We start from the raw sequence: 55373 nt of genomic DNA on the forward strand, positions 1-55373 counted from the left end.
CGGCGCTCGGATACCAGTCGCCTCTTGAGTTCGAAACCGCGTTCGCGCAAAACAACGCGCGGTAACGCATCGTGACAACCCCACTGTCACTGTAATTATCGTGTCTCACTTCAGGGGTGCAGTCCAGCACTGTCACCGTAATTCCAAAAGTCTATGGCTTGTTTGCCGCACCCCAGCCAAGGCGCTCGCAGTACAGGATCGCGAGGTCCGCTTGTGACAGAGTCTTGAGGTACTCGATGTCGTCGGCCATTGCCATCCACTCAAGCAACTTCTCACGAGGCGTCGATTTGTAGGTATCGTAAAAGGACATAGCTAGCTCTATCCAGTTTGTCGCTCGCTTCGGAATCTGGCGCAGCTCTCCAAAGAACGTGTCGGGATGACGTTTCCACGCAGCGATTTCCAGATCAGTCATTGGCGTGCGCACCATTATGTTCTCGCCTCCGTCCAGTGACTGATAACAGCCCATGATTGCTTTTTCGCGCTCCAACACAATCGCCTCGTAGAGCCGAGCCGGGATTTCTTTTCCTCTTGCGTCTGGGACTGAATAAATTTCCCCGAAACGCAGCCGTGGCGGCGAATCCTTTGGCGCGAATGCGAAGTCGGGGTTTTCGCCATCGAATGTGGACGGTATCTCGTAGTGCTCTCTCATCGAATCAAGAAGAGCTAGCATTTCCTTGTGCCGGTCATGAGATTCAAGAACTTCTTTTAAGCGATTAAAGCCGACGTCAGGTCCAAAGTCTGGAATGCGGCAACCTGCTGCGATCACCTGAGTGCTGCTGCCGATTGCGTCCAGATTGTTGTGAAACGAGTGATTAGTCACCAGCACGTATGCGCTTGGCTTTTCGCCGCCGTCGGGAGCCGGGGCCTTTTCGACGCTGCGGATCTGATCGAGGGCTGCTCGTGGCCATCCATCTTCGAATGATGGTTCTGTCACGATGTCCGGAACATTAACTTCGATCACTACGATGCGCGTGTGCTGGGCATGCTTCGACAATGCCTTGTTGAGCTTGTTACCAACCCGTAAACGCTTGATTTCATCTATTGGTCCGTCCTCGGCTGTAGATCGGTTTCTCGCTTTCACTTCGACCGAGAATTTTGCTCCGGTTTTTGGATACGTGGCGACGAATTCAACGTGCGATGAGCGCCCGTCTGTCTCGTTCTCATAGGCAAGGTTGAAGCCAGCCTTCAGGAATGCTGCGGCCGCGTATGTCTCAAACAGCTTTCCAATAAAATCGTCAGCGCGCTCGCTCTTCAACCTCTCTACGAAACTCGAAGTGAGTTGATCTACTTGCTTCGGATCTGCGTGGTGGGCGATTAGATAGAGGTTGTAGGCAAGATTGATAAACGCGCGCTGCGCGCCGGTCATTGGTCCGACGTGAATGTCGCCAGATACTACACTGAGCCGCTTTGCATCTGTGATGGCCTGATGAAACCAGCGAACGATGGGGTGGCGCTCAGGATCCGGCTTATTCGATTCTGCCTGAAACCAATCCTTCCCCAGCAGATCGATCAAGAAGCCTCTGAGGAAATCATGGAATGTCCTCCAATTCTTGGAGTAATAAACCCTGTTGCCGACAGCGACAATTCGATGATCGTTCAGAGGCGCCGAGATAATTCCTTTTCCTAGTCCTTGCTGTTTCTGACGCTGCACGCGCTCGGCTTCCATCTTGCGGATCGCTTGTTGAAACGCCCGTTCGTGCTCTGCATCGTGGAAGGATGCAGAGATGGGATATTTGCCGTGACATTTTTTGTACTTCAGACCACTGCCACAGTCGCACGGCTGATTTCGTCCAATTTTGGCCAACGCTGCTCCAAAATGACTTGCGCTTCGAATCGGAAGCCGATCTCGTCTAGCTCTGCCATGGGCCTATCGACGGTCGCTGGCTTGCCGACTTACGCCCTTCGCAAACGCCTCTCTGAGCGGCGCAAGTGCCTCTGCTCGTCGGCGCGCATGGTCGCGGCGACGGATGATGCCGCGAATGGTCTCGCGATTGAGGCCGAACTCCTTTCCGAGGACCGTCAACGACAGACCAGAGGCGCCGCCTTCGTCGTAGCGGGCGCAGATGCGCTTGTTGCGCTCCGGGACGTGAGGGTAGCGGGCCTTGCTTGGACCGGTTGCCATGCTGGAATCTCCGTGGGCAGCCTCAAGTTTATCTGAGTCGCAGCCGCTCGAACGCCGGGGTTCTACGGTAACTCCGTCGCGCCGCCGTGCAGCGCGGGCCCTGCTTTTGGCTCGCTCTACCGGCGGTCGCAGCACCAAACACCGGCTATCGCGCCGACGCATTAGCAGCCTCGCTAAGCCCGCCCAGATGCCGTAACGAAAGGTGACCGCAAGGGGAGAAGGGACGGCTTCGCCGCGCCCCCGGAATGACGGGGAGTGAGGCCCCGCCCCCCTTCACACCCGCCCCGATTCGTGCGACCTCCGCCCCCAGCAAACCCCTCATTCCTGAGCCCTCGATGCACATTCTCCTGCTTGGTTCCGGCGGCCGCGAACATGCCCTGGCGTGGAAGATCGCAGCCTCTCCCCTGGTGACCAAATTCTGGTGCGCGCCCGGCAATGCCGGCATCGCGCGCGAGGCGGAATGCGTGGCGCTCGATGTGGCCGACCATGCGGCCGTGATCGACTTCTGCAGGACCAACGCGGTTGAGCTCGTGGTGGTCGGGCCGGAGACGCCGCTGGCGGCCGGCATCGTCGACGATCTCACCGCTGTCGGCATCAAGGCGTTCGGGCCGAACAAAATCCCCGCCCAGCTCGAAAGCTCCAAGGGTTTTACCAAGGCGCTGTGTACCGAATTCGGCATTCCCACAGGCGCCTATCAGCGCTTCACCAACGCCGATGACGCGCGCGCCTATGTGCAGAGCACGGGCGCGCCGATCGTGGTGAAGGCCGACGGCCTTGCCGCCGGCAAGGGCGTCGTCGTCGCAAAGACCGTGCGCGAGGCGGAGGACGCCATCGCCATGATGTTCGAGGGCGCCTTCGGCGAGGCCGGCGCCGAGGTCGTGATCGAGGAGTTTCTGGCGGGCCGCGAGATCAGCTTCTTTGCGCTGTGCGACGGCGAGACCGCCATTCCGCTGGCCTCCGCGCAGGACCACAAGCGCGTGTTCGACCATGATCTCGGCCCGAACACCGGCGGCATGGGGGCCTATTCGCCGACGCCGCTGGTGACGCCGGCGGTCCACGACGCGATCATGGCGAAGATCATCCTGCCGACGGTTGCCGGCATGAAGCAGCGCGGCACGCCGTTCCGCGGCATCCTCTACGCCGGCATCATGCTGACGACGCAGGGCCCAAAGCTGTTCGAGTTCAACGTCCGCTTCGGCGATCCCGAGTGCCAGGTCCTGATGCTGCGCATGATGTCGGACATCGTGCCGGCGTTCCTGGCGTCATGCGACGGCCAGCTGAAGAATTTCGACCTGCGCTGGCATCCGGACTCCGCGCTGACCGTGGTGATGGCGGCCAAGGGCTATCCCGGCGACTACCAGAAGGGCACGCGCATCGAGGGGTTGGAGGAGGCCGCTGAGGTCGAGACCGCCGAGATCTTCCACGCCGGCACCGTCGAGAAGGACGGCGCGATCCTCGCCAATGGCGGCCGCGTGCTCAATGTCTGCGCGCTGGGGGCGACCGTGACCGAGGCGCAGAGCCGCGCCTATCAGGCCGTCGACCGCATTCGCTGGCCGGAAGGCTTCTGTCGCCGCGATATCGGCTGGCAGGCGGTGGAGGCCGAGAAGGCCAGGAAATAACTAAGAATTAGCCCGTCATTCCGGCCGGCGCGCGCCACGCGCCGCTCCGGAATCCCCCGCTTTTCGGCCACCACGGCCGCATTCTGAATTATTCAAGCAGGCATTGAACTTAGCTACTGTGCATGGGGTTGTTTTCGACTTTCATGTCGAGGCACCCTCGCGACTGACCCAACAAGGATGCAACAAGATGTCCGATCTCGCCGACCTCTATCCGGGCTTTGCCTCGGAATGGATCAACACCTCCTTCGGCCGCATCTTCGCCCGCGTCGGCGGCAACGGCCCGCCGCTGCTGCTGCTGCACGGCTTCTCCGAGACCAACGTGATGTGGCACCGCGTGGCGCCGCAACTGGCCGACAGATTCACGCTGATCATCGCCGACCTGCCGGGCTATGGCTGGTCCGACATGCCCGAGAGCGACGCGCTGCACATCCCCTACAGCAAGCGCGCGATGGCCAAGGTCATGGTCGAGGTGATGGAGCGCCTCGGCCACGTCCACTTCGCGCTCGCCGGCCACGACCGCGGCGGCCGCGTCTCGTATCGCCTCGCGCTCGACCATCCCGGCCGGCTGTCAAAACTCGCCGTGCTCGATATCCTGCCGACCTATAATTACTGGGAGCGGATGAACCGCGCCTACGCGCTGAAGATCTATCACTGGACTTTCCTGGCCCAGCCCGCGCCCTTGCCGGAGACGCTGATCTCGGGCCAAGGCGAGTTCTTCCTGCGCTTCAAGATGGCGAGCCAGACCAAGTCGAAGACGCTCGATGCGATCGACCCGCGCGCGCTCGAGCACTACATCGCCCCGTTCCGAGATCCCGCCCGCGTCCACGCGATGTGCGAGGACTACCGCGCCGGCGCCTATTTCGACTACGACCTCGACAAGGCCGATTTCGAAGCCGGCAAGAAGATCACCATCCCGATGCTGGCGCTGTGGGGCAATGCCGGCGTGGCGCAAGCCGCCGCGACGCCGCTCGACACCTGGAAGCAATGGGCGACGAACGTGGACGGCATGCCGGTCGACTCGGGCCACTTCCTCACCGAGGAGAACCCCGACGTCACCGCGAAGGCGCTGCGCGAGTTCTTCCTCGCGCCTTAGCGCCGCTCCCGGAAGAACTCCTTGAGCAGCCGCGCCGCCTCGCTCTCGCCGACCCCGGAATAGACATCCGGTGCGTGGTGGCAGGTCGGCGAGGCAAAGAACCGCACGCCCGATTCCACCGCGCCGCCCTTGGGGTCGGCCGCGCCGTAATAGAGCCGCCGGACCCTTGCAAAGGAGATCGCGCCCGCACACATGGTGCATGGCTCCAGCGTCACGTAGAGGTCGCAGTCGACCAGGCGCTCGCTGCCGATCTTCCTGGCCGCCTCGCGCAGCGCAACGATCTCGGCATGGGCGGTCGGGTCGTAATCGGTCAGCGTCCGGTTCGCCGCGGTGGCGATGACCTCGTAATTTCGGACCACCACGCATCCGATCGGAACTTCGCCCGCCTTTCCGGCATTTTCGGCCGTTTTGAGCGCCAAATCCATGAAAGAGGGGGCTTTCAAGCCTCGTATCATCCGAAGAAACCTGCTAGTAGCTGCGCCTTCAGCAGAAGTGCTTATCGATATTGCCTGAGCATGCGGCTCCGAATGAGCGCGCACAATGCTCATCGGCCACCCCCTGAGTGAGATTATTCATGCCTCGCGACAGCGACAAAGACAACGATTCCCGCGGCCGGCGAGGCCCCCCCAAGGGGGGCCGGTCCGGCAAGGCACGCGGCCCCGAGAAGAAGTTCGCCAAGCGCGGCTTCGAGGGCAAGAGCGACAGCCGCCCGCCCCGCGCCGACCGTGGGGACCGTCCGTTCCGCCGCCGCGAGGAGGGCGATGCCCCGCGCCGCGATTTCAGTGACCGTCCGAAATTCAATCGCGAAGACCGGCCGCGCGGCGAGGATCGTGGCGAACGCAGCTTCAAGCCGCGTGGCGACCGCCCGTTCTCCGATCGCTCCTCGCGCGATGGTGAGAAGCGGCCGTTCAAGCCGCGCGGTGATCGCCCGTCCTATGGCCGCGACGACCGTCCGCCGCGCCGGGATCGCGACGATTCCCGACCCGCCGGCCGGACCGGTGAGCGGAAGTTCGGCGACAAGAAGCCCTACGCGCCGCGCGGTGACCGTCCGGAACGCAAGTTCGATGGCGAACGGAAGTTTTCGCGGGGCGGCCCGGATCGCGGGCCGCGCGAGGATCGTGGCGAGCGCAGCTTCAAGCCGCGTGGAGACCGCCCGAATTTCGATCGCGGTGATCGCGCGCCGCGCGGCGACCGCCCGGAACGCAAGTTCGACGGCGAGCGGAAGTTTTCGCGGGGTGCACCGGATCGCGGGCCGCGCAAGGATTTCGGCAAGGATTTCGGCGGCCGCGACCGCGGCGCGGACAAGCCTTGGCAGAAGCGCGACGGCGGCGGCGAGGATCGTCCGCGCTTTTCGCGCTCGCGCGACGATCGTCCGTCGGGTGATCGTCCGTTCCGCGAACGGCCCAAGTTCGATCGGCCGCGCGAGGATCGGCCGAAGTTCGATCGGCCGCGCCGCGATGGCGATGGCGACCGCGGCGGTGACCGGCCGAAATTCAATCGGCCGCGCGAGCGTTCCGAGGGGCGCTCGGACTGGCACGAACATCCGCGCAGCGAAGGTCGTTTCGGTGATCGTCCGCGCCGTGAAAACGAGGACGAGAGCAGGATCTTCGAGAAACGTCCCGCCTTCGGCGGCCGCGGCGCCTATCGCCAGCGCGATCGTGATTTCGAAGGGCGTCCGCGTCGCGAAGAGGCGCCGAAGCCGAAGAAGGCCGGCGAGCGCATCGCCAAGGTGCTGGCACGCGTGGGGCTTGCCTCGCGTCGCGATGCCGAGGAGATAGTCACGCAGGGCCGCGTCACCGTCAACGGCCGCATCATCAACTCGCCCGCGCTCGACATCACTCCGAACGACGTCGTCCTGGTCGACGGCAAGCCGTTGCCGGAGCGCGAGCGCACGCGGCTGTTTCTGTATCACAAGCCGCGCGGGCTGATGACGACGCATGACGACCCCGAGGGTCGTCCGACCGTGTTCGACAATCTGCCTGAAGGCCTGCCGCGCCTGATCTCGATCGGCCGGCTCGACTTCAACACCGAAGGCCTGCTGCTGCTCACCAATGACGGCGGGCTCGCGCGCACGCTCGAGCTGCCCGACACCGGCTGGCTGCGGCGCTATCGCGTCCGCGCCCATGGCGACGTCACGCAGGCGCAGCTCGACGAGCTCAAGAACGGCATTGAGGTCGAAGGCGTCAAATACGGCCCGATCGAAGCGACGCTGGAGCGCGACCAGGGCGCCAATGTCTGGCTGGTGTTCGCGATCCGCGAAGGCAAGAACCGCGAGGTGCGCAACGTCTGCGCCCATCTCGGCCTCGAGGTGAACCGCCTCATCCGCGTCTCCTACGGCCCGTTCCAGCTCGGCGAGGTCCCCGAGGGGCAGGTCGAGGAGATCAAGTCGCGTGTGCTGCGCGACCAGCTCGGCGACAAGGTGATCGAGAAGTCGGGCGCGCAGTTCGATGTGCCGAAGAAGGCATCGACGGGCGACGACGATGCGCCGCGCGAGAAGAAGCCCGCCAGCAAGCGCGGCGTGATCAACGACCGCAAGGGCCGCCGCGTGCTGGTGCAGCGCACCGGCAGCGAGGAAGCGCGCGAGCGCAACGAGGAAGAGGCCAACGGCTACGGCCCGCCGCGCCGTCCCAAGCGCGGCTATCACGGCAAGCGCGACCTGACGCCGCGGGAGGACTAGTTGCGCGTCGTCGGCGGTCGTTTGAAGGGGCGCAATCTCGCCTCACCGTCCTCGCGCGACATCCGCCCCACGGCGGACCGCCTGCGCGAGTCCGTGTTCAACATTCTCGTGCACGCCTATGACGATCCGCTTCAAGATGCGCGCGTGCTCGATCTCTTCGCCGGCACCGGTGCGCTCGGCATCGAAGCATCGTCACGCGGTGCGAAATTCGTGCTGTTCGTCGACAATGGTGCGGAGGCGCGGGCGCTGCTGCGCAACAATGTCGAGTCGCTTGGCCTCGGCGGCGTGACAAAAGTCTATCGCCGCGATGCCACCGATCTCGGGCCCGCGCATCCGGTCGAGCCGTTCTCGCTGGTGTTCCTCGATCCGCCCTATCATCAAGGCCTCGCCGAGAAGGCGCTCGCGAGCTTGCGCGATGGCGGCTGGCTCACGCCGGGCGCGTTGCTGGTGGTGGAAGAGGCCAAGGCCGCGCAGTTCGTGACGCCGGAGGGGTTCGAGGAGTTGGAGCGGCGCGCGTATGACGACACGGAGTTCGTGTTTTTGAAGAAGCCGTAGGATGGATAGAGCGTTCGCTCTACCCATCCTACATGTCCGGAGCTATCTCCGCCCGAACAGCTTCTCCACATCGCTCAGCTTCAGCTCCACGTATGTCGGGCGGCCGTGGTTGCACTGGCCGGAGTTCGGGGTGTCCTCCATCTCGCGGAGCAGGGCGTTCATCTCCTCCGGACGCAAGCGGCGGCCGGCGCGCACCGAGCCGTGGCAGGCCATGGTCGCCGCGACGTGCATCAGGCGACGCTCCAGCGGAAGCGCCTCGTCCCATTCGGCCATGTGCTCGGAGAGATCGCGCAACAAGCCGCCGGCATTGGTCTTGCCGAGCAGCGACGGCGTCTCGCGCACCGCGACCGCGCCGGGGCCGAACGATTCGATCGCTAGCCCAAACGAGGCAAGCTCTTCACTGCGCTCCAGCAGGCGCTCCACCGTGGCCTCGTCCATCTCGACGATCTCGGGGATCAGCAGGATCTGCCGCTGCACGCCGTTCGCGGCAAGCGAAGCCTTCAGCCGCTCATAGACAATGCGCTCATGCGCGGCGTGCTGGTCGACGATGATCAGGCCGTCGCGAGTCTGGGAGACAATGTAGGTCTCGTGGATCTGGGTGCGTGCCGCGCCGAGCGGACGGTCGACGAGGTCAGCCACCGGCTGCGTCTCGAACCTGATGTCCGCGCTCGGCGCGCCGACATCGAACGCGGTCTGCGCGCGCTCGGCGAAGACAGGCGCGGCCGAGCCTTCGAATGACGGCATCGGGGCAGATGGGGAGGCCCGCCAGTCCCAGCTTGCCGGACGCGGCGGCGTGAAGGCGGGGCGGAACGAGGATAATGCGCTCTCGCCGCTATTGGCGGCGGTGCGGCGGCCTTCGCGCGCGAGTCCTTCCTTCAGCCCGTGCACGATCAGCGCGCGGACGAGGCCGGCATTGCGGAAGCGGACCTCGGTCTTGGCGGGATGCACATTGGCGTCGACCTCGCGCGGATCGAGCGTGACGAACAGCGCCAGCACCGGATGGCGGTCGCGCGGCAGATAATCGGCATAGGCCCCGCGCACCGCGCCCAGAATCAGCTTGTCGCGCACCGGGCGACCGTTGACGAAGAGATATTGCCCGAGCGCGTTGGCCTTGGTCAGCGCGGGCGCCGCGGCATAACCGGAGACGACGACGCCCTCGCGTTCGGCATGGACCTCGAAGGCATGGCTGCGGAATTCTGCACCGAGAATATCGCTGAGCCGCGTCAGCCGTCCGGCGGTGCCCGGCAGGGCGGCAGCCCAGGTCACCGGCGCGCGCTCCTCGCCGGCCAACGTGAAGGCGACGTCCGGCCGCGCCATGGCGAGGCGCCGCACCACCTCGCGGATCGCCTCCGCCTCGGTGCGATCGGTCTTCAAGAACTTGAGCCGTGCCGGAGTCGCGTAGAAGAGGTCGTTGACCTCGACCCGCGTGCCGTGCGCGAGGGCCGCCGGCATGATCTCGGACTTCTCGCCGCCCTCAACCGTCAGCGCCCAGGCATGCGGCTCGCTGGCATGCCGCGTGGTGATCGAGAGACGCGCGACCGAGCCGATCGAGGGCAGCGCCTCGCCGCGGAACCCGAGGGTGCGGATCTGGAGCAGATCCTCGTCGTCGAGTTTTGACGTCGCATGGCGCTCGACCGCGAGCGCGAGATCCTTCGCGGTCATGCCGCTGCCGTCGTCGGTGATGCCGATCCGCCGCCGCCCACCGCCATCGGTGAAGACGTCGATCCGGCTCGCGCCGGCATCGATCGCGTTCTCGACCAGTTCCTTGACCACGCTCGCCGGACGCTCGACCACCTCGCCCGCGGCGATGCGGTTGACGACTTGCTCTGGCAGTTGGCGGACGGGCATGGGGCCTTGGATCTGGATTCGCTGACGGCGCTATTCTAGGCGGTGTTGCGTCAAAAGCATGTGTTGGGCAACAGGAACGTGGCGCCCTGGGGAAGAAGGCTATCTATCACATTGAAGATATTGGACGTTCGACAAAATTGCGCGCTGGCCAAAGGCCGATCTTCCCGCTCGGTCCTGATTGTGGGGTGCCGGGCCGCGGTGTAGCATCGTGAAAAAACGGCAACAGGACGGGAGGACGCCATGTGCCATCTCTTCGCGCACCAGCCCCAACGCGACTATGAATCCCAGACCCGCTCGTTGCGGATCGGCGGGCATTGTACCTCGATCCGGCTGGAGATGGCGTTCTGGGACACGCTGGAGGAGATCGCGGCCAAGGAGAGCATGAGCGTCGGAAAATTCCTGACCACGCTCTACAACGAGGTGCTCGACCACCTCGGCGAGGTCAACAATTTCGCCTCGCTGCTGCGGTGTTCATGCCTGATCTATCGGTCCAGGAACGTCGCGACGGTGCAGGAATTCAAGGCGGCAGTGGCGCCAATCCTCGACGCGGCGGAATAGCCCCACTGTCATTGCGAGGAGCCCGCGACAAAATTGCGAAGCAATTTTGCGCTGGTGCGACGAAGCAATCCAGACTGCCGCTGCGGAAAGACTCTGGATTGCTTCGCTTCGCTCGCAATGACGGGGAGGGAGCGGTGTGCTCCGGTCCCAGCCGATGACGCCCGACCTCAAATCTCCTTCTTCTGCATCGCACCCGAAATGTAGTCCGCCTGCCGGATCGCGAGTGCGACGATGGTCAGCGTCGGGTTGCAGGCCGCACCACTGGTGAACTGGCTGCCGTCGGAGACGAACAGGTTCTTGACGTCGTGGCTCTGGCCGAACTTGTTGACCACGCCGTCCCGCGGCTTCTCGCTCATCCGGTTGGTGCCGAGATTATGCGTGCTCGGATAGGGCGGCGTCGGATAGGTCACGGTGGCGCCGACGGCGTCATAGAGCGCTGCGCCCTGCTTGTAGGCGTGTGTGCGCATCGCGAGATCGTTGGGATGATCGTCGAAATGCACGCTGGCGACCGCCTGCCCGTGCTTGTCCTTCACGACCGGATCGAGCGTGATGCGGTTGGTCTCCTGCGGCATGTCCTCGCCGACCAGCCACATGCCGGCCATCCTGGGATAGCCGTCGAGCGCCGCGGTGAACGGACGGCCCCAGGCGCCCGGATTGAGGAACGCCGCCATGAAGGGCAGGCCGATCGACAGCGTTTCCATCTCGTAGCCGCCGACGAAGCCGCGCTTCGGATTGTTGGCGGCTTCATCACGGACGATCCCGGCCATGGTGGTGCCGCGATACATGTGCACTGACTTCTCGAACACCGCATAGACGCTGCCGGTCATGTGACGCATGTAGTTGCGGCCGACCTGGCCCGATGAATTGCCGAGGCCGTCGGGGAACATGCTCGAGGCGCTGTTGAGCAGCAACCGCGGGCTTTCGATCGAATTGCCGGCCACCGCGACAATACGTGCCTTCTGGCGCTGCATCGCGCCACTCTCGTCGGCGTAGACGACGCCGGTGACCTTGCCGCCGGCGTCGTGCTCGATCTTGACCGCCATGCTGCTCGGCCGCACTTCGAGATTTCCGGTCGCCTCGCCCTTGGGAATCTCGGTGTAGAGCGTCGACCATTTCGCGCCGGATTTGCAGCCCTGGAAGCAGAACCCGATCTGCTGGCAGGCACCGCGACCGTCGCGCGGCTGGCTGTTGATCGCCATGTTGCCGGTGTGCACGGTCTTGTAGCCGAGCTTCTTTGCGCCGGCCTCCAGCACCTTGAAATTGTTGTTGCCGGGAAGTCCGGGAATGCCGTTGGTACGGGTCACGCCCATCTTGTTCTCGGCCTTGGCGTACCACGGCTCGATCTCCGCGAGCGTGACCGGCCAGTCCAGCAAATTGGCGCCGGGAATGTTGCCGTAGGTGCTCTTTACCCTGAACTCATGCTCGTCGAAGCGGAGCGACGCGCCGGCCCAGTGTGTGGTCGAGCCGCCGACCGCCTTGACGATCCAGGCAGGAAGCCCCGAAAAATCTTTGGCGACGCGCCATGTTCCGGATGTGGTGCGCGCGTCGGTCCAGGCGAGCTGCGAAAAACTCTCCCACTCGTCGTTGACGAAGTCCTGGTTCTCGATGCGGGGACCCGCTTCGAGGATGACCACCTTGACGCCCTTCTGCGCGAGCTCGTTGCCAAGCGTGCCGCCGCCGGCACCGGAGCCGACGATCACCACAACGCTGGAATCGTTCAGATCGAATTTTGCCATATGCGTTCTCCTGAACCGTTGTCTGGTCTTTAAGCCTTCGGCAGCCAGTCGATGTCGGCGAAGCCGCGGTTGATGTAGCCGCCGTGCTCGGCGGAGGATCCCTCGTAGCCGAACCGCGGCCAGACCTCTTTCTGGTTGTAGAGCGACACAATGAGGTCGCCGCGCACCTTCTGGAAGAAGTCGCTTCCCTCGATCTCCTTCAGCAACACCACGCGATCGGCTTCCCAGGGCACTTCGGCATAGGGCGTCTTGTGACGATCGCGCGCGTTCTGATCGAGCCGCGCGATGCCATCGCTGATCAGCGACTTGACGGCGGGATCTTTCGCCGCCTTACCGTCCCACGGCTTGATCGCGGTGATGTAGTAGCTGTCGCCGAGCACATCGTGCGGATAGATGTCGCGCGCGACCTTCAGCAGTGTCTTCATCGTCGCGGGCGAGAGTGCGCTCGCGTCATCGGCCCAGGCGTCCTCGATACTCACAGTGACGCTTGTCGCGACAGCGACGACCGGCACGGCGGTGGCCGCACCCTTGAGAAAGACACGGCGACTGTGCTTGCTTCGGCGATCGACTTCTCTCATGGCATTCCTCCGTAGATTTGATTTTATGATTTTCGTTCAGTTGAAACGTCCGCCCCGCTGGATCACCTCGATCTTGTAGCCGTCGGGATCGCTGACGAAGAAGAAGCGCGCCAGCGTTTTGCCGTCGTGCTTGAAGTCGCGCAGCGGCCCCGGTGCGAGCTTTTCGCGCTCGAAGCGGACGTGTTCGGCATCGAGGTCCTCGACCACCACGGCGAGATGTCCGTAGCCGTCACCGAGCGCGTACGGTTCCTTGCGATCGAAGTTGACCGTCAGCTCCAACTCGAAAGGTGAGGACGGGTGACGCAGATAGATCAGGGCAAAGTCGGAAAACTTCAGGTAGTCGGCGACTTCGAGGCCGAAGGCGCGCCGGTAGAAGTCGAGCGAACGCGCCTCGTCGCACACGCGGATCATGGAATGAACGGGCTTTGCCATTCAGTTCTGCTCCTTCAAATAGGCGATGATGGCCGCGCGCGTCTCCGGCTTGGCCTGCCGGTAGACCATGGTCGCGCCGGGAATGACGGCTTGCGGATTGCTCAGCCAGGCATCGAGTCTGGTCTCGTCCCAGGCGAAGTCGGCTTTCGCGAGGGGGTCCGAATAATGAAAGCCTTCGACCTTGCCGGCGGGGCGGCCCACGATCTTGACCAGCGGCGGGCCTTGCCGCACCGGTTCCGACAGGCTCAGTGTGTGGCACACTGCGCATTGCTGCTTAAACAGAGTCGCGCCATCCGGCGGCTTTGCAGCCGGCAAGGGCATTTGCGCATCAGCAACGCGCACCATCAGCACCATCGCGGTGCACAACCCCAGCACGATCGCGCGCATCGCCAAGAATCCGCCCATCCACATCAACGTGTGCAAATTCTAGGCGGCGGCAAAGATGCGGTGGTAGTAGCGGGCTGTTTCCCTGCGCGCCGAGATGCTTGAAATCGCGTGTTGTTGTTCCGCGCTGCCTTATATGCGGAGCACAATTCCGCGAAACCGCCGCCAAATCCCTAAACGATCACCACACCATGCGCATTGCATGACGGTTGCGCCGCTTGAACTCTCGACGCGATGCAATGGCCAGGTAGCGGACGAGCGGCGTCGCGACTCGCCGCGCCATTCATCGCGAAAAAATCCAGGAGAATTGGATGAAGTTGGTGAAGACCTCTGCAATCGCATGCGCTCTCTCGGCCCTCATTGTGACACCCGTTCTCGCGCAAGGTACGTCGTCCGGTGTCAAGCCAAGCGGCACCGTGCAAAGCAAACCCATGCAAGGCAACACGATGGGCAGCGGCGACGAGGAGATGAGCGCCCAGCCGGGCACGGCGGGCGAGACGCCGGGCATGAAGTCGACCAAGGGCACCAGGGGCACGGTCGGCACCACGGGCAGCGCGGCACACAAGGGCACCGCCGACGATGCCGCGACGGGCGGTGCCGCCACGGGCAAGCGCTACTAGTCCCGCCGGAGAAACGGCAGAACTCCGGTCGCCCCCGCGGCCGGAGTTTTTTCAGCTGCGTCTGCTAATCGTCGAAGCGGACGCCGCGCTTCGACTTGACGTCGCCGCGGCGCTTCTTGCCGTCGAGCCGGCGCTGCTTGGAGGCGAAGGTCGGCCGCGTCGCGCGCCGCGGCGTCGGCCGGATCATCGCCTCGGTCAGGATATCGACGAGCCGGTCGATGGCGTCCTGCCGGTTGCGTTCCTGGGTGCGGAAGCGCTGGGCGTGGATCACGATCACGCCGTCCTTGGTCATGCGCTGGCCCGCGATGCGGGCGAGCCGGATCGTCGCATCCTCCGGGATGGTCAGCTTGCTTGTGTCGAAGCGCAACTGGGCCGAGGTCGAGACCTTGTTGACGTTCTGCCCGCCCGGGCCGGAGGCGCGGACAAAAACAATCTCGATGTCGTCCTCGTCGATGACGAGATCGCGGGATATCCGCAGCATGATGGCACCACAATCAGTGTTCAGGGAGGAATCAGGCGGGCGCCAATCTAGCCGATCCCTTCGTCGTTTGCCCCCGGGGGCTGGCGGCGGCCAGCCCCTTAAACAGTCAGGTGCGAGCTGGCGGCGCCGGCCTTGACGGCCGACCCCACGAAGAGCCCCCGACCGCTCCGTCACCGCTCGACGCGTCAAATATACAAATGCCAGTTCGCCGCGTCGTAGGTGACGAACTGCGCGTTCGCCGCCACCTGGGTGCCGTCCATCACCCATGATGCGACGCCGTGGGTGTTACTGTTCTCGAACACGAGGTCGGATTTCCCGTCGCCGCTGACGTCGCGCACGGCGTCGAAGTGCCAGCCGGCAGCGGCGTTGACGGTCCCGATCTGCCCACCGTCGGTGACCTGGGTGCCGTTCATCTGCCAGGTCGCGACGCCGTGGGTGGTATCGTTGAGGAAGAGCAGGTCGGTCTTGCCGTCGCCGTTGAAGTCGCCGGTATCCTGGAAGTGCCAGCCGGCGGCCGCGTTGATGACGCCGATCTGGGGGGAGTCCGTGATCCGGTTGCCGTCCATCTGCCAGATCGCGACACCGTGGGTGGTGTCGTTGAGGAACAGGAGATCGGTCTTTCCGTCGCCGTTGAAATCGCCCGTCGAGGTGAAGTGCCAGCCGGCGGCGGCGTTGACGGTGCCGATCTGCCCACCGTCGGTGACCTGGGTGCCGTTCATCTGCCAGATTGCGACGCCGTGGGTTGCGGCGTTCGAGAACAGCAGATCGGTCTTGCCGTCGCCATTGAAATCGCCGGTGCCGGTATAGGCCCATCCGGCAGCCACGATGCCGATCTGCGGCGCCGCCGTCACCTGCGTGCCGTCGATCTGCCAGATCGCGACGCCGTGGGTCGTGGCGTTCTGAAACAGCAGGTCGGATTTGCCGTCGCCGTTGAAATCACCGGTGCCGGTGTAGCTCCATCCGCTCGCGGCGTTATAGGTCCCGATCTGCGGGCTGGCCAAGATCGTGTTGCCGTCCATCTGCCACTCGGCGATGCCATGGGTCGACGAATTGATGAACAGCATGTCGGCCTTGCCGTCGCCGTTGAAGTCGGCGTTGCCGATATAGTTCCAGCCGGCCGCGCCGTTGATGGTGCCGACTAGCAGATTGGCCGATAGCTGGGTGCCGTTCATCTGCCACTGATAGACGGTGTGGGCGGCGTTGTTGATCAGCAGCATGTCGCTTCGGGCGTCGCCGTTGAAATCGTTCACCGCCTTGTTCACCACGCCGACGAAATCGTCGCGGTCCAGAGTGGCCTTGGTGACGTTCTGGAGCGTTAGGGTCTCTCCGCTCGCAAAGCTGAGCACCGTGTCGGCGCCGACCTGGGCCGCCTGTCCCAAGGCATGTGCGAGGGTGGTATGAAATGCGGTCAGGTCGATCCGGTCGTCGGTGTGTGCGCCGGCGACGAAATCGGTGATGGTGTCGGAGCCGTCGCCAGGGTTGAACACGAAGAGGTCGTTGCCTGCGCCGCCGGTCAGTATGTCGTTGCCGACGCCTCCCGCCAGAACGTCGTTGCCGACCTCCCCCCGCAGATGATCGTCGCCACCGCCGCCGTAGATCACGTCGTTCAGTTCGGTGCCGAGAATCCACTCTCCCACACCGCTGCCCATAAAGGTGACGGTCTGGGTCGCAGCATTGTAGCTGTGGCTGATGTCGCTCGTGCCGTAATAGTATTGCGACGCGGCGACATCGACCGTCCCCAGCGAAACCGTCGTATCCGGACGATTATACGACATGACCGTGTAGCTGCTATTGTCGTGGGCGGGGTCAATCGTCGGCGAGCCTTCGAATGGATGCTTGAATCCGAGCGCGTGTCCGATTTCGTGAAGCGTGACTGAATATCCTCGATGACCGGGCGCCATGATTGCATCATTGCCCGCGTAGTAATTGGCGTTGAGGAAAACGTCGCCGCCGATATTGTTGTAGGCAGGAAAGTAGGTCGGAGTACCTCCGACGTTGATGAATTGGTACCCGGGATAGTAGCCGTATCCGCTGGCCTGTTGGCCGACCGAATTGAGCACTCCGGACATGTCGTACATGTTGAAGCGGATCTGACCGCCCACCGCCTCAGGGACTTCGATGAATGAGATTCCGCTGGCCGCCGCCCAAACGCCCAGCGCCTGGCGGATACCGTCTTTCTGGGCGTCGGAAAAAGCCGAAAAGCCCGGTCGCGCCGTCGTGTCGTAGGCTGCGGGAGCAGAGTTGAAGCTGAAGGTGACGACGACTGCGGTGCCGAGCGGTGCGTCGGTATTCCAGCGCGAGAATTGTTGCGTCCCCGTGATGGAGAGAACGTCGTTGTCGACGGCCATGGCGGCTCCTGCTTCTGGAGCCGGACACAATTTTCCCCGCGACAGGTATCAGCCTGTCGCAAGCGCTCCCCAACTCCCCGCGGGGACGATATTAAGCCTCATTTCCGGAGTCAATCGCGCCGCGCGCGGGATGTCATCGTACACCCTGCGTTGTGATGCGAGCTCGCGGGCGCAGGAGCAGCCCGCTTTGCCTCAGCTCAGTTCGACTTCGTCGCCGGTGCCGCGGCCGGCTGAGCAGCGGCCTGCGGGGCGCGGCCGACGACGACGGTCAAGAGGCCCTGACCCCAGAGCCGCTTGGCGGCCGCCTTGGCGTCATCCATGGTGACCGCATCGACGATGGCGTTGCGCTTCTCGATATAGTCGATCGGCAGCTTGTCCTGCTGATATTGCAGCAGCGCCTGCGCGAGCTTCGAGGAGGTGTCGAGCGCCAGCATCTGCGAGCCCTTCAGGTACGACTTGGCCTCGTCGAGCTCCTTCTGCGTCGGGCCCTCCTCGGCGATGCGGCGCACCTCCTTGTCGATGGCGTCGATGGTGTCGCCGGCACGGTCGGCGCGGGTGCCGGTGTTGCCGATGAAGATCGCCGAATGCTCCATCCACAGGAGCGATTCGTACACCGAATAGGCAAGGCCCCGCTTCTCGCGAACTTCGCGATAGAGCCGCGAGGACAATCCCCCGCCGCCGAGGATGTGGTTGACGACATAGGCCGCCATGAAGCTCGGATCGCTGCGCTTCACGCCGGGGCCACCGAAGGTGATCACGGTCTGCGGCACGTCGAGCGGCACGAAAGCGCGCTGCGGCGGTTTTGCGGCCTCGATGTCGGCGACCGGCGTCAGATCGGCCTTGGCGGGCAGGCTGCCAAAGGTATGATCGAGCAGCTTGCCGAGGGTGGCCGGATCGACGTCGCCGACGACTGCGACCTTCAAAGTGTCCTTGGCGAGCACGCGGCCGACATAATCCTTCATGTCGGCGACCGTGACGGTCGGCACGCTGTCGAGTGTGCCGTTGGTTTGGCGGCCGTAGGGATGATCGCCGAACGTGACTTCGAGGAATTTGCGGCTTGCCAGCGAGGTCGGGTTGGTGGTTTCGCGGCGCAGGCCGGAGAGAACCTGCGAGCGGATGCGTTCGACGTCCGCAGTGTCGAAATGCGGCGAGGTCAGCGCGCTTCGCAGCAGGTCGAAGGCCTCGTCCTTGTTGTCGCGCAGCATGCGCAGGCTACCGCGGAAGGTGTCGCGGGTGGCGCTGAAGGAGAGCTCGATGGCGCGGCGGTCGAGCCGCTCGTGGAAGGTCTTGGAGTCGAGATCGCCGGAGCCCTCGTCGAGGAGGTCGCCGACGAGGTTGGCGACGCCGGACTTGTCCTTGGGATCCTGCGCCGAGCCGCCGGCAAAGGAATATTCCATGGCGATCAACGGCACGGTCGCGTCCTGCACGAACCAGGCCTCAATACCGCCGGGCGAGATCAAGCGCTGGATTTTTGCGGCGGCTTGCGACGGCGAGACGGTCGCGAGCGCAAGCGCCGCGCCGGTGGCAAGCGAGAAGGCGACGCGTCGAAGGAAGGGATAGGTCACGAACGCTTCTCCTCGCGCTTGGCGGCACTGGTGTCCTTGATCAGATAGCCCGTCACCGAACGCTTCTTCTCGAGCCATTTCTGCGCAACGGCGCGAACCTGCTCGGCGGTGACGGCACGAATGCGGTCCGGCCAGCTCCTGATGTCCTCGACCGACAGGCCCGTCGTCAGTGCGCCGCCATACCAGCGCGCCAGCACGGCCTGATTGTCCTGGGCGTAGATCGCCTCCGCAATGAGCTGGGTCTTGACCCGCTCGAGGTCCTCGGCGCGGATCGGGTTCTGCGCGATGTCGGCGATGACGCCGTCAATCACCTGCTCGACCTCGGCAAAGCTGACGCCGGGCTTCGGCGAGGCCGCCACCGCGAACTGGGTCGGATCGAGCGAGGTGCTGGAATAGCTGGCGCTGGCGGAGACCGCCAGCGGCTTGTCGACGACGAGGGCGCGGTAGAGATAGGAATTGCTGCCGCTGCCCATCAGTTGCGCCAGCACGTCGAGGGCCGCGCTCTCGCCGGCCGCGGCCGTCGTTGCGGAGGGCACGAGATAATAGCGGCGCAGGCTCGGCTGCTCGACCCGCGGGTCGGCCAGCGTGACGGTGCGCGGTGCCGCCGGCTCAGGCTCCTGCGGACGAACGCGCTGTGCCGGGATTGCGGACTGGGCCGGGATCGAGCCGAAATTGCGCTCCACCAGCGGGCGCACGTCGGCAGCTTCGACGTCGCCCGCGATGACCAGGATCGCATTGTTCGGCGCGTAGAAGCGGCGGTAGAAGGCGAGCGCATCCTCGCGATCGAGCTTCTCGATCTCCTGATGCCAACCGATCACCGGTCGGCCATAGGGATGGTTGAGATAGAGCGCGGCCATGATCTGCTCGTTGAGCCGCGCATCGGGATTGTTGGCGACGCGCATGTTGTACTCTTCGAGCACGACATCGCGCTCGGGCAGCACATTCTCGTCCTTGAGGATGAGGCCGGTCATGCGGTCGGCCTCGAACTCCATCATGGTCGGCAACTGCTCTTTCGGCACCCGCTGGTAGTAGTTGGTGTAGTCGACCGAGGTCGAGGCGTTCTCGTTGCCGCCGACACGGAGCACGGTCTGGGAGAATTCGCCGACCGGATGCTTCGACGTGCCCTTGAACATCAGGTGCTCGAGGAAATGCGCGAGCCCGGATTTGCCCGGCGTCTCGTCGGCCGAGCCGACCTTGTACCAGATCATCTCGGTGACAACAGGCGTGCGGTGATCCGGGATCACCACGACCTGGAGGCCGTTGGGAAGCGTGAAGCTGGCAGGCGGGGCCGATGTCACCGTGGTCTGGGCGAGGGCGGCGCCGGCCGTCAGGACACTGGTCGAAAGCAGCGCGGCAAGGAGGCAGGCAACCGGTCGGTTTGCAGACATCATGATCCCTGGTGAAAGGCCGAGGTCCGGATGTCCGGCTCGGAGGCACGGCATGCTACACCGTGCGGCTGAGGCTTCGCGTCACGAAGCAGAGAACTCAACGCTTAGGCAAGTTACTGATAAGCAATTTACGGACCGCGTCCGGCGTGCATCAGCCGCCGGCGCCGAGTTCGCTTCTGTCCGGATGTCGCTGCGCGCGAGGGGCGCTATTGTTCCTTGTCCTTGCCGGACATGATGTCGAAATAGGTCTTTTTCGTATTGTCCTTACCGGCGCCATAGGCGTAGTTCGAGGACGGCGTCTGGTATCCCGGCGGAGGCTCGACCAGCGACTGGCGCGGGGGCTCCGACGTGAACTTCGTCTCCTCGGAGCCGCTGCCACCCTTTAGCATGCCCCACAGACCGCCGGTGAAACCGAGCTGGGCGGGGCTAAGCGACGGGTTGGAGTTGGTGCCCGGCTGAATCGGATCATTGCTCGTGCGCTCGGGTGCGGCCGTCTGGCCGGCCTTCATCTCGGCGGGCGTCAGCGGTTGGGCTGCCTGCCAATTCTCAGTCGCCTTGGTGGCCTTCTTCCGTGCGGCGATGGCTTCCTTGCGGCGCTTCTCCTCGGGGTCCTTGGGCCAGTTCGGCGCGGCCTTGGCCTGGGACGCGGGAGGCGGCAGGTCGAGTTTGGGCGGCACCACCAGCGGCGAGCGCTCGCGGTATTCGATGCCGGGCTTTTCCATGCTCTTGGCGCCGATGCCGGACATCAGATTGTCGATGATCTTCTCTTCGAAGGTCATCCCGTCGTCATCATCGTCGTCGTCACCGGCGCGCGCCGCGCCTGCTGACATCACGAGACCGATGCCGAGCGCGACAGCGGACAATTTCAACGCCCGCCAGAACCCGGATTGGGGATCTCGAACCATCGAACCGCTGGTCTCGGAGCTGCGCATCACTGTACCTGTTCCATATTGTGACAGATCGCCGCTCGCACGCGGCCAGTCCTCGCAAAAAAGCAAGGTTCCGCCTCCCCGCCCGTATCGGCCGGGATCAGGGCGCTTTTGCGGCGGGTACCCCCAGGAAGGAATCATACAATAGCGCCGCCACCCCAGCAACGATGGCCACATCCGCGAGGTTGAAAACATACCAATTATAGGTATTTCCGCCTATCTCGATGTGGAACAGGGCGAAATCGACCACCGCGCCGTAGGCGAAGCGGTCAATGCCGTTGCCGATCGCGCCGCCGATGATCAGCCCGAGCGCGATGGTCGCCAGCAGCGTGTGCGACCTGGCCATCCAGATCGCCAGTGCGACCACGGCGATGACCTTCACGGCCATCAGCGCGATCTGCGCCGCCTGGCTGTCGTTCTGGAGCCAGCCGAAGCTGATGCCGATGTTCCAGGCCAGCACCAGGTCGAAGAACGGCATCACCTGCACCGCGCCGCGGCGGGCGAGGTCGAACACGTTCAGCAGCCAGAGCTTTGAAGCCTGGTCGGCCACGAGCGTGGCCATGGCCGCGAGGATGCCGGCGCGGAGCGGGGTCATGGCCGGGATCAGACGCTCACGCCCAACGCCTTCCATTCGCGCAGCGCCTTGGCATCGCGCGGGGTGACGTCGGGATATTCAGCGTCTTCGCCCACCATCGGCGAGATCTTCCAGGAGCGGGCGCATTTGGTGCCGATCGCCTTCTCGACGATCACCGCGACACCAGGCACCGCATCGAGACGGAATGCATTGGCCGGCGCCTCGCCTTCGCGCACCTCGTAGTTCGAGGTGATGCAGACCTCGGCAAGATCAGTGTCGAACAGCGTCGCCAGCATGTCGCGGTCGGCGAGATAGATCACCGGAGAGGCCTCGAGCGACGAGCCGATGTTCTTGGCGGCGCGTTCGAGCTCCAGCGCACCGGTGACGACGCGGCGGACGTTGCGGATCGTCTCCCACTTCGCGGCGAGTTTGTCGTCGCGAAGCTTTTCGAGGTTTTCGGGGAATAGCGTCAGGTGCACCGACGGTTCGGCGTCCGGCCTGTACATCCGCCAGGATTCCTCCGCGGTGAAGCTCAGGATCGGCGCCAGCCATTTCAGGACCGAGGCGCACAAGAGGTCGATCGTCGTCAACGCCGCCTTGCGTGTCAGCGAGGACGGCGGATCGCAATAGAGCGTATCCTTGCGGATGTCGAAATAGAACGCGGAGAGCTCGCTGTTCAGGAAGGCGGACAGGGTCGCGACCACGGTCTTGTAGTCGAACTCCTGATAGGCCTTGCGGACCACGTCCGCACGCACCGCAAGCTCGTGCAGCATCAGCCGCTCGAGCTCGGGCATCTCGGCAGGCGCGACCGCATCGGCCGGCTTGAAGTGATGCAGCGTTCCAAGCATCCAGCGCACGGTGTTGCGCAGCTTGCGATAGGTCTCGATGGTGTTCTTCAGGATCTCCGGGCCGATGCGCTGGTCGTCGGCATAGTCGGTAGCGCAGACCCACAGGCGCAGGATGTCCGCGCCAGAATCCTTGATCACCTTCTGCGGCTCGACGGTGTTGCCGATCGACTTCGACATCTTGCGGCCGTTCTCGTCGAGCGTGAAGCCGTGGGTGAGCACGATGTCGTAGGGCGCGCGGCCCCGCGTGCCTGCGCTTTCCAGCAGCGAGGAATGAAACCAGCCGCGATGCTGGTCGCTGCCTTCGAGGTACATCACGGTGTCGCTGCCGCCGTCGATCTTGCGGACGATGTTGCCGAGCTGCGGGAAGTTCTGGCGATCCTCGAGCACGAAGGCGTGCGTGGAGCCGGAATCGAACCAGACGTCGCAGATGTCGTCGACCTTTTTCCAGTCTTCGCTCGCGCGGGAGCCGAGGAAGCGCTCGCGGGCGCCGTCCATGTACCAGGCGTCGGCGCCTTCCTCCATGAAGGCTTCGCTGATGCGCTGGTTGACGATCTCGTCCTGCAGGATCTCGGCCGAGCCGTCGCTCTTCTCGCGCACGAACACAGCGATCGGCACGCCCCATGCGCGCTGGCGCGAGATCACCCAGTCAGGGCGATTGGCGATCATGCCGTTGATGCGGTTCTCGCCTGACGGCGGCACCCATTGCGTCACCGAGATCGCATGCAGCGCGCGGGCGCGCAGCGTGTCGCCCTTCTTCGCATGGCCATCCTCGCTGATGTCCTTGTCCATCGCGATGAACCATTGCGGCGTGTTGCGGAAGATTACCGGCTTCTTCGAGCGCCAGGAATGCGGATATTGGTGCTTGAGGCGGCCGCGCGCCAGCAGCTTGCCGCCCTCGATCAGCGCCTTGATCACGGCCTCGTTGGCATCGCCCTTCTCGCCCTTGTCGTTGAGCACGCGCTTGCCGGTGAAGCCGGGGGCCTGTGCGGTGTAGGCACCGTTCTCGTCGACAGTGTAGGGGATCGCGGTCGAGATGCCGCGTTCATCGAGCTCGCGGGTATTGGCCATCCAGACGTCAAAATCCTCGCGGCCGTGGCTCGGCGCGGTGTGCACGAAGCCGGTGCCGGTATCGTCGGTGACGTGATCGCCGGCGAGCAGCGGCACGATGAACTCGTAGCCGCCGTCGAAGCCGCGCAAGGGATGAGCGCACTCGACGGCGTCCAGCGTGTCGCCTGGAATGTCGCGCACCTTCTTATAGGACGTGACGCGCGCCTGCTTGAACACCTCTGCGGCGAGCGCATCGGCCAGGATCAGGAGATCGCCGTTTTTGGCCCAATTGTCCGCGGGCGCGTCCGTCACCTCAAAGAGGCCATAGGCGATCTTCGGCGAGAACGAGATGGCGCGGTTGCCGGGCAGCGTCCACGGCGTGGTGGTCCAGATCACCACGCTCGCGGAAGCCAGCGCGCCATGCGCGGGCGAGGTGACCGGGAATTTCACCCAGACCATGTCGGAGGTGAAGTCCTCGTACTCGACCTCGGCTTCCGCAAGCGCGGTCTTCTCGACCACGCTCCACATCACCGGCTTGGAGCCGCGATAGAGCGTGCCGTTGGCCGCGAACTTCATCAGCTCGCGCGCGATCTGCGCTTCGGCCGGATAGCTCATCGTCTGATAGGGATGATCCCAGTCACCGACGATGCCGAGCCGCTTGAACTCTTCGCGCTGCACATTGATCCAGTGCGTCGCATAGGCGCGGCACTCCTTTCGGAACGCCACCATCGCGGTGGAGTCGCGGAAGTCGGGCTTCTGCTTGCCCTTCTTGCGGTAGTTCTCCTCCTCGATCTTCCATTCGATCGGCAGGCCGTGGCAGTCCCAGCCAGGTACGTAATTGGAGTCGAAGCCCAGCATCTGCTGGCTCTTGGTCACGACGTCCTTGAGGATCTTGTTCAGCGCGTGCCCGATATGGATGTTGCCGTTGGCGTAGGGCGGGCCGTCATGCAGCACGAATTTGGGGCGGCCCTCGGCTTCCTGGCGCAGTCTGTCGTAGAGGCCGATGTCGTTCCAGTATTTCAGGATTTCCGGCTCGCGCTGCGGCAGGCCGGCGCGCATCGGGAAATCCGTCTGCGGCAAATAAAGGGTCTTCGAATAGTCGTTGGAATCGGACTTTTGCGGCTTTTCGGACATGGGGCTGACTGGCTCGGAATGGCGCGGAAACGGATGGCGATGCGGAATCGCGGGGTGAAACGACCAAATCCCGGTCTTGCGCCGAGCCTTCGGGCTCAGGCGGAAGCCGGGCCGCTAATCCCTATGATGCGCCGCGCAAACATGGGCTCTCCATAGCAGGGGGCTAAGGGAAGCGCAAAGGTCGGGCGGGTCGGTTTCGGGCCTCAATCGATCACGCCGAGCCGCGGAAACGCGTCCGGAGCGGCGGCCAGCATGGCGCGGGCGCGGGCGGAATCGTCGTCCATCTGGCGGATCAGGGCCTCCAGACTGTCGAATTTCAGCTCCTCGCGGATGAAGCCGATGAAGGCGCAGTCGAGCGCCTCGCCGTAGAGGTCGCCCTTGAAGTCGAACAGGAAGATTTCCAGCAGCGGTGCGCCATTATCAAAGGTCGGGCGCCGGCCGAAGCTTGCCACCCCGTCGAGGCGCTCAGGCCCGCGGCCGACCCGCACGGCGTAGATGCCGTGCTTCAGTCCGCAATTGGCGTCGAGGCGGATGTTGGCGGTGGGATAGCCGAGGTCGCGGCCGCGCTTCTCGCCGTGAATGACCTCACCGGTGATGAACCATGGCGCGCCCAGCATGGCGGTGGCCTCGTCGAGCTGCCCCTCGGCGAGCGCGATCCGGATGGCGCTCGAGGAGACCGGGCGCTCGTCGATGTCGATATGCGGCTGCACGTCGACCTCGATGCCCAGCCGGGGGGCCTCGTTGACCAGCAGGCTCGGCGAGCCGACGCGACCTTTGCCGAAATGGAAGTCGTAGCCGACGGCGATGCCGCTGACGCCGAGGCGCCCGATCAGGTCATGGTGAATGAAATCCTGCGCGGTGGTCCCGGCTCGCGCTTTGTCAAAAGTCATGACCACGGCACCGGCGAGCCCGGTGCCGGCCAGGAGCCGCAGCTTGGCCGGCTCGTCCGTCAGGCGGAATTGGGGGGTGTTGGGGCTGAAAAACCGCCGCGGATGCGGCTCGAAGGTCAACGCCAGCGCAGGGCGGCCATGCGTCCGGCCCATTTCCAGGGCGGCTGCGATCACCGCGCGATGGCCGAGATGAACACCGTCGAAATTGCCCATGGCGACCACGGCGCCCCTCAAAATCGCGGAATCCGGCGTGGAGTCGCGGATAACGGTAAAATGCGGGGCCATCAGGGGAATTCTCGAAGCGGCAGGACCTCTCGGACCGTGGCTTGACCGGCCGGACGAAGTCAAGCGGCAGGGCGGCGGCCGCATTGAACATGATTTCAATCCTTGAGGGGCCCCCGCAGTTAACGCGCTGTTTAACGCCTTGGTGCTAGTTCTTGAAACGTGGAACTGCGGGGCGAGAGCCGGGCGGGTCCGATCGTAATATTTCCTGGTATGCGTTGGGGGAGTCGAGATGGCGGTTGATTTGTCGATGTCGGTCCTGGTGGTTGATGACTACAGCACCATGATCCGTATCATCAGGAACCTCCTGAAGCAGCTTGGCTTCGAGAATATCGATGATGCCAGCGACGGTTCGGCGGCGCTGAACAAGATGCGCGGCAAGAAGTACGGGCTCGTGATTTCCGACTGGAACATGGAGCCGATGACGGGTTACGACCTGCTGCGCGAAGTGCGCGCGGATCCGAACTTGGCCACCACGCCCTTCATCATGATCACTGCGGAATCGAAGACCGAGAACGTGATCGCGGCCAAGAAGGCCGGCGTGAACAACTACATCGTCAAGCCGTTCAACGCGGCGACGCTGAAGACCAAGATCGAGGCGGTCTTCCCGGACATGGCGAGCGCGTAAGCGCGGCCTGACCGCGAACAATTGTCCATAGAGACGTCATGCCCGGGCTTGTCCCGGGCATCCGCGTTTGTGGATCTGCGAGGCAAGTCGTGGATGGCCGGAGCGTAGGCGAGCGGAAGCGATGCCGTCCTTCGGTCGGCTATGTCCGGCCATGACGGCGTCTAGCTCTCAGCAATTGGTCTAAGCCCGCAGCACCTGCACGAGCTCGGCCATCACCACTTCAATTCGCGCATCAGCGCCTTCGGCGGATGGCCGAACAATTCCAGCACGGAGGCCGGGTCGAGCTGGTCGAGGCCCTCGAACTCCTCGGCGTGGATGCCGCGGGTGACGAACAGGCAGTCGATGCCGAATTCGCGCGCGCCGGTCAGGTCGGTGCGGACGGAATCGCCGATCGCCAGCACCTTCTTCCGGTCGATCATGTGACCCTGGCGTTCGCCGGCAAGTGCCATCGCGCGCTCGTAGATCGGCCGGTGCGGCTTGCCGTAGAAAATCACCTCGCCGCCGAGCTCCCGATAGAGCTCCGCAATCGCGCCGGCGCAATAGATCAGCCGGTCGCCGCGCTCGACCACGATGTCGGGGTTGGCGCAGACCAGCGTCAGCTTGCGCTCGCGCGCCTTCAGCATCATGCCGCGATAGTCTTCCGCGGTCTCGGTCTCGTCGTCATAGAGGCCGGTGCAGACGATGTAGTCGGCTTCTTCCAGTGGAGCGGTGGTCGCATCGAGGCCACGATAGATCGAGTTGTCGCGCTCGGGGCCGAGCCAGAACATCTTGCTTCCGGGATGCTCGGCGACATAGAGCCGCGTCAAATCGCCCGACGAGACGATCGCGTCATAGGTCTCATCCGCGACGCCGAGCTTGCGCAATTGCCGCTGCACGGAGTCGGCAGGACGTGGCGCATTGGTGATCAGGATCACCGTACCGCCGCGGCTGCGATAGGTGTGCAGCGCCTCGCAGGCTTCGGGGAAGGATTCGAGGCCGTTGTGGACCACGCCCCAGATGTCGCTGAGCACGACGTCGACGCCGCCCACGAGCTCGCGCAGGCTTTCGGCGAAATGCAGCGTGGTCATGATGCGTGCGGCCGATCAGATGCGGCGCGCGAGCGCGGCGTTGCCGGTGATGCGTGGGGCCGGGGGCGCTGAAGACGTCGCGCCAGATGTCGTACCTTGGCTGGGGGAAGCGGAGCCATTGGATCCCTGAATATCCTGCGCCTGGTTCGGCGAGGCCCCGCCGGTAGCAGATGCCCCATCCGGCCGCAATGGCCGGGGCGGCGCGAACAGGAACCCCTGGCCGAACCGCACGTCATAGTCGAGCAGGTCCACCACTGCGCGCTCGCCCTCGATCCGTTCGGCGATCAGGTCGATGCCGAAGCGGCCGAGGAGGTCGGAGAGGTCGGACGGGTGGATGTCCGAGGTCGAGGCCTGCCTGGGGTCGAGCAGGAGGGAGGCCGGCACCTTGATGAAGCGCACGCCGCGATCGGCAAGCTCGCGCGGCTCGATCCTGAGGTCTGTGACGTGGTCGATCGAGAAGCGGAAACCGCGCTGGGCGAGTGCTGCGAGGTTCTCGGTCTCGGCCGGACCGAGGTTGCGGAAGGTCGATTGCTTGAACTCCAGCACCAGTGACGGCGCCAGCGCCCGGTTGGCTTCGAGGAAGTCGAGGCACTGCGCGAAGCTGGTGGAATTGCCGAGCGTGGAGGCCGCGACGTTGCAGAACACGCCGACATCCTTGTTGCGCACCATCAGGCGCCGCAGCACCTGCACACAGCGCAGCATCACCATGTTGTCGATGCGCCCAATCAGGCCGGAGGCCTCGGCAATGCTGATGAACTCCTCGGCAGCGATCAATTGATCGCGCTCGTCGCGCAGGCGCGTCACGGCTTCGTAGAAGCGGACCTTGCGCTGCGGCAGCGTCACCATCGGCTGGAGGAAGATGTCGATGCGGTTCTCGTCGATGGCGTTGCGCAGCGTCGCCAGCATCTGGGGCTGGTTGCGCCCATTGGCGACCTGAACCGGATTGGCGGCCTGGGTCTGGATTACCGGCGGGGCCGGCCGCGGCGGCGGTGCGGGAAGTGGGGGCGGGGCAGCCAGCCGCTCCTCGAAGGTTGCAACCAGGTCGAGCGGCGCCTCCGGCTCCATTCTGGCGACCGGAGCTTGGATCGGTGTCGACGCGGCGCCGGCCAGCAGATCCTCATGGGTCGATACGGTGGCGGCGAGCTGCCTGACCAGCCCGCCGAGCTCGTTGATCTCGCCGATCACCGATTGGACGCGGTCGGAATTGGTCGAATTGGACGAGGCGATGCGCCCCTCGATCGCAGCTAACCGGCGGCCGAACTCGGCGACCTGGCGGGCGAGGTCGGCGGTGCCGCGCGAGAGGTCGGCGATCTGGCCGCCGACGTCACTGCGATCGCGCAGCCGCATCGACACCGCGTTGTAGAGGATCAGGAAGGTCAGCGCCGTCAGCGCCACGATCGCGGATTCAGTTCCGCTGATGCCTGCGACCGCGTAGAGCACAAGCCCGAGCGAGGCCGCGACCAGAACCATGCAGATGGCGATGAAGATCGTCGAAATGCGAATCATGCCGCGCGTTACGCCTCAAGAGCTGCTGCCTCACCCGGGAAAACACGGGCCGCTGTGCGACCCCGTCACGCCTCATGCTCCCCCTCGGCCGTATGACCCTAACATCATTGTTGATTCGAGGGGATAGCGGCCTGTTCGCGGTTCACATCAGGACGGCGCTGCGGCGCCGACCGTGTCGGCCGAGACGGCCTCGCGGCTGCCGAGCGGCTTGGGCTGCCCGGTGGTCGTATCGTGCAGGGTCTGCCGCTCGATCTCCGAGTTCAGCTCCGCGCCGAACATGACCACGATCGCCGACATCCACATCCACGTCATCAGGCCGATCGCAGCGCCGAGCGAACCGTAGGTCGCGTTGTAGTTGGCGAAGGCCGAGAGATACCAGGACAGCAGCGCCGAGCCGGCGATCCAGAGCAGGGCGGCCGTTATAGCCCCGATGCTCAGCCATTGCCAGCGCGGCGCATCGCGGCTGGGCGCGAAGCGATAGAGGATGGCGAGCGCGACAAGCAGGATCAGGAACAGCAGTGGCCAGCGCGCCAGCGCCACAATCAGCTTGCTCTCGGGTGCCATGCCAAGATGATCGAGCGCCAGCGGAAGGGCGACGACGGCAGCGACCATCAGCAAGAGCGCGAGAATGCCGCCGACCGTGAAGCTCAGTGAAATCAGGTTGAGCTTGATGAACCCGCGCTTCTCGCGCTCCTCATAGGCGACGTTGAGCGCGTCGAAGATGGATTTGACGCCCGCATTGGCGCTCCAGATCGCAAGCACGAGGCCGAACAGGAAGGTGGCACCGAGCGTCGTATTGCCCTTCGAAACCACGCGCGCCACCTGGTCCTCGACGATCTGGAACGAGCCTTCGGGCAGCATGGTCGCAAGCGTCTGGAGATTGGCGCTGATCGTCGAGGGATCGGCGAACAGACCGTAAGAGGAGACGAGCGCGGTGACCGCCGGAAAGATCGCGAGCAGCCCGAAGAACACGACGCCGCCCGCTGTGGCGAGCAGGCGATCCTCGTCGACACGCTGGTAGGTGCGCCAGAAGATATCCTTCCAGCCGGCCCAGGGGATTGCGAATGGGCTTTTCGAGCGGCGGCCGTGGCCGGCCTGCATGGCTGCGCCGGCCGGGCTCGTTTCCGGCGAATTCGCTTCGTTGTTGCGGTGGTCTTGCGGTGGGCCCAAGCGGTTGAAGCCCGCCTCCTGAAAATAGCGCTCCGCGGTCAGCACGAAGACGGCCGTTGCGGCGACCAGCAGCCAGCTGTCGAGCTGCTCGGTGCGCCGCGCGCGCATCTCAGGCGTCCAGCCTGTGTCCGTGCCGCCGCCGGCGCGCGGCGGTGAATCCCAGCAATCCGATCGCTGCGAGCATCAGCCCAAGCTGCACGGGGCGGTTGGTCCGGGCGGGCCGGGTGTCGCCGCCATGGCTGCGTTCGCCCGGCGCAAGCGGCACCAGGGGAATCGTCGTCGCCACCTCCTTCACCGCCTGCTTGACCGTCCCGCGCGGGATTCGCGGCGTTGCGATTGCCACGCGCAGCCGGCTGGCAAGCGGTACGATCGGCCTGGCCTTACGGTTCATCTGTGCCATCGCCATGCCGGCGCAGGCCGCGGCAAACACAAGAAGCACGGCGCCAACGGCGCCGAATGCCCAGAATTGGCCGTAAGCGAGCTCGACCCAGCGGAACAGGGCCATCAGGCCGACGAAAAAAGCAGCGACGACGAACAGGCCCGCCACTGCAAAGAGCCCGCCGGCGACTGCGTACGACGTGACCTTGCCGGTTGCGTGGCTGGTCTGGTCGCGCAGATAGGATCGTGTGGCGCGCTTGAGATGGTTGAGCTTGAGCGCCAAGCCGGCGCGCAGCAATTCGCCCGATGGCGCGAGCATGCGGTCATCCTCCGAGAGCGAGAAAATTCGTCGAGGGATGAACGTGGCGGAATTTGACTTGTTCCGCCGGAGTAAAGCCGCCGTGACGGATCAGCCGAGATCGGCGGCCGAAATCCAGAATACCTCGCCCTCGGAGTCTTCCGTGTCGAGCCAGAGCAGCGGCAGTTCCGGAAAGGCCTCGTCGACCAGGCCGCGGCCGCGGCCGATCTCGCAGATCAGCCCGCCATCCGGCGTGAGATGATCGGGCGCGTCGCGCAGGATCCGGCGCACCACGTCCAGGCCATCGGCCCCGCCATCGAAGGCAAGCTTCGGCTCGGCCCGGCATTCCGGCGGCAGCGCCGCCATGCCTTCGGCATCGACGTAGGGCGGGTTGGTGATGATCAGATCGTATTTGTTGTCACCGAGCGGGGCGAACAGATCGCCGCGATACAGGCTGATCCGGTCGTCAAGCCTGTATTCGCCGACATTGCGTGTTGCAACCTCGATCGCGCCCTTCGAGATGTCGACGGCATCGACCTCGGCGTTCGGGAAATGATGCGCAGCAAGGACGGCAAGGCACCCCGAGCCGGTGCAGAGATCGAGCACGCGTTCGACGGAAGTGGGGTCGTCGATCAGAGAGCCCGCCTCGCCATCGACGCCGAAATGCGACTCCAGCAACTCGCCGATGAAGGAGCGCGGAACGATGACGCGCTCGTCGACATAGAAGGGCAGGCCGCGCATGTAGATCTTGTTGACGAGATAGGCGGCCGGTTTGCGCGTGGTAACGCGCCGACGGAGGAGGTCGAGGATGGTCTTGCCTTCGGCAGCCGTGACGCGGGCGTGGGCAAAGGCCTCGAACTGGTCGGGATGCAGATGCAGGGCCTCGCAGACCAGGAAGGCTGCTTCCGCGACCGGATCCGTCGTGCCGTGGGCAAAGGCGAGCTTGGCCTCGACAAAGCGGCTCACCCCATAGCGGACGAAATCGAGCAGCGTGAGAAGCTCGCCGGGGCCGACTTTGGCGAGCTTTGGCGTGGCGCGGCCGCGCGCGGTCTTTTTCGAAACTCTTGCCATCAGGATTTGGTCCAGCGTGCGGCGGCCTCGTCGTCACGGGCGTGGGCCTCGACCCAGCCTGTTCCGGTGGCGCTCTCTTCCTTCTTCCAGAACGGCGCGCTGGTCTTGAGGTAGTCCATCAGGAACTCGGCCGCCTGGAACGCGGCCTGGCGGTGCTGCGAGGCCGTCAGCACCAGCACGATGTTCTGGCCGGGCATGAACCGGCCGACGCGGTGGATGATGGTGACGCCATTCAGCGGCCAGCGCGATGTGGCCTCGTCGGCATGGCGCCTGATCTCGTCTTCGGCCATGCCGGGATAATGTTCGAGCGTGAGGGCCGAAACCTTCGCGCTGTCGTCGTCAGCGCGACAGATGCCGGAGAAGCTCACGACCGCGCCGATGTCGGTCCGGCTTTTGGTCAGCGCCGCGATCTCGCGCGCGATGTCGAAATCGTCCGCCTGAATGCGGATCGTGACAGGGCAGGCCGTGACAGGGGAGATCATGGCCTAGCCGCCGGTCATGGGCGGAAAGAATGCGATCTCGCGGGCGCCGGCGATGGCGGCGTCGGACTTGACATGGGCATGGTCGATCGCCGCGCGGATCACCTTCGGCTTCTCGAAGGCATAGGCATAGGCTTCGCTCCGGCCGGACAGCCAGGCGATCAGCTCCTCGACGGTGCGCACGGTCGCGGGCGGCTCGATGGTTTCTTCCGCCTTGCCGACGCGCTCGCGCACCCAGGCAAAATACTTCACCTTCATCCCTCATCCTCCTTGATGAGGTGATGGATGCCGGCGCGGAAATAATCGTAGCCGGTGTACATGGTCAGGATCGCCGAGGCCCACAGCAGCGCCAGTCCGATCATCGAGACCACGGGCACCACCTCGTCGCCGGCAGGTCCTGCGAGCAGGAAGCCGATGGCGATGAGCTGGACGGTGGTCTTCCACTTGGCGAGCTTGGTGACGGGCACGCTGACCCGCAGCGCGGCGAGATATTCGCGCAGGCCCGAGACCAGGATTTCGCGGCAGAGAATCACGATGGCGGCCCACAGCGACCAGCCATGGATGATGCCGTCGGCGGCCAGCATCAGCAGGCAGGAGGCGACCAGCAGCTTGTCAGCGATCGGATCGAGCATCCGGCCGAACGCCGATTGCTGATTCCAGATTCGCGCGTAATAGCCGTCGAGGTAATCGGTCACTGCTGCCGCGATGAAGATGGCGACCGCGACCCAGCGCAACCACAGCGGCTGATCCAGGATCGACTGTGCATAGATGCACCCGATCACGACCGGGATCGCGGCGATCCGGCCATAGGTCAGGAGGTTTGGGAGGGACATCGCGCGGCTGGTTGTCCCTCGTGTCGTGGCGATGTTCATCCGTCCTACCAATACCGCTCAAGCCTGAAGGTCAACCGTCCCGCTCCCCAAATGGGGCGCGGGATGCGACGACCATATGACCGCGGTCCCCTAAGTTCACCCCGGCTGGGGGTGGAAATAGTCGAAAATCCTGCGTGCGCTCTCGGCGCTCACCCCAGGAACCTTGCCGAGATCGGCGATCGAGGCCCGTTCGATCTCCTTCAGGGTTCCGAAATGATGCAGCAAGGCACGTTTGCGTGACGGGCCGATGCCCGGAATCTCCTGCAAGCCGGCCTCGCGGATGTCCTTCTTGCGCAGCTTGCGGTGCGAGCCGATGACGAAGCGGTGGGCCTCGTCCCGCAGCCGCTGGATGAAATACAGCACGGGGTCTCGCGGCTCGAGCTTGATCGCCTCGCGCTCCGGCATGAACAGGGTCTCACGGCCGGCATCCCGGTCCGGCCCCTTGGCGACCGACATCAGTGACACCTGGGTCAGGCCGAGATTGGTAAAGATCTCCCGGACAGCGTTGAGCTGGCCGCGGCCGCCGTCGATGATAACGAGGTCGGGCCATTGCGGGAAATCGTCGTCCTTGGCCTTGTTGTTTTCCTTGCCGGCGGCGTCCTCGGGCGGATTGATCAGGCGCTTGAAGCGGCGCTCCAGCACCTCGCGCATCATGGCGAAGTCGTCGCCCGGCGTGATCCCTTCCGACTTGATGTTGAACTTGCGGTACTGGTTTTTCACGAAACCATCGGGGCCGGCGACGATCATGGCGCCGACCGCGTTGGTGCCCTGGATGTGGCTGTTGTCGTAGACCTCGATGCGCTTGGGCGAGTGGGGCAGGCTCAGCGTCGCGGCTATGGCGTCGAGCAGGCGGCTTTGGGTTGCGGTATCGGCGAGCTTGCGGCCAAGCGCCTCGCGCGCGTTGGTCAGCGCGTGGGCGACCAGCTCCTTCTTCTCGCCGCGCTTGGGCGTAGCGACCTCGACCTTGTGGCCGGCCTTGATCGACAGCGCGTTCGCAAGCAGCTCGCTCTCCTCGATCTCGTGCGAGAGCAGGATGTTCTTCGGCGGCGGCTTGTCGTCGTAGAACTGGGCGAGGAAGGATCCCAGCACCTCTTCCGGCGTATAGGTCTTCTCCGCGCGCGGGAAATAGGCCCGGTTGCCCCAGTTCTGCCCGGTGCGGAAGAAGAACACTTCGACGCAGAAGAAACCGCCCTCCTGGTGGACCGCGAACACGTCGGCCTCCTCCACGGTGCGCGGATTGATGCCCTGCTGCGACTGGATCGCGGACAGCGCGGCGAGGCGGTCGCGGTACAGCGCCGCGGTCTCGAATTCGAGCTCACCGGCCGCCTTCTCCATCTCGCCGGCGAGCTCCTGCTTGACTGCGTGGCTCTTGCCGGACAGGAAGTCGGTCGCCTCGCGCACCAGCGTCGTATAGCCGGGAAAGTCGATCTCGCGGGTGCAGGGACCGGCGCAGCGGCGGATCTGGTAGAGCAGGCAGGGCCGCGAGCGGCTCTCGAAGAAGGAGTCGGTGCAGGAGCGGATCAGGAACGCGCGCTGCAACGCCGTGATGGTGCGGTTGACGGCGCCGGCGGAGGCGAACGGGCCGAAATAGCGCCCGGGCCGGGTCTGCGCGCCGCGGTGCTTGAGGATCTGCGGCGCCCAATGGTCGCCGGTGATCAGGATGTAGGGAAACGACTTGTCGTCGCGCAGCTGCACATTGAAGCGCGGCCGCAGCTGCTTGATGAGGTTGGCTTCCAGCAGCAGCGCTTCGGTCTCGGTGTTGGTCGAGACGATCTCGACGGTCACCGTGGCTGCGATCATGCGCAGGATGCGCGCCGGCTGCGGCGCACTCTGGCGCGCGTAATTGGACAGGCGCTTTTTGACGTTCTTGGCCTTGCCGACATAGAGCACGTCGGCGTTTGCACTGAGCATGCGATAGACGCCGGGCGAGGTCGGGGCGAGCCGGACCGCGCGCTCGATCGCCTCGTGGCCGGTTGCAAGCGGCTCCTCGCCGACTGCGCCGCTCTCTTCCAGGATATCGGGCAGCAGCGCCTCGTCCTCGTCGTCGCCGCCTGCTGCCGCGGGGTCGACGTCCGGCGCCGCCAGCCCCTCGGGTGGGGCGTCGGTCGCAGCAGTTCGCAGCGCCTTGCGCGCGCGGTCGTCCGGATCGTCGGTGGAATCGTGAACCATGGTGCGAATTTAGGCGCTGGGGGTGCCGATTTGAAGTTCCGGCCATGCGGCACGCACAGGATGGCGGCGCAGTTCCCGGTAACGCTTGCTTAAGCCTGTTAACAGCGCGGTAACCCCGCTTAACAGGCCTTTAACTTAAAACTCTCGATAAATCTTACGCGAAAAGTTCTTGGTTCCGTAACCATGCGGTTTTCCCTCGCGCGGCGGCGCGGGCACCCGCGGGGGCGGCAGTTGCGTTGGAGAGTACCGATGAAGAGGTTCGTTGTGGGCGCAGCCGCGTTGGTTGCTGCCGGCTGGACAGCTTCGGCAGAGGCCGCCGATATGAATTACGGAGGGCGTGCGCCCTACACTGTCAACCAGCCGCTCAACGCCTATAGTTGGGCGGGCCCGTATCTCGGCGCCAATCTCGGCTATGAATGGGGTTCGGTCAGCAGCAATCCCGCAAAGCCGTCGGGCTTCGTCGGCGGCGTGCAGGCCGGCTACAATTTCCAGAACGGCCCGTGGGTGTTCGGTGTCGAGGGCGATATCCAGGCCGCAGGCGCCGACGATACTTTCGCGCCGTGGAAGTTCTCCAATCCCTGGTTCGGCACCCTGCGCGGCCGCGCGGGCTACAGTTTCAGCAACGTGTTGGTCTACGGCACCGCGGGTCTCGCCTTCGGCGAGCTGCGCGCGCAGACCTTCGGCTGGACGGAGTCGCACACCAGCGCGGGCTGGACCATCGGTGCCGGCGCCGAAGTGGGCTTCGCGCCGAACTGGAGTGCCAAGCTCGAATATCTCTACATCGATCTGTCGACCAGCCAGTTCGCAATTACAGGCGTGTCAAACGGCTATAGCGCCAGCGTTGTGCGCGCAGGCGTGAACTATCACTTCTGATAGCTGAAGAAGAAAATACCGGACTACAACTTCCCGGCCGCTTGCGGCCGGGATTTTTTTGCGCCAGGTGTTCTCCGCGCAAAGTGTTCTTCGCGCCAAGTGTTCGCTCGAAAATGCGCTAGGCGAGGATGACTAAATTGACCGCCTTCGGCCCCTTGCCCTTCTTGTCCGGTTCGACTTCGAATGTGATACGCTGTCCTTCGGCAAGGTCCTTCAGTCCCGCCCGCTCCACAGCGGTGATGTGAACGAAGACATCGCGACCACCGTCATCAGGCTTGATGAAGCCGTAGCCGCGCTCGCCGTTGAAGAACTTAACCGTTCCCGTCATGGCCATCGGGAAACTCCCCCTCATTGCTCCTCCGTCGCGACGCAGACTCACGTCACGACATGACCGGGCGTTACGAAGCCCGGGAGAGCTGGCCATCCTTGGGCGGGCCTGATAGGCCCGATTGGATCTTTCTTAGGCCTTCACTCCGCCGCAACCATTCGCGGAAGCGGAACGTAAAGCCAGTCACGAAAACAGCATAATACGGTTCTTTGCAGATTGACTACGGCTACTGCATCTTTTTCCCAAGAATGGCGGCGCTTTAGGGGTAGGGCTTTGGTACTTCTAATCGGAATCTGGCAGCGCCGCCCTGTCCGAGCGGCATTTCCAGCTCGGGCAGGATCGTCTTGAGCTCGCCTTGCAGCGTGTACGGCGGGTTCACGATCAGGAGCCCGCTGGACGTGAGGGCTGCGCCGTCGAGCTGCGGCGCGACGCTGAATTCGAGACGCAAGCAATCCCCCGGCGGCTTTGCTGCGGCTGCGAGCCGCGCCACTGCTTGCACCAGCGTGTCGGTGGCACGGCGACTTTTGACGGGGTACCAGATTACATAGATACCGGTCGGCCATTTGGCGAAGGCGGTCGAGAAGGCCTCACCCAGCCGTTCGAACTCGTCCTTTGCCTCGAACGGCGGATCGATCAGTACAAGGCCGCGCCGCTCCTTCGGTGGCACGAAGGCCGGCAAGGCCATCCAGCCGTCGAGATCGACCACGCGGGCCTGTTCGTCGTGGCGCAGCACGCCGATCAGCGCCTTGCGCGCCTTCGGCTCGAGCTCGCAGGCGACGAGGCGGTCCTGCGGCCGCATCAGGCCACGCGCGATCAGCGGCGAGCCCGGATAGGCCTTGAGCTCGCCCTTCGGATTGAAGGCGCGGACGATGTCGAGATAGGGCTTTGTCAGCGCGACAGTCTCGTTCGACAGGCGCGCCTGCATCAGCCGCGCAATGCCGGTCAGCCATTCGCCGCCACGCTGCGCCTCGTCGCTTTCGAGATCGTAGAGCCCGGCACCGGCATGGGTGTCGATGATTCGGAACGCCCCCGGCTTGTCCTGGAGATAGGTGATGATGCGCGCCAGCACGATGTGCTTGATGACATCGGCGAAGTTGCCGGCATGGAAGGCGTGGCGGTAGTTCATGGGAAGAGCACTACGCCACGTGACGGCCTGAGCAAAGGGGCACGAGAGCTGTGGCTACCCACCCCTGATCGGCGGCATCGTCACCTGGTCGCGGCGGCAGGCGCGGCGGTCGGTTTCCTCGCAGGCGCGGAATTGCAGGTCCTTGCTGAGGCAGATGCGGACCTCGGAGAGCCGCGTCCGGTTGCATGTGACCGACACGGCGGCATTGCTCAAGCCGGGATTGGCCTTGATGAAGGCTTCCTCGACGTCGGCAGGCGCCACGGTCTTGGCCTGCGACAGGTCGAGATATTCGGCTGGAATCTTGATCGCGGCGCGCGCTTTCCGGATCGTTTCGAAATAATTGCGGTCGGTCAGCCCGGAGCAGGTGCCGTGCTTGTCCCATTCGTTGAAGATCAGGCCCGGCGCCGGCATCAAATCGAGCATCGAGGAGACGATGCTGCGGTTCAGCCGCGGCGACGGCCGCTGGCAATATTCCGGAAAACCGTTCTCATATTGCGGCCACAGCCCGTGCACCACGAAAGCGTAGGGCCGTCCACTGCACTGGATCTGCGAGCGGCCGCCGCGCTCGGCGGCCTCCTCGCAGAACGAGGGCGACCACGACAGCGACAACACATAGAAATCGAATTCGCCGGGCTCGTTCTGCCGTCTGTCCTGGGCCTTCGCTCCGCCCGCCAGCGCGGCGATAAGGGGCAGGGCAAGGGTCAGCGCAAGGGTCAGCGAGATCATCAGGCGGGGAAACGAATGCAATCTAAAATGAACCATGGCGACGCCCCTCAACTAGACTGTGTTACAAGCCTAGCAGGCAACAAGAACATTTCAAGAACAAATTTCAGGCGGCCACTGGGCGGCCGCTCGAAAGGTCCGAATCAGGGCTGTTCGAATTACTGTTTGGCGGCGCGGCAGGCCGGATTATAGGCCCAGTTGCGGTCGAGCCCGACCACGCACCATTCCACCCCATTGCCGTAACCGGCAAAGCCGCCATCCTCGACGATCGAGAAATGCACCTTGCGCATCTTGCCGTCCGTGAGCATGGCCTCGCCGGTGCAATAGCGGCGCGGAATGTTGTCGGACTGCCAGGGCCGGAACGCGACCTCGTGAACGGCCGAGAAGCCGGTGATCTTCAAGGAGGAATTCCAGAACGAGCTTTCCTTCTCCCAGAACTGGGTGGCGATCGTCGGCAGCGCCTTGTCGCAATCGGCGACGGCGCCGTCATAGCGCGGCCCGCTTAGCCAGAAGTTCAGCTCCAGCGGATTGGCGGCCCTGGCCTCACTGAGCGACAGCGCCCCGAACATGAGGCCAAACACGGCGGCAAAGCGGAGCGATTTCAGGGAGAGGGCGCGCATGGGCAATCCAGACAGCATGATCTGCGAAGGTCGGACGGTGCCGCGAAGGCCGGGCGGGGTCAAGTGCAGCGCGGCAACACTTCGCCAGGAGTTGACCATAACGTTGCGGCCGGCAGGGCTTCAGTTCTTTTCACTTTCGTCCCGGCACCGTAAACTGGCCCCAACCAATTGGAGTAACGGGAATGCGAATCATTGCGGCCGTGGGCCTTCTTGCCGGCCTGGTTGTCTCGGGGATGACGGTGAGTCAGCCGGCGCACGCCGATCTGCTTCCGGTGCCTCCGTTCAAGGGCAACGATACCGGCGGCATCATCGCCTATTCGATGGCGACCCAGACCGATGCACGGCAGGTCGCGGTCGATCACTGCGCGCGCTACGGCAAGGTCGTGAAATTCCTCGCGGTGCAGGCCTATGAGGGCGGCTACATCTCGTTCTCCTGCCGCTGGGTGCCCTATGGCGCCGCCGACCAGCCGATCCGCACGCTCTACTGAAGCGTTGTCTAACCTCGCAATCTCTCAGCCGGGGAGCTTCCCACATGACGCGCAAACTCGCTTTGCTCGGCTCGGCCTTTTGCCTTGTGGTGTCGGCAGGCGCGGCTTGCGCCGACGATCTGCCGGTACGCAAGGCCGGCCTGTGGGAATTGAAGATGGTCAGGACCGGCTCGGCGATGCCTGACATGACCATGCAGCACTGCACCGACGAGACCGTCGACAAGGAGATGAACAACAACGTCTCCCCGATGGCCAAGCAGATCTGTTCCAAGCAGGACATCAAGAAGACCGCGACCGGCTATGTCAGCGATTCCGAGTGCAACGTCGCCGGCATCAGCACGACCTCGCATGCCGAGATCACGGGCGATTTCAACTCGGCCTACACGGTGAAGACCTCGTCGCACGCGCAAGGCGGTGCGGCCGGCGCGGCCGGCCACGATACCGCCATGACCCTTGAAGCGAAATGGCTGGGCGCCTGCAAGCCGGAGCAGAAGCCCGGCGACATCGTGATGCCCGGCGGCTTCAAGATGAACGTGCGCGACATGGACAAGTTGAAGGCGCTGCTGCCGAAGTAGGGTGGGATCGCCGCGCATCCGGTACGCTCCCTCGCCCCGTTCTTACGGGGAGAGGGTTGGGGTGAGGGGCTTCTCTCCGCGAATGAGATTATCGTGAGACCTGTACCCCCTCACCCGAATTCGATCTGCGATCGAATTCGACCTCTCCCCGCAAGCGGGGCGAGGTAAGAAAAGCTACACCGGTATCCGCACGCTCGCCCTTAATCCCCCCATCGGGCTGTCGCCGAGGGTGATGTCGCCGCCGTGCGAGCGGGCGATGTCGCGGGCGATGGCGAGCCCCAAGCCCGTGCCGCCTTCGTCCTGGTTGCGGGCGTTGTCCAGTCGCAGGAACGGCTTGAACACCTCTTCGCGCAAATGGGCGGGAATGCCGGGTCCGTCGTCGTCGACCGTCACGGTCAAATAACGGTGATCGCGCTGGCCGGTGATGGCGATGCTTTTGCCGTAGCGGGCGGCGTTGGTGACGAGGTTGGCGAGGCAGCGCTTGAACGAGGCCGGCTTCACCGTGACCACGGGCAGTCCATTGAACGCCACGGTCGCGGTGTGGCCGTGGCGTTCGGCGTCGCTGCGCAGCTCCTCGAGCGCCTGCGACATGTCGGTCGGCTGCGACTGCTCGCCGGAATCGCCGCGGGCAAACGCAAGGTAATCCTCCAGCATCATCGACATCTCGTCGACGTCCTTGCGCATGCCCTCCATTTCGGGACTGTCGCCGATCAGCGCCAGCTCGAGCTTGAAGCGGGTCAGGATGGTGCGCAGATCATGGCTGACGCCGGCGAGCATCGCGGTGCGCTGCTCCATCGTGCGCTCGATGCGCGATTTCATTTCGAGGAAGGCGATCGACGCGCGCCGCACCTCGCGCGCGCCGCGCGGCCTGAAGTTCGGCGCCTCGCGGCCCTTGCCGAAACTTTCCGCGGCGTCCGCAAGGCGCAGGATCGGCTTGATCTGGTTGCGCAGGAACAGCACCGCGACGATCAGCAGGATCGAGGACGTGCCAACCATCCAGAACAGGAAGATCTCCGAATTCGAGGCATAGGCGGCGCTGCGCTGTGCGAACACGCGCATCACGGCGTCGTCGAGCTGGATGCGGATCTCGACCAGGTTGGAGCGGCCGACGGTGTCGATCCAGAACGAGCGGCCGATCTGGCGGCCAAGCTGCACCGACAGCGTCTGGTCGAGCAGCGAGAAGAACGGCTTTGGGCCCGGCGGCGGCATGTCGCCGGCGGGCAGGAAATCGACGACGAGGCCGAGGCGCTGCTGCGCGATGCGGCGGATTTCGTTGCGATCCTTGTCCTGCGGATAGCCCTTGTAGACGTCGATCAGCGCGGCGATGTCCTGCACCACTGCGGCCGACAGCCTGCGCGTCACCGTGTTCCAGTGTCGCTCCATGAACACGAAGGCGACGACCGATTGCAGGATTACCATCGGCACGATCATGATGAGCAGCGCGCGGGCATAGAGGCCGGTCGGCATCCAGCCCTTGAACGCATTGCCCATCCAGCCATTGGCGGCGGAGACGCGGCCGGCCGCGCTCTTCAATAGCGTCAGGCCGGTATCGATCGTGCTCATCTAGCGCGTTTCACTGATTTATGGCGAGGCTACCAGCCGGTAGCCGATGCCGCGCACCGCCTGGAGGAACAGCGGATTGGCCGGGTCGGTCTCGATCTTGCGCCTGAGGCGATTGATCTGCACGTCGACGGCGCGCTCATTGACGCTGCCGTTGCCGGTCAGCGCGCTGCGCGGCACGGTCTCGCCGGGCGTTTCCGACAGAATGCGCAGCATCTCGCGTTCGCGGTCGGTGAGGTGGATGACCTCCTCGCCCTGGCGCAGCTCGCCGCGATCGAGATGGTAGACATAGGGACCGAACGCGATCTTCTCGATCGCCGCGGTTTGCGGCGGCGGCGCGGCGCGCTTGAGGATGTTGTTGATGCGCAGCGCAAGCTCGCGCGGCTCGAACGGTTTTGCCACGTAATCGTCGGCGCCGATCTGCAAGCCCTCGATGCGGGCTTCCGCCTCATGGCGCGCCGTCAGCATCACGATCGGGACCGAGGAAGACGTGCGGATGAAGCGGGCGAGATCGAAGCCGGTCTCGCCGGGCATCATCACGTCGAGGATCAAAAGATCGAAATGCAGGCCGAGCAGCTTCGAGCGCGCATCTCCGGCGCTCGCCGCAGTCGTGACGCGATAGCCTTCGCTGGCAAGGAAACGCGACAACAGATCGCGGATGCGGCGGTCGTCGTCGACGAGCAGCAGATGCGGGGCATCGTCGGCCGGTTCGATCGGTGGGCGGGCGAGCGTGGCAGCGAGCGGCACGGTCACTCCTTTCCGTCTTGATTGACGGTGGTGGCGAAGATCGTCTCGAGCACCTTGTCCGGATCCTCGCGGTCGATCATCCCGCGCAGGAAGCGCTTGACGGTCTCGGCATCCTGCGGCGCCATCTCGGCGAGTGCCTTGGTGATCCGCGTGGTCTGCAGGCCGGCGAGCTTCTGCACCAGCGCCTCGCCCTTCGGCGTGGCAAAGAGCAGGCGCTGGCGGCGGTCATTGTCGCCGGTCTTCTGTACGATGTAGCCCTCGTCCAGGAGCTGCTTGAGCACCCGGCCGAGCGACTGTTTTGTGATGCGCAGGACGTCGAGCAGGTCGGCGACCTTGAGGCCGGGATAGCGATAGACGAAGTGCATAACCCGGTGGTGGGCCCGGCCGAAGCCGAACGCCTCCAGCTCCTGGTCGGGATCGCCGACGAAATCGCGATAGGCGAAGAACAGCAGCTCGATGATATCCCAGCGCAAATTGCCTCCTTCGCCTGCGGCCGGCCTTGGCTCGACAGCGTCTTGAGAGGGAGTCGCGAAATTTATGTCAGGCATATTGACGTATCTTGGGTTCAATGTTACAAAACGATCAACCCGCACGAAATTTTAGATCGTTTCGCGTCGGGTGGCAGTTCCAGGAGCGGCCGGGGTAAGCCGGACAGGCGGCGACGGCCGAAGCAGATCTACCGTGCGATTGTCGAGCGGCATTTCGGCAAAACATACTGGACTTCTGCCTTCCGCAAAAGCATGTCCTCGGCGGACATGCTGGCTACGGAAACCGGCCGTAACAAGGCTGGCGGCGGTCCGGCCAGAAACCACATCAAGCCAGCCGGGCCCAAACAGGGCAGGCGGGCGCCAGAACAGCGCCGCCACCGGGCAGCGGGAGGCCAAGGACATGACCATGAAATTCGACATCCAGCCCGCATCCAATCCAGTCCCTGAGAAGGACCGCGTTGCCAAGCTGGTGGACCCCGGCTTCGGCCGGGTCTTCACCGATCACATGGCGATCGTCCGCTACAACCAGGCCAAGGGCGGCTGGTACGAGGCGAAGATCGAGGCGCGCGCCAACTTCCAGATGGATCCGGCCGGTGCGGTCCTGCACTACGCTCAGGAAATCTTCGAAGGCCTGAAGGCCTACAAGCGTGACGACGGCGGCGTGAACCTGTTCCGCCCCGACGCCAATGCGCGCCGCTTCAAGGACTCCGCCGACCGCATGGCGATGGCGCAGATTCCGGAAGACGTCTTCATCGAGGCGGTCGAGCAGGTCGTGCGCATCGATCGCGCGTGGATGCCGGGCGGCGAGGGCAGCCTTTATCTGCGGCCCTTCATGATCGCGAGCGAGACCTTCCTCGGCGTCAAGCCGTCGTCCGAATACATTTTTGCGGTGATCGCTTCGCCGGTCGGCTCCTATTTCAAGGGCGGTCCCGCCCCGGTGTCGATCTGGGTCTCCGAAAACTACACGCGCGCCGCGATCGGCGGCACCGGCGCCGTCAAGTGCGGCGGCAATTATGCTGCGAGCCTGCGGGCCCAGGCCGAGGCGATCCAGCATGGTTGCGATCAGGTCGTCTTCCTCGATGCGGTCGAGCGCCGCTACATCGAGGAGCTCGGCGGCATGAACGTCTTCTTCGTGTTCGACGACGGCTCCCTGTCGACGCCGCCGCTCGGTACGATTTTGCCCGGCATCACCCGCGACTCCATCATCGCGCTCGCCCGCGATGCCGGAAAGACCGTGCGCGAGGAACCGTACACGCTCGATCAGTGGCGCAAGGATGCAGCCAGCGGCAAGCTCAAGGAAGCGTTTGCCTGCGGCACCGCCGCCGTGATCTCGCCGATCGGCAAGGTGCGTTCGGTGAGCGGCGATTTCGACATCAGCGGCGGCGCCGCCGGTCCCGTCGCCATGGGCCTGCGCAAGCAGCTCGTCGACATCCAATACGGCCGCACCAACGATCCTCACAACTGGATCCGCAAAGTGTTTTGATCTCTTCTCCCTCTCCCCGCTTGCGGGGAGAGGGTTGGGGTGAGGGGGAGTCTCCTCGGGGGCGGTGGCAATTGGACTCGCGGAGAGTCCCCCTCACCCGGAATTCGCGCGTTCCGCGCGCATTCCGGCCTCTCCCCGCAAGCGGGGAGAGGCGAAGAGCGTGCGTCATGAACGTCCCGTCACGATCCCGCGACAAAGCCCGGAGATATTGACGCATCCGGGCATCGCGATCATGGCAACAAAGCTCTCCCCGTCCCTGAAATGGGCCGTTCTCGCCGTCGTCACCGGCGTTTCCGTTTTCGGCATTCTGTCCATCGGCCCCGTGCACGAGGTCTCGGCCGATGACCACTCGCCCGTCGTCGACGTGCGCACCACTGATCCCGAGATGAACACCGCGATCGCGCGCGCCCGCGGCACGCTGCCGACCTTCTGGGCCTCCTACGAGGCGCCGAAACCGTCGGAGAGCGGGCATTCGCTGAAAGTGCGCTTTTCGACCCGCAAGGGCGGCGAGCACATCTGGATTGCCGAGGTGAAGAAGCAGCCCGGCGGAACCTATACCGGCCTGTTCGCCAACGAACCGCGCGATCTGCCCGGCAAACATGCAGGCGACGCGGTCAAGTTCAGCGAGGCCGACATCTCGGACTGGATGTTCATGCGCAACGGCAAGATCGTCGGCGGCGAAACCATCAAGCCGACGTTGAAGTCGCTGCCAAAGGCGGACGCCGATGCCATCCGGGCGCGGATGGAGCATCCGTAAGGGCCAAGCCAGCGGTTGCCGCACCCCGCCCCGACTGGTAAATGCCGCGCATGGCCGAAAAACCCAAAAAACCCCAGAAACTGAAGGCGCGCCTGCCGCGCGGGCTCGAGGATCGCGATCCCTCAGCGATCCGGGCGACGCGCGAGATGGTCGAGAAGATCCGCGCCGTCTACGAGCTCTACGGGTTCGAGCCGGTGGAAACGCCGGCGATGGAATATACCGACGCGCTCGGAAAATTCCTGCCCGACCAGGACCGTCCGAACGAGGGCGTGTTCTCGTTCCAGGACGACGACGAGCAGTGGATCAGCTTGCGCTACGATCTGACCGCGCCGCTCGCACGCTATGTCGGCGAGCGCTACGGCACCGACGGTCTGGTGTTGCCCTATCGCAGCTACCGCGTCGGCTACGTCTTCCGCAACGAGAAGCCCGGCCCCGGCCGCTTCCGCCAGTTCATGCAGTTCGATGCCGACACGGTCGGCTCGGCGACGCCGGCGGCGGACGCCGAGATCTGCATGATGGCGGCGGACACGATGGAAGCGCTCGGCATCGCGCGCGGCCAGTATGTGGTGAAGGTCAACAACCGAAAAGTGCTCGACGGCGTTCTGGAAGCCATTGGCCTCGGCGGTGACGAGAACGCAGGCCGCAGGCTGACCGTGCTGCGCGCGATCGACAAGCTCGACAAGTTTTCCGCCGACGAAGTGCGCAAGCTGCTTGGCCCCGGTCGGTGGGACGGCGGCGAAGAAGGCAAAGGCGACTTCACGAAGGGCGCCAATTTGAGCGCGGCCGAGGCCGACGTTGTTCTCGCCATCACCAAACCGCGCGACGACTGGAAAGAGGCCATTGCCGCCGCGGAAACCTACCTCGCCAAGAGCGAAGTTGGTCAGGCCGGCGTGAGCGAGCTCGAAGAGATTGCCAAGCTGGTCACGGCGTCGGGTTATGGTGCGGACCGCATCAAGATCGATCCGTCCGTCGTGCGCGGCCTCGAATATTACACCGGCCCCGTCTACGAGGTCGAACTCCTGCTCGAGACCAAGGACGAAAAAGGCCGCCCCGTGCGCTTCGGTTCGGTCGGTGGCGGTGGTCGCTACGACGGCCTCGTCTCGCGCTTCCGCGGCGAGCCGGTGCCGGCGACCGGTTTCTCGATTGGCGTCTCGCGCCTCCAAGCCGCGTTGACGCTGCTTGGTAAACTCGACACGCGGCCCGACTTCGGCCCCGTCGTCGTCACCGTGTTCGACCGCGACCGCGTCGCCGACTATCAGAAGATGGTCGCGTCCTTGCGCACCGCCGGCATCCGCGCCGAGCTCTATCTCGGCAATCCCAAGAACATGGGCAACCAGCTCAAATATGCCGACCGCCGCAACTCACCTTGCGTGATCATCCAGGGCTCGGATGAAAAGGCGCGCGGCGAGGTGCAGGTCAAGGATCTGATCGAAGGCGCCAAGGCCGCCGCTGCGATCGCCTCCAACCAGGAATGGCGCGAGACGCGGCCGGCGCAGTTCTCGTGCAGCGAAGCCGACCTCATTTCAAAAGTGCGCGAGGTGCTCGCCCGCCATGACGTGAGCTGGGGCTAGCCATTCGCTGGGATCGTCATGCCCGGGCTTGTCCCGGGCATCCACGTCCTGTTTGATGGCGACCGTCAATGGCCGGTGTCCGGCCGCAAGGGAGAGAACGATGCCTGAGATCACCGTCAGCATGGCCGAAGGCCGCACCGATGAGCAGAAGGCCGGCATGATGCGCGACATCACCCAGGCGCTGGTGAAGAATCTCGGCGTCGATGCCGATGCCGTCGTCATCCAGATCAACGAAGCCCCGCTGCGTCACAAGATGAAGGGCGGCAAGACGTTTGTGGAGCGCGCGGCGGCTGCGAAGAAGTAGGCCGCGCTGTAGCGCCAATCACCACTGTCGTCCCGGACAAGCGTAAGCGCAGATCCGGGACCCATAACCACAGGGAGTGGTTATCTGGCGAAGCGGTAACTCCGAATCCCCGTAGCCACAACTTTCTGTGGCTATGGGTCCCCGATCGGCGCTCCACTCCAGACAACGCTGCGCGTTGTCGGGAGTTGGGCTTGTCCGGGACGACGGCGGAGCTTGAGGCAGGTAGCATGGATGCACGCGACTTCATCAAGGTCGGCATGAGCGCCGAGCGCATGCTGGTGGTCCCGGCGGAGCGCACGGTCGGGCATTTCGTGCCCGGCATGCCGATGGTCTATGCGACGCCGATGATGATCCTGGACATGGAGATGACCTCGGGCGATGCGATCCGCGCCGCGCTTCAGCCGGGCTGGGTCACCGTTGGTACCGAGGTCGATATCCGCCATCTCGCCGCAGCGTTGGTCGGCGCGACGGTGCGGACCACCGCGAAAGTGGTCGCGGTCGAGCGCCGCGTCATCCGCTTCGAGGTCGAGGCATTCGAGGGCATGCGCAGGCTCGGCGAGGGCCGCCACGCGCGCGGGCTTGTGAATGTCGAGATGTTCAATAAGAGGCTAGCCAAGGGCGCGGTGCCGTAGGGTGGGCAAAGGCGCAAAGCGCCGTGCCCACCCTTCCCCCCTTGATGGACACAGATCGTGGGCACGCTCCGCTTTGCCCACCCTTACGGTACCGTCTTACTTCGCCAATTCCTTCGATCGCTGCGTCGCCGCTGCGATCGCGCGGATCATCAGCTCACGCAGGCCCGGCTCGCCCATGAGAACGCCGAGCGCAGCCGCCGTGGTGCCGCCGGGCGAGGTGACGTTCTGGCGTAGCGTGCTGGAGGGAAGGTCCGACTGGTGCAGCAACTCGCCGGAGCCGGCGACCGTCTCGCGCGCAAGCTTGGTCGCGAGCGCCTCGGGCAACCCCGCCTCGACGCCGGCGCGTGCGAGCTCTTCGGCGAGCAGGAACACATAGGCCGGGCCCGAGCCTGATACTGCGGTCACCGCATCCATCAGGCTCTCATCGTCAACCCATTCGACTGAGCCCGTGGCGCGCAGCAGCGCATCGGCCACGGCGCGTTGGCCGGCGCTGACGTTGTTCGCCGCGACCGCAACGGTGATGCCGCGGCCGATCGCCGCCGGTGTGTTCGGCATCGCGCGCACCACGGCGCCGCCGCAGACCTCCTGAAGCGAAGTGATCGTGGTTCCCGCCATGATCGAGACCACCGACGTCTTGTCCGAGACGAACGCCTTCAGCTTCGCGCCGGCGTCGCGGAACATCTGCGGCTTCACCGCGACGACCATCGTCTCGACGGTGCCAGCTGCCTTCACATCGGGATTGAGCGCGACGCCTTTTGCGGCAAGCGCGGTGATCTCGGGCGAGATGAACGGATCGACCACCGCGACGCGGCGCGGATCGAGCCCGCCCGCCAGCCATCCGGTCAGCATCGCGCCGCCCATCTTGCCGGCCCCGGCAAGGAGGATGGTGCCGGTGATGTTTTTGAGAGTGCTGTTCGCCATCGCTGCTGCCACTTGATCGGTGTCGTCTCCGCGAAGGCGGGGACCCATAACCACGAGTGGTTTTAGTGGATGGAGGTGTTGGCAACAAGCATTGCGCGATACCGAGAAATCACGCGGTATGGGCCCCGGATCTGCGCTTCGCTTGTCCGGGACGACAGTGGGGTGGGAGGCGAGCCTTACGCCTCGCCCACCGTGTCGAACATCGCGGCGTTCATGGCGTCCGTCGTGGTCTTGCCGGCCCACACCACGAACTGGAACGCCGGGAAGTAACGTTCGCAGGCGTGGATGGCGCCGGCGAGCATGGCTTCACATTGCGCGGTGGACGCGGTGAGCCCACCCGGCAGCACCAGTGCCTGGCGGTGCATGATCATGCCGGTGCTGGTCCACAGATCGAAATGCCCGACCCACAACTGCTCGTTGACCGCGGCGACGAGCCGCTGCACCTCACCGCGCCGCGCGACCGGAATCTTCATGTCGAACGCGCAGGCCAGATGCAGCGCCTCGATCTCACCCATCCAGGTGAAGGAGATCTGGTAGTCGGTCCATTGTCCCTTGGAGACAATGGTGAGCTCGTCTTCGCCGGAGCGTTCAAACGGCCAGTTGTTGCTGGCCGCGATGTCCTCGACCACCGCGAGCGGATGGCTTTTGGAATCGATAGTGCCTTCGAGCAGGGACATGCCGTCTCGACCTCTTGCCTTTTTGTTGTCTTTGATACGCACGCGGTTGGTCCGGCGCGCGCTCCCTTAATTATTGCTAAGGCGATCCCCAGGCGTCGCTGTTGCGATCCCGAGATCAGCGCGGGCTTGTCGCGGATCAACTGATGTGATTTGCGGAATCTGCGCAACTGGCTGCCGAGTCCGTCCACAAGCCATGACTCGTTCGTCCACAGCTCATCTCGGCCACAATTATTAACGAAAAGAACAAACCGGAATCGGACTCTCGGACCGCGTCCCAATCGTTAATTCCGCCCCGCGAGGGCGGGACCGTCATGGCGGCATGGGACCATGCGGATTTCCCATGCGGAACGCGCTTGCTGTGGCCCCGAACCGGCGTCATATTTCGCCTCAGGCCGTTCATTCCGGACGGCCGATGTTCTCAGGGCGGGGTGAAAGTCCCCACCGGCGGTAAGGGCCGAAAGGCCTAAGCCCGCGAGCGCCTTCCCCAGGTTCTTCCTGAAAAGGATTTGCCGAAGGGAAGGGTCAGCAGATTCGGTGCAACTCCGAAGCCGACGGTTAAAGTCCGGATGAAAGAGAACGGTCGGTGGCAGACGCATCGCAAGATGCGGCTGTTTGTCGTTCCGTGTGCCCTGATTCTGGTCCTTAACTGAGGAAAGCCATGAATCAGATGTTGCAAGATCCCCAGACCGAAACTTCAGACGTCACCCAACCGCCGGTTCCGCAAGGCCCGGCGACTGAGTATCCTCGCTTTGCAAAGCCGCAGCGGGTGGCCTTCGTGCAGGCCTGCTGGCACCGCGACGTGGTTGAGGAGGCCCGTATCGCCTTCATCAAGGAGGCCGAGGCGCGCCACCTCACCCATGTCGACGTGTTCGAGGTGCCGGGCTCGTTCGAGATCCCGCTGCATGCGCAGGTGCTCGCCAAGACGCGGCGCTATACTGCGATCGTCGCGGCCGGCCTCGTCGTCGACGGTGGCATCTATCGCCACGAGTTCGTCGCCGACACCGTGATCAAGGCGCTGATGGACGTGCAGCTGCGCACCGAGGTGCCGGTGTTCTCGGCGGTGCTGACGCCGCAGCAATTCCACGAGACCGAAGTGCACTACGATTTCTTCCGCAGGCACTTTACGATCAAGGGCATCGAGGTCGCGGCAGCCTGTGCGGAGACGTTGCACGGCCTGGAACGCCTGCGCGGCCAGGTCGCGGCGGGGATTGTGTAAGGAGTCGCAAAGACGTTTCGCCCCTCATCCCGAGGCGCTTGCGAAGCAGGCGTTTCGAGGATGAGGGGTCGATCCACGAGAGCTGCGAAGTCATCACCCCAACGACACACCCGCCTTGGCGCGGCTGATCCCCAGCGCCAGGATGCGCTGCAGGAGATCCGGATATTTGAGCCCGGCATGCTGGGCCGCCGTGGCGAATTCCTGGCTCTTGGCGATCTCGGGGTTGGGGTTTGCTTCGATGAAATACGGCGTGCCGTCGGCGGCGAGGCGAAAGTCGATGCGCGCGTAGCCGTCGAGGCCAAGCGCCCGGTAGATGCGTTTCGCGGCGCGCTGAATGCGCGCGGTGACTTCGGGCGCAAGGTCCTTCGCCGGTCCGTCGACGATGCCGACCTTCTCCTGATAGTCGGTGTCGTGCTTGGCCTTTTCGGTGGCGATGTGGCGTGAGCGGCGCCCGCCCATGCTGCCGAATTTCAATTCCCAAACCGGCAGGACGCGCAGGCGGTTGTTGCCGAGCACGCCGACGTAAAGCTCTCGCCCCTCGATGAACTGCTCGGCGATGGCGGCGGTTTCGCTCCGCTCGTGGATAAAGGCGACGCGCTCCGCGAGCTTTTCGTCGGTATCGACGATGGAGGCCTGAGAAATGCCGGCAGATCCATCCATGTTCAGGCTCTTGACGATCAGCGGCAGCGCAAGACGCGTCGGACGATTCACCTTGCGTCGCATTGGGAAAACGGCGAAGGCCGGCACCGCGATCCGGCGATGATGCACCAGTGTCTTGGACAAATCCTTGCCGCGCGCCAGGATCAGGCCGCGCGGATTACAGCCGGTATAAGCGACCTTCATCAGCTCGAGATAGCTCGCGATGTGCTGGTCATAGGCGACGTTGTTGTGGAATTCCTCCAGCAGCGTGAAAACCACATGCGGCTTGAACTCCTCGATCGCCTCGCGCACCGGCTTGATTTCCTCCTGCGCGCCGAGCGGGCGGACGTCGTGGCCGGCCGCGCGCAAGGTGCTCACCACATCGTATTCGGTTTTCCACGCGTTGATTTCCTGCGCGCTGTATCCGTCGCTTGAGTCCGGCGGCAGGAAGTCCGGATGCATGAGGACCAGAATGCGCAAGCGTCTCATAGTGCGATCCATTTGCGCCGGGACGGGCCAAACATGGCGTGCATCGTCTTGGCGGTCACGAGGACGATGAAATCGAGCACGAGCTTCTGTTCGGGGCCGACGGCGCGCAGGTCGAGCTCACGACAGCGGGAGATCATCTCGTCGAGCACGGCGTCGAGCGTGAGCTGGTTCTCGCCGGTCCATCGCGCGACCAACTGCCTGATCTGGGCGCGGTGGCGCCGGATCAGGGCCGCGGCCGGCTTTGACCGGTGATGCCGTGGATCGGCGGAAAACAGCCGGAAGAGGTCGCGGTCGTAAGTCTTCGGTGGCGTGAACGCGTAGAATGCCTGCTTTTTCTTGTAATGGTCTTCAAGCGTCTGGCTGAGCCTGCTCAGTGGATCGATACGCTCTCGCGTCGTGATCAGCGGTCGCTCTCCCGCGATCTCGCTCATGAGCTCGTCGACATATTCGAGTTTCTTCAGTGCGGGCCATCCAGCGTATCGCGTGCGCCAGTTTGAACGCGGCCGCAACCACACCGCAAAGGTCTCGGCGAAGTCTTCGTCAGGGTGGCTCTGTGCGTACCAGAGCCGGAGGTGCTGGACGTAGCGCCGGCTCGCCGGATTGGGCCGGTAGTAGCGCGGGTAATGTTTCGACGACGGCCCGAACAATTGTTGCCAGCGCCGGCGCCGCTGCAACTGAAAGCCGTGCTGGATGGCATGGCCCGCCTCGTGACGAAGGATGGCCATGCATTCGCGCCAGGTTCCGCCCTCGACGTCGAACATCATCCTCTTCTCCAGCTTCATCAGGCGGGGATGGGCGAGATAGAAGGGAATCGCGATGCCGGGCACACCGCCCGGACTGAACCACTCGCTCGAGATCCACGTGTGCGGCCGCAGCCGGATGCCGCGCTCCTCGAGCTCCTCGTGGAGCGTGGCGACGCAATCCTCGAGCCAGGTGCCTTCGACCGTAACCCTCAGGCTGGAGAGGCGCTGCTTGAGCAACTCGTCGTCCGACAGCTTCTCCCAGGCAAATTTCCGGCGGGGCATCAGGCATCCAGAGGGCAGCGATGACTCGGTCTGCGGATGATGTCATGGGCAGCAGCCCGCAACAACCCGTGGAGCAGGGACGTGCTGCGGTGCGTCAGGGCACGAGATCGTCGGGTGGGTTAGCCGAAGGCGTAACCCACCACGGTCTGTCTCTGCGGAAACAAAAGAGGTGGGTTACACCCAGCGGTCCGCGTTTCGCGCGGCCCGCAGGGCTAACCCACCCTACAAGATCGCACTCAGTCGAACAGGCTCGACACCGACTCTTCCGCGGCGGTGCGCGCGATCGCATCCGAGATCAGGCTGGCGATCGGCAGCGTGCGGATGTTCGGCGCCTTGGTCACCGCATCCGTCGGCAGGATCGAGTCGGTGATCACGAGCTCCTTCAGCTTGGAGTTCGTGATGCGGGCGGCCGCGCCGCCGGAGAGCACGCCGTGGGTGATGTAGGCGTAGACGTCCTTGGCGCCCTTCGCGATCAGCGCGTCGGCTGCGTTCACCAGCGTGCCGCCGGAGTCGACGATGTCGTCGATCAGGATGCAGGTGTAGCCGGCGACGTCGCCGATCACGTTCATGACCTCGGACTCGCCGGCACGTTCGCGGCGCTTGTCGACGATGGCGAGCGGGGTGTTGATGCGCTTGGCAAGGCCGCGCGCACGGGCCACGCCGCCGACGTCGGGCGAGATCACCATCGTCTTGGAGAGGTCGAACTTGTCCTTGATGTCGCGCACCATCAGCGGCGCCGCGTAGAGATTGTCGGTCGGGATGTCGAAGAAGCCCTGGATCTGGCCGGCGTGCAGGTCGAGCGTCATGACGCGGTCGACGCCGGCCTGCGTGATCAAATTGGCGACGAGCTTGGCCGAGATCGGTGTGCGCGAACCCGATTTGCGGTCCTGCCGGGCGTAGCCGAAATAGGGCAGCACCGCGGTGATGCGGCGCGCCGAGGAGCGGCGCAGCGCGTCGGTGATGATCAGCAGTTCCATCAGATGGTCGTTGGCCGGGAACGAGGTCGACTGGATGATGAAGGCATCCGAGCCGCGGACGTTCTCCTGGATCTCGACGAAGATCTCCATGTCGGCGAAGCGCCGGACCACCGCCTTGGTCAGCGGCAGATCGAGGCCCTGCGCGATGGCCTGGGCAAGAGCCGGATTGGAGTTGCCGGCGACAAGTTTGATGGAGCCGTTCTTGGCCGACATGGACGCTTCCTCCCGCGCTTTGCTGGATACGACGTTCAACATCAGAAAATACCCACTGGCAGCACGGTTACGACGGGCGAGGAAATATCAGGCCGGAGGCCGCAATGGCAACCCGGGATGCTACGTTTTCCCTGCGAAATCCTGAGTCGGGCCAACGGCTTGGCCGCAAGTTGAGGTCGTGGTTGAGCGGGGGTTATCGCTCGGCGTAGCCGAGCGCGGAGGCCGGCATGTCAGACGCCGGGGCGTCCGGCATGACGCTCGCCACCGCCGGTCCCCGCAGGCCCGGAACAGTGACTGGAGCATCCGGCGTCCCGTTGATCATGTTGGAAAGTCCGCTGAATCCGGCCTGAGCGATCTTCCGCAGCACCAGATCGTCGGCGGCAGACCAGGGATCTCGCCCACCCTTGGCGGCGGTCAGTTCCTCGCCGGAAAGGCGCAGCGCCCGCTGCTGGTTGGCGTCGTAGACGTCCCAGACCCAGGCGATCACGGTCTTGCCGCGCACCACCTGGGCGGAGAGGTAGCTGCGCACGCGGTAGGCGGCCGAGCCCTCGCGGGAGACCACGGACAGGCTGCGCAGCTTCGATTCGCTGTCGAGCACGCCGACCATGCGATCGAACACCTGCGGCGGGGGCCCGTCGATCGACTCGAAGGCGATCGTGGCCCCGGACCCGGCGCTCGGCGCCATCGCATAGGAGTTGGCAACATTACCGCCGCCGGCGCAGCCGCCAAGCGCGGTCGCCGCCGCCAGCAGCATGACCGCCAGCACGCGCGAACCCGCGCGGCCCAGGATGAATGACGCGTCCCTCATTATGGAGGCAGCGATATCGTTAAAATCGATTAAGGTCTAGGGCAGGCAGGACACAGACCTGCGCATATCCGGGGGGAGCCGATGAGGAGAGCCACACTAGGGTTGTATTTCGCTTGTCTCGCTGCGGGACAGGCTTCAGCCGCGGAAAGTGCCGCCGACGTGATCCGGACGTTCGGGCTGATTGGCACCTGGTCAGTCGATTGCAAACGGGATCCATACCAGGCCTGTGAGAACAACCGATGTGGCGCGCGTCTGACGTATATCGCGCCGTCCTCCGGAGCGCCCACGATCAAGAACGTGATCGGAACGTTTTCATCCGGGCAGGTGCGAACATTCATCAGCACGATCTATTCGGCAACACGCGTCGCGGACGATAAGATCAAGATCGTGTCCGTTCAGGATCCTCCACCCAGCACGACGGCCGTGTGGTGGCGCCAGCCAGGCGAAGCGTGGGAGATCGTCCTGCTCAAGGTCGGCGACAAATATCAAACCTTTTCCGCGCGTCGTGACGACGGGAAAAAGGTCGAGGTCGAGGAAGGTTTCGAGGTCCGGCCGCCGCCGCCTCCTCCACCTGCTAGGAGCTATGACGCGTTGCCAACGCAATGGATACGCACCACGCGACAAATGCCGATGTTTGAGAAATGTAGCGACTGACGTTCACGCCTCGAGCGCGATTGCGTGAACGTGGCGGCCGTAATCCGGCTCCTTGCGATGCACCGAGCGGCGATAGCTGAAGAAGCGCTCGTCGGCATAGGTGTCGAGGCCGAGATCGTCGATCATCAGAATG

56 protein-coding genes and 1 riboswitch (1 of these 57 running past the window's edge) are annotated in these 55373 nt (G+C 64.4%); of the genes, 17 read left to right on the top strand and 39 right to left on the bottom strand.

The window, feature by feature from the left end; genetic code table 11:
* Nucleotides 1–151: 151 nt before the first annotated feature.
* Nucleotides 152–1804 carry a YecA family protein gene (locus tag B5V03_RS02410; RefSeq protein ID WP_164987737.1) on the bottom strand — a complete coding sequence of 551 codons (1653 nt, stop codon included), beginning with the start codon at nt 1802–1804 and terminating at the stop codon, nt 152–154.
* 63 nt (nt 1805–1867) lie between these two features.
* Nucleotides 1868–2122, bottom strand: coding sequence for a hypothetical protein (locus B5V03_RS02415; RefSeq protein WP_129267693.1), 255 nt, complete (start codon nt 2120–2122; stop codon nt 1868–1870).
* Between the two features lie 335 nt (nt 2123–2457).
* Here B5V03_RS02415 and purD point away from each other — a divergent pair, with 335 nt between their 5' ends.
* Nucleotides 2458–3741: a phosphoribosylamine--glycine ligase gene (gene purD, locus B5V03_RS02420; protein WP_129267694.1), complete on the top strand. Its 1284-nt coding sequence runs from the start codon at nt 2458–2460 to the stop codon at nt 3739–3741.
* A gap of 187 nt (nt 3742–3928) precedes the next feature.
* Nucleotides 3929–4834: an alpha/beta fold hydrolase gene (locus tag B5V03_RS02425; RefSeq protein ID WP_129267695.1), complete on the top strand. Its 906-nt coding sequence runs from the start codon at nt 3929–3931 to the stop codon at nt 4832–4834.
* On the opposite strand, the gene B5V03_RS02430 is transcribed toward B5V03_RS02425, so the two are convergent.
* On the bottom strand, nt 4831–5289 hold the full coding sequence (locus B5V03_RS02430; protein ID WP_129267871.1) for a nucleoside deaminase: 459 nt from the start codon (nt 5287–5289) through the stop codon (nt 4831–4833). The genes B5V03_RS02425 and B5V03_RS02430 overlap by 4 nt on opposite strands.
* A 119-nt stretch (nt 5290–5408) precedes the next feature.
* Between B5V03_RS02430 and B5V03_RS02435 the strand changes: the two genes are divergently transcribed.
* Nucleotides 5409–7511 (top strand): pseudouridine synthase, encoded by a 2103-nt coding sequence (locus B5V03_RS02435; protein ID WP_164987738.1) that lies wholly within the window; start codon nt 5409–5411, stop codon nt 7509–7511.
* Nucleotides 7512–8066: a 16S rRNA (guanine(966)-N(2))-methyltransferase RsmD gene (gene rsmD, locus B5V03_RS02440; protein ID WP_129267697.1), complete on the top strand. Its 555-nt coding sequence runs from the start codon at nt 7512–7514 to the stop codon at nt 8064–8066.
* 42 nt (nt 8067–8108) lie between these two features.
* Here rsmD and mutL read toward each other — a convergent pair whose 3' ends face one another.
* A complete protein-coding gene (mutL, locus tag B5V03_RS02445) occupies nt 8109–9914 on the bottom strand; it encodes a DNA mismatch repair endonuclease MutL (protein ID WP_129267698.1) in 1806 nt (601 codons plus the stop codon).
* Between the two features lie 240 nt (nt 9915–10154).
* Here mutL and B5V03_RS02450 point away from each other — a divergent pair, with 240 nt between their 5' ends.
* Complete coding sequence (locus tag B5V03_RS02450; RefSeq protein WP_129267699.1) at nt 10155–10472, top strand: ribbon-helix-helix domain-containing protein; 318 nt, start codon at nt 10155–10157, stop codon at nt 10470–10472.
* Nucleotides 10473–10639: 167 nt separating this feature from the next.
* Here B5V03_RS02450 and B5V03_RS02455 read toward each other — a convergent pair whose 3' ends face one another.
* From B5V03_RS02455 to B5V03_RS02470, 4 genes are read right to left on the bottom strand one after another with little or no spacing between them, the layout of a single operon-like run.
* Nucleotides 10640–12208 carry a GMC family oxidoreductase gene (locus tag B5V03_RS02455; RefSeq protein WP_129267700.1) on the bottom strand — a complete coding sequence of 523 codons (1569 nt, stop codon included), beginning with the start codon at nt 12206–12208 and terminating at the stop codon, nt 10640–10642.
* 29 nt (nt 12209–12237) lie between these two features.
* Nucleotides 12238–12786, bottom strand: coding sequence for a gluconate 2-dehydrogenase subunit 3 family protein (locus B5V03_RS02460; RefSeq protein ID WP_129267701.1), 549 nt, complete (start codon nt 12784–12786; stop codon nt 12238–12240).
* A gap of 36 nt (nt 12787–12822) precedes the next feature.
* Entirely contained in the window at nt 12823–13218 is a 396-nt protein-coding gene (locus B5V03_RS02465) for a VOC family protein (protein ID WP_129267702.1), read from the bottom strand.
* A complete protein-coding gene (locus B5V03_RS02470; protein ID WP_164987757.1) occupies nt 13219–13605 on the bottom strand; it encodes a c-type cytochrome in 387 nt (128 codons plus the stop codon).
* 308 nt (nt 13606–13913) lie between these two features.
* Between B5V03_RS02470 and B5V03_RS02475 the strand changes: the two genes are divergently transcribed.
* Nucleotides 13914–14222: a hypothetical protein gene (locus B5V03_RS02475; protein ID WP_129267704.1), complete on the top strand. Its 309-nt coding sequence runs from the start codon at nt 13914–13916 to the stop codon at nt 14220–14222.
* A 64-nt stretch (nt 14223–14286) separates the two neighbouring features.
* Here B5V03_RS02475 and arfB read toward each other — a convergent pair whose 3' ends face one another.
* From arfB to B5V03_RS02515, 8 genes are all read right to left on the bottom strand, one after another.
* Nucleotides 14287–14703 carry an alternative ribosome rescue aminoacyl-tRNA hydrolase ArfB gene (arfB, locus tag B5V03_RS02480; RefSeq protein ID WP_129267705.1) on the bottom strand — a complete coding sequence of 139 codons (417 nt, stop codon included), beginning with the start codon at nt 14701–14703 and terminating at the stop codon, nt 14287–14289.
* Nucleotides 14704–14888: 185 nt separating this feature from the next.
* The gene (locus tag B5V03_RS02485; RefSeq protein ID WP_129267706.1) at nt 14889–17051 is read right to left on the bottom strand and encodes an FG-GAP-like repeat-containing protein; all 2163 of its coding nucleotides are present in this window, start codon (nt 17049–17051) and stop codon (nt 14889–14891) included.
* A gap of 197 nt (nt 17052–17248) precedes the next feature.
* On the bottom strand, nt 17249–18616 hold the full coding sequence (locus B5V03_RS02490; protein ID WP_164987739.1) for a M16 family metallopeptidase: 1368 nt from the start codon (nt 18614–18616) through the stop codon (nt 17249–17251).
* Nucleotides 18613–20004 carry a M16 family metallopeptidase gene (locus tag B5V03_RS02495; RefSeq protein WP_129267872.1) on the bottom strand — a complete coding sequence of 464 codons (1392 nt, stop codon included), beginning with the start codon at nt 20002–20004 and terminating at the stop codon, nt 18613–18615. The genes B5V03_RS02490 and B5V03_RS02495 overlap by 4 nt, the downstream gene beginning before the upstream one ends.
* A gap of 206 nt (nt 20005–20210) precedes the next feature.
* A complete protein-coding gene (locus B5V03_RS02500; RefSeq protein ID WP_164987758.1) occupies nt 20211–20936 on the bottom strand; it encodes a hypothetical protein in 726 nt (241 codons plus the stop codon).
* 97 nt (nt 20937–21033) lie between these two features.
* A complete protein-coding gene (lspA, locus tag B5V03_RS02505; protein ID WP_129267709.1) occupies nt 21034–21528 on the bottom strand; it encodes a signal peptidase II in 495 nt (164 codons plus the stop codon).
* A gap of 8 nt (nt 21529–21536) precedes the next feature.
* Nucleotides 21537–24536, bottom strand: coding sequence for an isoleucine--tRNA ligase (gene ileS / locus B5V03_RS02510; protein WP_129267710.1), 3000 nt, complete (start codon nt 24534–24536; stop codon nt 21537–21539).
* 203 nt (nt 24537–24739) lie between these two features.
* Nucleotides 24740–25711 (bottom strand): bifunctional riboflavin kinase/FAD synthetase, encoded by a 972-nt coding sequence (locus B5V03_RS02515; RefSeq protein ID WP_129267711.1) that lies wholly within the window; start codon nt 25709–25711, stop codon nt 24740–24742.
* 229 nt (nt 25712–25940) lie between these two features.
* Here B5V03_RS02515 and B5V03_RS02520 point away from each other — a divergent pair, with 229 nt between their 5' ends.
* A complete protein-coding gene (locus tag B5V03_RS02520; protein WP_007596883.1) occupies nt 25941–26336 on the top strand; it encodes a response regulator in 396 nt (131 codons plus the stop codon).
* Between the two features lie 212 nt (nt 26337–26548).
* On the opposite strand, the gene B5V03_RS02525 is transcribed toward B5V03_RS02520, so the two are convergent.
* From B5V03_RS02525 to uvrC, 9 genes are all read right to left on the bottom strand, one after another.
* Nucleotides 26549–27403 carry a TIGR01459 family HAD-type hydrolase gene (locus B5V03_RS02525; protein WP_129267712.1) on the bottom strand — a complete coding sequence of 285 codons (855 nt, stop codon included), beginning with the start codon at nt 27401–27403 and terminating at the stop codon, nt 26549–26551.
* Nucleotides 27404–27418: 15 nt separating this feature from the next.
* Nucleotides 27419–28909 carry an EAL domain-containing protein gene (locus tag B5V03_RS02530; protein WP_129267713.1) on the bottom strand — a complete coding sequence of 497 codons (1491 nt, stop codon included), beginning with the start codon at nt 28907–28909 and terminating at the stop codon, nt 27419–27421.
* A 147-nt stretch (nt 28910–29056) separates the two neighbouring features.
* Nucleotides 29057–30187 carry a YihY/virulence factor BrkB family protein gene (locus tag B5V03_RS02535; RefSeq protein ID WP_129267714.1) on the bottom strand — a complete coding sequence of 377 codons (1131 nt, stop codon included), beginning with the start codon at nt 30185–30187 and terminating at the stop codon, nt 29057–29059.
* Nucleotide 30188: 1 nt separating this feature from the next.
* The gene (locus B5V03_RS02540) at nt 30189–30776 is read right to left on the bottom strand and encodes a phage holin family protein (RefSeq protein WP_129267715.1); all 588 of its coding nucleotides are present in this window, start codon (nt 30774–30776) and stop codon (nt 30189–30191) included.
* A 90-nt stretch (nt 30777–30866) separates the two neighbouring features.
* Complete coding sequence (prmB, locus tag B5V03_RS02545; RefSeq protein ID WP_129267716.1) at nt 30867–31826, bottom strand: 50S ribosomal protein L3 N(5)-glutamine methyltransferase; 960 nt, start codon at nt 31824–31826, stop codon at nt 30867–30869.
* Nucleotides 31826–32308: a molybdenum cofactor biosynthesis protein MoaE gene (locus B5V03_RS02550; protein WP_129267717.1), complete on the bottom strand. Its 483-nt coding sequence runs from the start codon at nt 32306–32308 to the stop codon at nt 31826–31828. Before B5V03_RS02550 ends, prmB begins: the two co-directional genes overlap by 1 nt.
* A gap of 3 nt (nt 32309–32311) precedes the next feature.
* Entirely contained in the window at nt 32312–32563 is a 252-nt protein-coding gene (gene moaD / locus B5V03_RS02555) for a molybdopterin converting factor subunit 1 (RefSeq protein ID WP_011090205.1), read from the bottom strand.
* Nucleotides 32560–33177 (bottom strand): CDP-diacylglycerol--glycerol-3-phosphate 3-phosphatidyltransferase, encoded by a 618-nt coding sequence (gene pgsA / locus B5V03_RS02560; protein ID WP_129267718.1) that lies wholly within the window; start codon nt 33175–33177, stop codon nt 32560–32562. Before pgsA ends, moaD begins: the two co-directional genes overlap by 4 nt.
* 96 nt (nt 33178–33273) lie before the next feature.
* A complete protein-coding gene (uvrC, locus tag B5V03_RS02565) occupies nt 33274–35346 on the bottom strand; it encodes an excinuclease ABC subunit UvrC (RefSeq protein WP_129267719.1) in 2073 nt (690 codons plus the stop codon).
* A 249-nt stretch (nt 35347–35595) separates the two neighbouring features.
* On the opposite strand from uvrC, the gene B5V03_RS02570 reads away from it, so the two are divergent.
* Nucleotides 35596–36219 carry an outer membrane protein gene (locus B5V03_RS02570; protein WP_129267720.1) on the top strand — a complete coding sequence of 208 codons (624 nt, stop codon included), beginning with the start codon at nt 35596–35598 and terminating at the stop codon, nt 36217–36219.
* Nucleotides 36220–36337: 118 nt separating this feature from the next.
* Here B5V03_RS02570 and B5V03_RS02575 read toward each other — a convergent pair whose 3' ends face one another.
* The 4 genes from B5V03_RS02575 to B5V03_RS02590 form a co-directional block, all read right to left on the bottom strand.
* A complete protein-coding gene (locus tag B5V03_RS02575) occupies nt 36338–36553 on the bottom strand; it encodes a cold-shock protein (RefSeq protein WP_028176631.1) in 216 nt (71 codons plus the stop codon).
* 253 nt (nt 36554–36806) lie between these two features.
* A complete protein-coding gene (locus tag B5V03_RS02580; protein WP_129267721.1) occupies nt 36807–37673 on the bottom strand; it encodes a 23S rRNA (adenine(2030)-N(6))-methyltransferase RlmJ in 867 nt (288 codons plus the stop codon).
* Between the two features lie 54 nt (nt 37674–37727).
* Complete coding sequence (locus tag B5V03_RS02585) at nt 37728–38435, bottom strand: ribonuclease T2 family protein (protein WP_129267722.1); 708 nt, start codon at nt 38433–38435, stop codon at nt 37728–37730.
* A gap of 119 nt (nt 38436–38554) precedes the next feature.
* Nucleotides 38555–39016 carry a hypothetical protein gene (locus B5V03_RS02590; protein WP_129267723.1) on the bottom strand — a complete coding sequence of 154 codons (462 nt, stop codon included), beginning with the start codon at nt 39014–39016 and terminating at the stop codon, nt 38555–38557.
* A 182-nt stretch (nt 39017–39198) separates the two neighbouring features.
* Between B5V03_RS02590 and B5V03_RS02595 the strand changes: the two genes are divergently transcribed.
* Together B5V03_RS02595 and B5V03_RS02600 are read left to right on the top strand one after the other, a co-directional pair.
* Complete coding sequence (locus B5V03_RS02595; RefSeq protein WP_129267724.1) at nt 39199–39504, top strand: hypothetical protein; 306 nt, start codon at nt 39199–39201, stop codon at nt 39502–39504.
* Nucleotides 39505–39548: 44 nt separating this feature from the next.
* Nucleotides 39549–40079, top strand: coding sequence for a DUF3617 domain-containing protein (locus tag B5V03_RS02600; RefSeq protein ID WP_129267725.1), 531 nt, complete (start codon nt 39549–39551; stop codon nt 40077–40079).
* Between the two features lie 174 nt (nt 40080–40253).
* Here B5V03_RS02600 and B5V03_RS02605 read toward each other — a convergent pair whose 3' ends face one another.
* The 3 genes from B5V03_RS02605 to B5V03_RS02615 are packed head-to-tail and all read right to left on the bottom strand — an operon-like array spanning nt 40254 to nt 42934.
* Complete coding sequence (locus B5V03_RS02605; protein ID WP_129267726.1) at nt 40254–41642, bottom strand: ATP-binding protein; 1389 nt, start codon at nt 41640–41642, stop codon at nt 40254–40256.
* Between the two features lie 18 nt (nt 41643–41660).
* Entirely contained in the window at nt 41661–42392 is a 732-nt protein-coding gene (locus B5V03_RS02610; RefSeq protein ID WP_129267727.1) for a response regulator, read from the bottom strand.
* Nucleotides 42389–42934: a MarR family winged helix-turn-helix transcriptional regulator gene (locus B5V03_RS02615; RefSeq protein ID WP_206736113.1), complete on the bottom strand. Its 546-nt coding sequence runs from the start codon at nt 42932–42934 to the stop codon at nt 42389–42391. The genes B5V03_RS02610 and B5V03_RS02615 overlap by 4 nt, the downstream gene beginning before the upstream one ends.
* Nucleotides 42935–43274: 340 nt before the next feature.
* On the opposite strand from B5V03_RS02615, the gene B5V03_RS02620 reads away from it, so the two are divergent.
* The 5 genes from B5V03_RS02620 (at nt 43275) to B5V03_RS02645 (ending at nt 47621) form a co-directional block, all read left to right on the top strand.
* Nucleotides 43275–44357: a branched-chain amino acid aminotransferase gene (locus tag B5V03_RS02620; RefSeq protein ID WP_129267729.1), complete on the top strand. Its 1083-nt coding sequence runs from the start codon at nt 43275–43277 to the stop codon at nt 44355–44357.
* Nucleotides 44358–44589: 232 nt separating this feature from the next.
* Nucleotides 44590–45114, top strand: a complete 525-nt coding sequence (locus B5V03_RS02630) for a YegJ family protein (RefSeq protein WP_129267731.1) — start codon at nt 44590–44592, stop codon at nt 45112–45114.
* Between the two features lie 50 nt (nt 45115–45164).
* Nucleotides 45165–46685 carry a histidine--tRNA ligase gene (gene hisS, locus B5V03_RS02635; RefSeq protein ID WP_129267732.1) on the top strand — a complete coding sequence of 507 codons (1521 nt, stop codon included), beginning with the start codon at nt 45165–45167 and terminating at the stop codon, nt 46683–46685.
* A 55-nt stretch (nt 46686–46740) separates the two neighbouring features.
* The gene (locus B5V03_RS02640; RefSeq protein WP_283811523.1) at nt 46741–46989 is read left to right on the top strand and encodes a tautomerase family protein; all 249 of its coding nucleotides are present in this window, start codon (nt 46741–46743) and stop codon (nt 46987–46989) included.
* A 227-nt stretch (nt 46990–47216) separates the two neighbouring features.
* Nucleotides 47217–47621: a thioesterase family protein gene (locus tag B5V03_RS02645; protein ID WP_129267873.1), complete on the top strand. Its 405-nt coding sequence runs from the start codon at nt 47217–47219 to the stop codon at nt 47619–47621.
* A 96-nt stretch (nt 47622–47717) separates the two neighbouring features.
* On the opposite strand, the gene proC is transcribed toward B5V03_RS02645, so the two are convergent.
* Both proC and B5V03_RS02655 read right to left on the bottom strand, forming a co-directional pair.
* The gene (proC, locus tag B5V03_RS02650) at nt 47718–48542 is read right to left on the bottom strand and encodes a pyrroline-5-carboxylate reductase (RefSeq protein WP_164987741.1); all 825 of its coding nucleotides are present in this window, start codon (nt 48540–48542) and stop codon (nt 47718–47720) included.
* 176 nt (nt 48543–48718) lie between these two features.
* On the bottom strand, nt 48719–49219 hold the full coding sequence (locus tag B5V03_RS02655; protein WP_129267734.1) for a YbjN domain-containing protein: 501 nt from the start codon (nt 49217–49219) through the stop codon (nt 48719–48721).
* 410 nt (nt 49220–49629) lie between these two features.
* Nucleotides 49630–49801: riboswitch (FMN riboswitch) on the top strand.
* Between the two features lie 76 nt (nt 49802–49877).
* On the opposite strand from B5V03_RS02655, the gene B5V03_RS02660 reads away from it, so the two are divergent.
* A complete protein-coding gene (locus B5V03_RS02660; RefSeq protein ID WP_129267735.1) occupies nt 49878–50435 on the top strand; it encodes a 6,7-dimethyl-8-ribityllumazine synthase in 558 nt (185 codons plus the stop codon).
* Nucleotides 50436–50528: 93 nt separating this feature from the next.
* Here the strand turns inward: B5V03_RS02660 and B5V03_RS02665 are convergent, their stop codons facing one another.
* From B5V03_RS02665 to B5V03_RS02680, 4 genes are all read right to left on the bottom strand, one after another.
* Nucleotides 50529–51563, bottom strand: coding sequence for a D-alanine--D-alanine ligase family protein (locus tag B5V03_RS02665; RefSeq protein WP_164987742.1), 1035 nt, complete (start codon nt 51561–51563; stop codon nt 50529–50531).
* Nucleotides 51560–52588 (bottom strand): putative zinc-binding metallopeptidase, encoded by a 1029-nt coding sequence (locus tag B5V03_RS02670; RefSeq protein WP_129267737.1) that lies wholly within the window; start codon nt 52586–52588, stop codon nt 51560–51562. The genes B5V03_RS02665 and B5V03_RS02670 overlap by 4 nt, the downstream gene beginning before the upstream one ends.
* Before the next feature lie 236 nt (nt 52589–52824).
* Entirely contained in the window at nt 52825–53778 is a 954-nt protein-coding gene (locus B5V03_RS02675) for a ribose-phosphate pyrophosphokinase (RefSeq protein WP_008144848.1), read from the bottom strand.
* A 193-nt stretch (nt 53779–53971) separates the two neighbouring features.
* On the bottom strand, nt 53972–54586 hold the full coding sequence (locus B5V03_RS02680) for a hypothetical protein (protein WP_129267738.1): 615 nt from the start codon (nt 54584–54586) through the stop codon (nt 53972–53974).
* A 159-nt stretch (nt 54587–54745) separates the two neighbouring features.
* Here B5V03_RS02680 and B5V03_RS02685 point away from each other — a divergent pair, with 159 nt between their 5' ends.
* Nucleotides 54746–55240, top strand: a complete 495-nt coding sequence (locus B5V03_RS02685; protein WP_129267739.1) for a hypothetical protein — start codon at nt 54746–54748, stop codon at nt 55238–55240.
* Between the two features lie 3 nt (nt 55241–55243).
* On the opposite strand, the gene pgeF is transcribed toward B5V03_RS02685, so the two are convergent.
* Nucleotides 55244–55373 carry the end of a peptidoglycan editing factor PgeF gene (gene pgeF, locus B5V03_RS02690; RefSeq protein ID WP_129267740.1) on the bottom strand. The gene runs 638 nt beyond the window's last position, so only the last 130 of its 768 coding nucleotides appear in the window; its start codon lies beyond the right edge, outside the window; it ends in the stop codon at nt 55244–55246.

The sequence above is a fragment of the Bradyrhizobium betae genome (assembly GCF_004123905.1).
In the GTDB taxonomy this organism is placed as follows: domain Bacteria; phylum Pseudomonadota; class Alphaproteobacteria; order Rhizobiales; family Xanthobacteraceae; genus Bradyrhizobium; species Bradyrhizobium betae_A.

Coding starts and splice junctions, on each gene's coding strand:
- B5V03_RS02475 (WP_129267704.1), top strand. CDS start 13,914: ATGAAGTTGGTGAAGACCTCTGCAATCGCATGCGCTCTCTCGGCCCTC.
- B5V03_RS02670 (WP_129267737.1), bottom strand. CDS start 52,588: ATGCCCCGCCGGAAATTTGCCTGGGAGAAGCTGTCGGACGACGAGTTG.
- B5V03_RS02590 (WP_129267723.1), bottom strand. CDS start 39,016: ATGCGCGCCCTCTCCCTGAAATCGCTCCGCTTTGCCGCCGTGTTTGGC.
- B5V03_RS02585 (WP_129267722.1), bottom strand. CDS start 38,435: ATGGTTCATTTTAGATTGCATTCGTTTCCCCGCCTGATGATCTCGCTG.
- B5V03_RS02675 (WP_008144848.1), bottom strand. CDS start 53,778: ATGTCGGCCAAGAACGGCTCCATCAAACTTGTCGCCGGCAACTCCAAT.
- B5V03_RS02530 (WP_129267713.1), bottom strand. CDS start 28,909: ATGATTCGCATTTCGACGATCTTCATCGCCATCTGCATGGTTCTGGTC.
- B5V03_RS02575 (WP_028176631.1), bottom strand. CDS start 36,553: ATGGCCATGACGGGAACGGTTAAGTTCTTCAACGGCGAGCGCGGCTAC.
- ileS (WP_129267710.1), bottom strand. CDS start 24,536: ATGTCCGAAAAGCCGCAAAAGTCCGATTCCAACGACTATTCGAAGACC.
- B5V03_RS02615 (WP_206736113.1), bottom strand. CDS start 42,934: ATGCCTGACATAAATTTCGCGACTCCCTCTCAAGACGCTGTCGAGCCA.
- B5V03_RS02550 (WP_129267717.1), bottom strand. CDS start 32,308: ATGATCTCCCCTGTCACGGCCTGCCCTGTCACGATCCGCATTCAGGCG.
- B5V03_RS02520 (WP_007596883.1), top strand. CDS start 25,941: ATGGCGGTTGATTTGTCGATGTCGGTCCTGGTGGTTGATGACTACAGC.
- moaD (WP_011090205.1), bottom strand. CDS start 32,563: ATGAAGGTGAAGTATTTTGCCTGGGTGCGCGAGCGCGTCGGCAAGGCG.
- B5V03_RS02495 (WP_129267872.1), bottom strand. CDS start 20,004: ATGTCTGCAAACCGACCGGTTGCCTGCCTCCTTGCCGCGCTGCTTTCG.
- hisS (WP_129267732.1), top strand. CDS start 45,165: ATGGCCGAAAAACCCAAAAAACCCCAGAAACTGAAGGCGCGCCTGCCG.
- uvrC (WP_129267719.1), bottom strand. CDS start 35,346: ATGGTTCACGATTCCACCGACGATCCGGACGACCGCGCGCGCAAGGCG.
- B5V03_RS02600 (WP_129267725.1), top strand. CDS start 39,549: ATGACGCGCAAACTCGCTTTGCTCGGCTCGGCCTTTTGCCTTGTGGTG.
- B5V03_RS02680 (WP_129267738.1), bottom strand. CDS start 54,586: ATGAGGGACGCGTCATTCATCCTGGGCCGCGCGGGTTCGCGCGTGCTG.
- B5V03_RS02450 (WP_129267699.1), top strand. CDS start 10,155: ATGTGCCATCTCTTCGCGCACCAGCCCCAACGCGACTATGAATCCCAG.
- B5V03_RS02535 (WP_129267714.1), bottom strand. CDS start 30,187: ATGCGCGCGCGGCGCACCGAGCAGCTCGACAGCTGGCTGCTGGTCGCC.
- B5V03_RS02665 (WP_164987742.1), bottom strand. CDS start 51,563: ATGAGACGCTTGCGCATTCTGGTCCTCATGCATCCGGACTTCCTGCCG.
- B5V03_RS02460 (WP_129267701.1), bottom strand. CDS start 12,786: ATGAGAGAAGTCGATCGCCGAAGCAAGCACAGTCGCCGTGTCTTTCTC.
- B5V03_RS02470 (WP_164987757.1), bottom strand. CDS start 13,605: ATGCGCGCGATCGTGCTGGGGTTGTGCACCGCGATGGTGCTGATGGTG.
- B5V03_RS02630 (WP_129267731.1), top strand. CDS start 44,590: ATGGCAACAAAGCTCTCCCCGTCCCTGAAATGGGCCGTTCTCGCCGTC.
- pgsA (WP_129267718.1), bottom strand. CDS start 33,177: ATGAACATCGCCACGACACGAGGGACAACCAGCCGCGCGATGTCCCTC.
- prmB (WP_129267716.1), bottom strand. CDS start 31,826: ATGGCAAGAGTTTCGAAAAAGACCGCGCGCGGCCGCGCCACGCCAAAG.
- proC (WP_164987741.1), bottom strand. CDS start 48,542: ATGGCGAACAGCACTCTCAAAAACATCACCGGCACCATCCTCCTTGCC.
- B5V03_RS02620 (WP_129267729.1), top strand. CDS start 43,275: ATGACCATGAAATTCGACATCCAGCCCGCATCCAATCCAGTCCCTGAG.
- B5V03_RS02455 (WP_129267700.1), bottom strand. CDS start 12,208: ATGGCAAAATTCGATCTGAACGATTCCAGCGTTGTGGTGATCGTCGGC.
- B5V03_RS02540 (WP_129267715.1), bottom strand. CDS start 30,776: ATGCTCGCGCCATCGGGCGAATTGCTGCGCGCCGGCTTGGCGCTCAAG.
- B5V03_RS02500 (WP_164987758.1), bottom strand. CDS start 20,936: ATGCGCAGCTCCGAGACCAGCGGTTCGATGGTTCGAGATCCCCAATCC.
- B5V03_RS02485 (WP_129267706.1), bottom strand. CDS start 17,051: ATGGCCGTCGACAACGACGTTCTCTCCATCACGGGGACGCAACAATTC.
- B5V03_RS02570 (WP_129267720.1), top strand. CDS start 35,596: ATGAAGAGGTTCGTTGTGGGCGCAGCCGCGTTGGTTGCTGCCGGCTGG.
- B5V03_RS02425 (WP_129267695.1), top strand. CDS start 3,929: ATGTCCGATCTCGCCGACCTCTATCCGGGCTTTGCCTCGGAATGGATC.
- B5V03_RS02525 (WP_129267712.1), bottom strand. CDS start 27,403: ATGACCACGCTGCATTTCGCCGAAAGCCTGCGCGAGCTCGTGGGCGGC.
- B5V03_RS02465 (WP_129267702.1), bottom strand. CDS start 13,218: ATGGCAAAGCCCGTTCATTCCATGATCCGCGTGTGCGACGAGGCGCGT.
- B5V03_RS02515 (WP_129267711.1), bottom strand. CDS start 25,711: ATGGCCCCGCATTTTACCGTTATCCGCGACTCCACGCCGGATTCCGCG.
- B5V03_RS02435 (WP_164987738.1), top strand. CDS start 5,409: ATGCCTCGCGACAGCGACAAAGACAACGATTCCCGCGGCCGGCGAGGC.
- B5V03_RS02415 (WP_129267693.1), bottom strand. CDS start 2,122: ATGGCAACCGGTCCAAGCAAGGCCCGCTACCCTCACGTCCCGGAGCGC.
- B5V03_RS02660 (WP_129267735.1), top strand. CDS start 49,878: ATGAATCAGATGTTGCAAGATCCCCAGACCGAAACTTCAGACGTCACC.
- B5V03_RS02655 (WP_129267734.1), bottom strand. CDS start 49,219: ATGTCCCTGCTCGAAGGCACTATCGATTCCAAAAGCCATCCGCTCGCG.
- B5V03_RS02605 (WP_129267726.1), bottom strand. CDS start 41,642: ATGAGCACGATCGATACCGGCCTGACGCTATTGAAGAGCGCGGCCGGC.
- arfB (WP_129267705.1), bottom strand. CDS start 14,703: ATGCTGCGGATATCCCGCGATCTCGTCATCGACGAGGACGACATCGAG.
- B5V03_RS02595 (WP_129267724.1), top strand. CDS start 39,199: ATGCGAATCATTGCGGCCGTGGGCCTTCTTGCCGGCCTGGTTGTCTCG.
- mutL (WP_129267698.1), bottom strand. CDS start 9,914: ATGCCCGTCCGCCAACTGCCAGAGCAAGTCGTCAACCGCATCGCCGCG.
- B5V03_RS02640 (WP_283811523.1), top strand. CDS start 46,741: ATGGCGACCGTCAATGGCCGGTGTCCGGCCGCAAGGGAGAGAACGATG.
- B5V03_RS02430 (WP_129267871.1), bottom strand. CDS start 5,289: ATGATACGAGGCTTGAAAGCCCCCTCTTTCATGGATTTGGCGCTCAAA.
- B5V03_RS02645 (WP_129267873.1), top strand. CDS start 47,217: ATGGATGCACGCGACTTCATCAAGGTCGGCATGAGCGCCGAGCGCATG.
- purD (WP_129267694.1), top strand. CDS start 2,458: ATGCACATTCTCCTGCTTGGTTCCGGCGGCCGCGAACATGCCCTGGCG.
- B5V03_RS02580 (WP_129267721.1), bottom strand. CDS start 37,673: ATGAACTACCGCCACGCCTTCCATGCCGGCAACTTCGCCGATGTCATC.
- lspA (WP_129267709.1), bottom strand. CDS start 21,528: ATGACCCCGCTCCGCGCCGGCATCCTCGCGGCCATGGCCACGCTCGTG.